Source organism: Streptomyces sp. NPDC031340, assembly GCF_055569945.1.
On the sequence record NZ_JBVIIE010000048.1, the window covers coordinates 1 to 56,614 of the forward strand.

Consider the following 56,614-nt stretch of genomic DNA (forward strand, 5'->3'; position numbering starts at 1 on the left):
TTGTTCCTTCGTCTTGCGTGTTTCTCGTTCTTGATCCCCTCCCCCCCCCCCCCCCTCCCCCTCCCCCCCCCCCCCCCCCCCCCCCCCCCCCCCCCCCCCCCCCCCCCCCCCCCCCCCCCCCCCCCCCCCCCCCCCCCCCCCCCCCCGCCGCTTCTCCGCGGAGCCGATCCGCAGGAACAGCCGGGAGATCTCCGACCCGAGATTGACCCCGATGGCGATGGCCATGGCCAGCGAGGCCGCCGTGGCCAGCGACACCAGCCCCTTGTTCACGTCGTTCTGCGCGATCGACAGCAGCCCGAAGTACGTCGCCGACCCCGGCAGCAGCGGCCCGATCGCCGCGGTCGTGTACGGCAGCGCCGAGGCGAACCGGTACCGCGACAGCAACTGCCCGAACAGTCCCACCAGCCCGGCCGCGGCGGCCGTGGAGGCGACCGGGGACAGCTCGCCGGCGTAGTACATCGCGCCGTACACCGACCAGGCGACCCCGCCGTTCAGGGTCACGGCGAGCACGGTGGCCCGCTCCTGCTGGAGCAGCACCGCGAACGTCAGCGACAGCAGCATCGACGCGGCCAGCTGCAACAGCGGCCGTTCCGCGATGCTCAGGGCGGCGTCCGGGTTCAGCTTGGCGCCCAGGTTCACGCCGAAGTACAGGACGACCAGCACCCCGACGACGATGCCGACGAAGAGGTACATCACCTCCAGCAGGCGCGCGGAGGCGGTGATGTAGAAGCCGGTCAGGCCGTCCTGCACGCCCGCCACCAGCGCCCGCCCGGGCAGCAGCGCGAACAGCCCGCCGGTGATGACCGCGGACGCCCTCACGTCCACGTGGGCCACCGTCAGCGCGACACCGATCGCGGCCGGCGGCATCGCGGCGACCGTGAACTGGTAGAACTCCGGCAGCCCCCGGCCCGCGCACAGCCACGCCAGCCGGTCGCCGAGCATCGCCCCTATCGCGGCCGCCACGAACACCAGCGCCCCGCCGCCGACCAGCACGGAGGCCGCCCCCGCCAGCAGCCCGCTCGCCGCCGTCAGCACCCAGGTCGGGTACGGGTGCCGGTTGCGGCGGATCTCCGCGAGCCGCCGGTAGGACTCCTCCAGCGAGATGTGCGTCTCCGGGTCGCTGAGGTCGTCCACCAGCTGGAACACGGCCGCCAGCCGGGTGTAGTCGGTGGCCCTGCGGCGCACCGTGCGCGACGCGGTCACCGGGTCGTCCACCAGCGACGGCTGGTACGAGATCGACAGCAGGGTGAAGGTGACGGTCGGCTCGCAGCGGTCCAGGCCGTAGGACCGGCACACCGCGAACATCGCGGCCTCCACGTCCTCGGCGCCCTCGCCGCCCGCCAGCAGCAGCTCCCCGATGCGCAGGGTCAGGTCGAGCACGCGGGGGACGGCCGGACCGCCCTCCTCGGTCTTCGGCGGCGGCTCCGGCGCCGGACGCTCGGTCACCGGCATGCGCAGCATCGTGCGCATCCGGTCCTGCCAGGGCACGTCCTTGGTCAGGCTGACCACCGGGACACCGGCCGGCGGCGTGAACGCGGGCGGAGCGTCCCGGGCGCTGTAGGTGCGCGGCGGGCTGAAAGCCGACCCCTCGGCCTCCGCGCCGGACTGCTGCGGCACGTCCAGCCCGCGGGGCACCGCGAACTCGGACGTGGTCTCCGGCTCACCGCCGCCCCTCGGTACGGCGAGCCCGCCGGGAATCGCGAACTCGGATGTCGTCTCGGCCTCGAACGTGCCCCTGACCTCGTCCGACAGCGGCCTGCGGCCCTCCGCTTCCGTCACGCACTGCTCCCGACTAGGCACCTCCGGTACGCCCCAGTATGCGCACAGAAAGGCGTCCGGAGACACGGACGGGCCGCACGCGCGCGCGTGCGGCCCGGGTGTGCGGAGGGGGCGTCAGTGACCGCCCTGCTCCTTGAGGCGCTTGTAGGACCGCTCGATCTCGGCCTCGGCCTCGGTGCGGCCGACCCAGTTGGCGCCCTCCACCGACTTGCCGGGCTCGAGGTCCTTGTAGACCTCGAAGAAGTGCTGGATCTCCAGGCGGTCGAACTCGGAGACGTGGTGGATGTCACGCAGGTGCTCCACGCGCGGGTCCGTCGACGGCACGCACAGCAGCTTGTCGTCGCCGCCGGCCTCGTCCGTCATGCGGAACATGCCGATCGCGCGGCAGCGGATGAGGCAGCCCGGGAAGGTCGGCTCGTCCAGGATGACCAGCGCGTCCAGCGGGTCGCCGTCCTCGCCGAGGGTGTTCTCGACGAAGCCGTAGTCGGTCGGGTAGGCGGTCGAGGTGAAGAGTCGACGGTCCAGGCGGATCCGACCGGTCTCGTGGTCCACCTCGTACTTGTTCCGCGAACCCTTCGGAATCTCGATCGTGACGTCGAACTCCACCGGTGGTTCCTCCATGATCAGCACATAGTTCTGGTGGTTAAGTGTCCCTCACGCAGCTGTGTGATCGCGAAAGGGGCTGGTGGTCGTGCCCGAACTGAGGCCTTGGCGGGCCGCTGGGCCGCGGGTGGCGCGGCTCGCGGGTGCCGTACGACCCCGTCTGGCACGGGCCGCCGCGACCGTACGACCAGGTCTCGCGCGGGCCACGGACGCCGTACGACCGCGCCTCGCACGGGCGACGGACGCCGTACGGCCGCGTCTGGCACGGGCCGCGGACGCCGCGCGACCGCAGCTCGCTCGGATCACGAGGCCGGGGACCGGCAAGACCTGGCAGTACACCGCGGGCGCCGCCACCGCCGGTCTGGCGCTGACTGCCGCGGTGGTGACCGCCGCGGGCCCGTGGGACTCCACCGGTCAGCGTACGGCCGAGCGGGACCGGGCAGTCGCCCTGGAGCGCACGGGTGGCACAGATCACGGCCGCCGCACCGATTCGTCCGGTTCGTCAGGTGCGTCAGGATCATCCGGCGCGGCCGACGGGGCGCCCCGCCCCGCCCCCAGCGCCGCCGCCGTCCTGGCCGGCCTGGGCGCCGCCAAGGGCACCGTCGGGGCCGCCCCGCCCGCGAAGGCCCTCGCCGCGGTCCTGGACCCGCTGCTGGACGACGCGGCGCTCGGCCGCCGGCACAGCGCCGCCGTCGTCGATGTCGCCACCGGCGAGCGCCTCTACGGCGCCGGCGCCGACGACGCCCTCACCCCCGCCTCCACCACGAAGATCGCCACCGCCGTCGCCGCCCTGTCCGCGATGGGCGCCGACCACCGCCTCACCACCCGCACCGCGCTGGAACCCGACACCGGGGAGCTCGTCCTGGTCGGCGGCGGCGACCCCACCCTGACCGCCCGCGGCGGCGGCTCCGGAGGCTGGGCGAGCCTGCGCACGCTCGCCGCGAAGACGGCCGCGGCCCTGAAGAAGCGCGACGTCCACCACGTCACCCTCTCCTACGACACCACCCTCTACACCGGCCCCGAAATCCACCCGATCGGAGTCAACGACAACCTCGCCCGCGTCAGCGCCCTGATGACCGACGAGGGCCGCACCGACGACTCCTCCAGCGGCCCCGCACCCCGCGTCGCGGACCCCGCGGCGGACGCCGCCCGCACCTTCGGCGACCTCCTGGCGGACCACGGCATCAAGACCAGTTCCCCCGGACCCTCCAAGGCCACGAACCGCGCCGAGAACCTCGCCGCCGTCTCCTCGCCCCCGCTCTCCGCCCTGGTCGAGCGCATGCTGACCAACAGCGACAACGACATCGCCGAGGCGCTGGCCCGCCAGACGGCCGTCGCGACGGGCCGCCCGGCGAGCTTCGACGGCGGCGCCGCCGCGATCGCCGCCCGGCTCAAGGCCCTCGGACTGCCGGTCGGCGAGGCCGAGTTCCACGACGGCAGCGGCCTGGACCGCGCCGATCGCCTCACCGCCGGCCTGCTCACCGCCCTGCTGGCCGAGGCGGGCGACACCGGCCACCCCGAACTGCGCCCGGTCCTCACCGGCCTGCCCGTGGCCGGCTTCACCGGCACCCTGAGCAGCCGCTACGCGGACGGCGCGGCAGGCGTCGTACGGGCCAAGACGGGCACGCTGACCGGCGTGAACACCCTGGCCGGGACCGTCGTCGACCGCGACGGCCGGCTGCTGGCCTTCGCGTTCCTGGCCTCGGACACGGTCAGCGCGACGGCGGCCCAGACGGCCCTCGACCGGACGGCCACGGCGCTGGCGGCCTGCGGCTGCCGCTGACGGGCCGGGCAGCCCGGCGGGCCGTGCCCGCGCCTCCGCTGCGGCTGACGGCCGGGCGCCCCGGCGGGCCGTCCCCGCGCCTCCGCGCCCTGCCCGCGACGGGGGCGCTCACGTACGGTTGACGCATGACGAGCATCGGTGGTGCTGCTTCTTCTGGGATGGTCGACTGGAACCTCGCGGTGGCGACCGCGACCCGGCTCGTGCGGCCGGGCCCCGACGTCAGCCGCGACGAGGCCCGGGCCGTCGTCGCGGAGCTGCGCCGGCACGCCAAGTCCTCCGAGGAACACGTCCGGGCGTTCACCCGGATGGGTACGGAGGAGATCCACGACACGCCTGTCCTCGTCGTCGACCGGCCCGGCTGGGTCCGGGCGAACGTCGCCGGGTTCCGGGAGATCCTCAAACCGCTGCTGGACAAGATGCAGGCGCGGCGCGGCAGCGGTCCGGCGGGCGCGGTCCTCGGCGCCGTCGGCGGCAAGGTCACCGGCGTCGAACTCGGGATGCTGCTGTCCTTCCTGGCCTCCCGCGTCCTCGGCCAGTACGAGACCTTCGCCCCGGCCACCCGCGAACTGCCGGCCGGCGCGAACGGCGGCGGCCGGCTGCTGCTCGTCGCCCCCAACATCGTCCACGTCGAACGCGAACTCGACGTCGAGCCGCACGACTTCCGCCTGTGGGTGTGCCTGCACGAGGAGACGCACCGCACGCAGTTCAGCGCGGTGCCCTGGCTGCGGGACCACCTGGAGGGCGAGATCCAGGCGTTCCTGGCCGAGACCGACGTCGACCCGGTGACGGTCCTGGAACGCGTCCGGGACGCCGCCCAGTCGCTCGTCGGCGGCCGCCCCGAGGGCGAGGAGGACGACGGCGGACGGTCCTTCGTGGAACTCGTCCAGACCCCGACCCAGCGGGAGATCCTCGGCCGCCTCACCGCTGTGATGTCCCTGCTGGAGGGGCACGCCGACTTCGTGATGGACGGCGTCGGCCCGGAGGTCGTGCCGACCGTCGCGGAGATCCGCGAGAAGTTCCAGCAGCGCCGCGCCAAGGGCGCCTCCCGGCTGGACATGGCCCTGCGCAAGCTGCTCGGGCTGGACGCCAAACTCCGGCAGTACCGGGACGGCGAACGCTTCGTGCGGGCCGTCGTCGACCAGGTCGGCGTGGACGGCTTCAACCGCGTGTGGACCTCGCCCAACACCCTGCCCACCAAGGCGGAGATCGCCGCTCCGGCGGAGTGGATCACGCGGGTCCACCGCAAGGCGGAGCAGTGACGCAGGGAGCTTCCGTGAGCGCCGGGGGCCGGCGAGAGCCGGTGCCCGTGACCGCCGGGAGCCCGTGCACACCCGGAACCCGGTGAACGCCGTGGGGAGGTCGTGGGAAGAAACCGGCCGACGGCAGAAGGACGCCCCTCCAATCACCCGTCCGAGGGACCGTGAGCCAGGGGTAGGCGTGCAATGCTCGGGTAACGCCCCGGTTCTGTCACCATCGACACACTCTGAGTGACCGGGCTCGGGGCTCCCCCCCGACAACTTCATGAAGGGAACCGGACATGGGTCCCCATCCTGCGGTCGCGGCGATACGCCTGGCGGTCCGCCGCGTCCTCCACGACATCCTCACCGAACACGGCCGCGCCCACGGCGACACCCCGGACGAGCCGCGGCCGGCGCCGCTCGTGCTCGTCGCGTGCTCCGGCGGCGCGGACTCCATGGCCCTCGCCTCGGCGCTCGCGTTCGAGGCCCCCAAGCTCGGCGTCCGCGCCGGCGGCGTCACCGTCGACCACGGTCTGCAGCCCGGCTCCGACCTGCGCGCCGCCGAGGTCGTCCTGCGCCTGACCGGCCTCGGTCTCACGCCGGCCGAGTCCGTCGCCGTGACCGTCGGCCGCGAGGGCGGACCGGAGGCCGCCGCCCGCGACGCCCGGTACGCCGCCCTCGACGCCGCCGCCGAGCGCCACGGCGCCGCCGCCGTGCTGCTCGGCCACACCCGGGACGACCAAGCCGAAACCGTCCTGCTGGGCCTCGCCCGCGGCTCCGGCATCCGCTCCCTGTCCGGAATGGCCGCGGTCTCGGGGGCCGGCGGCCGTTACCGGCGTCCCTTCCTCGCCCTCGACCGGCAGACCGCCCGCAAGGCCTGCATGGTCCAGTCCCTGCCGGTCTGGGACGACCCGCACAACGCCGACCCCGCCTACACCCGCTCCCGGCTGCGCCACGAGGGCCTGCCCGCCCTCGAGAAGGCCCTCGGCAAGGGCGTCGTCGAAGCCCTCGCCCGTACGGCCCGGCTCTCCCGCGACGACGCCGACGCCCTCGACGCCTGGGCCGGGCAGGCCGACGCCACCGTCCGCGACGCGGCGGGCCTCCTGGAGTGCGCCAAGCTCTTCGCGCTGCCCTCCGCCGTGCGCCGCCGCATCCTGCGCCGGGCGGTCATCGACGCCGGTTCGCCCGCCGGGTCGCTGTTCGCCGGCCACATCGAAGAGGTCGACCGGCTGATCACCGGCTGGCGCGGCCAGGGAGCCATCAACCTCCCCGGCAAAGTCGTCGCCCGGCGGCAGGGTGGCAGACTGGTGATTCGGCAAGGCTGAATCCTCATCCCTGACAGGGGGTGCAGCCGGTGGGATCGACCGACCGAAAGTGATGCGGGTGGACGCGAAAGACATGGGTGCCGACCTCAGTCAGGTACTCATCACCAAGGAAGAGATCGACGCGAAGCTGGTGGAGCTGGCCGCGAAGATCGACGTGGAGTACGCGGGCAAGGATCTGCTCATCGTCGGCGTGCTCAAGGGCGCGGTGATGGTCATGGCGGACCTGGCCCGGGCGCTGTCCACCCCCGTCACCATGGACTGGATGGCCGTGTCGTCGTACGGCGCGGGCACTCAGTCCTCCGGCGTCGTGCGGATCCTCAAGGACCTCGACACCGACATCAAGGGCAAGCACGTCCTGATCGTCGAGGACATCATCGACTCCGGCCTGACCCTGTCCTGGCTGATCTCCAACCTCGGCTCGCGTGAACCGGCGTCGCTCAAGGTCTGCACGCTGCTGCGCAAGCCGGAGGCCGCCAAGGTCGCCATCGACGTGGAATGGGTCGGCTTCGACATCCCCAACGAGTTCGTCGTGGGCTACGGCCTCGACTACGCCGAGAAGTACCGCAACCTCCCGTTCGTCGGTACGCTCGCGCCCCACGTCTACGGCGGCTGAGCCCGTACGGGCCAGTCTTCCGGAGACGGTCGGGAACCCCACGGGGTTCCTCACCGTTGAAGCAACCAGACGGGCCCGCCAGCCGTCCCGTGCGGCTTCGCGCGGCAATGCTGGGGTACCGTCAGAAGAACTGTCTTATCAAACTCACTATGGCAGGAGGGACGGGGCGGCACCGCTCCGTGTGGATGGACGTGAAGCGATACTTCCGTGGGCCGGTCATGTGGATCGTGCTGGCCGTCCTTGCCGTGGTCGTGTTGATGCAGGTCGTCGGCTCGTCCGGCGGCTACAAGACGGTGGACACCGGCCAGGTCGTCGCAGCGATCAACGCCAACAAGGTGGAATCGGCCAAGCTGACCACCGGCGACGAGCAGACCATCAAGGTCCAGCTCAAGGACGGCGAAAAGGTCAAGGGCAGCTCGAAGATCCAGGCGAGCTACATCGGCGACCAAGGCGTGACCATCGCCAACACGCTGCAGACCAAGTACCAGGACAAGCAGATCCCGGACGGCTACACGGTGTCGCCGTCCAAGCAGAACCCGTTCCTCAACATCCTGCTCTCCCTGCTCCCCTTCGTCCTCATCGTGGTCGTCTTCCTGTTCCTGATGAATCAGATGCAGGGCGGCGGCTCCCGGGTGATGAACTTCGGCAAGTCCAAGGCCAAGCTCATCACCAAGGACACCCCGAAGACGACGTTCTCGGACGTCGCGGGCTGTGACGAGGCCGTCGAGGAGCTTCAGGAGATCAAGGAGTTCCTGCAGGAACCGGCCAAGTTCCAGGCCGTCGGCGCCAAGATCCCCAAGGGCGTGCTGCTGTACGGCCGTCCCGGCACCGGCAAGACGCTCCTCGCGCGCGCCGTCGCCGGCGAGGCCGGGGTGCCCTTCTACTCGATCTCCGGTTCCGACTTCGTCGAGATGTTCGTCGGCGTCGGCGCCTCCCGCGTCCGCGACCTGTTCGAGCAGGCCAAGGCGAACGCCCCGGCGATCGTCTTCGTCGACGAGATCGACGCGGTCGGCCGCCACCGCGGCGCCGGCCTCGGCGGCGGTCACGACGAGCGCGAGCAGACGCTGAACCAGCTGCTCGTCGAGATGGACGGCTTCGACGTCAAGGGCGGTGTGATCCTCATCGCCGCCACCAACCGGCCCGACATCCTCGACCCGGCCCTCCTGCGGCCCGGACGGTTCGACCGCCAGATCGCGGTCGATCCGCCGGACCTGCAGGGCCGTCTGGAGATCCTCAAGGTCCACCAGAAGGGCAAGCCGGTCGCCCCGGACGTCGACCTCGCCGCCGTCGCCCGCCGTACCCCGGGCTTCACCGGTGCGGACCTGTCGAACGTGCTGAACGAGGCGGCGCTGCTGACGGCCCGCAGCGACAAGAAGCTGATCGACAACTCCATGCTGGACGAGGCGATCGACCGCGTGGTGGCGGGCCCGCAGAAGCGGACCCGGATCATGTCGGACAAGGAGAAGAAGATCACCGCGTACCACGAGGGCGGACACGCCCTGGTCGCGGCGGCCTCGCCCAACTCCGACCCGGTCCACAAGATCACCATCCTGTCCCGCGGCCGGGCCCTCGGCTACACGATGGTGCTGCCGGACGAGGACAAGTACTCCACGACCCGCAACGAGATGCTGGACCAGCTGGCCTACATGCTGGGCGGCCGCGCGGCCGAGGAGCTCGTCTTCCACGACCCGACCACGGGTGCGGCCAACGACATCGAGAAGGCCACGGCCACCGCTCGCGCGATGGTCACGCAGTACGGCATGACCGAGCGTCTGGGCGCGATCAAGTTCGGCGGCGACAACACCGAGCCGTTCCTCGGCCGTGAGATGGCTCACCAGCGCGACTACTCGGAAGAGGTCGCCGCGCTGGTCGACGAGGAAGTCAAGAAGCTCATCGAGAACGCGCACAACGAGGCCTGGGAGATCCTGGTCGAGAACCGCGACGTCCTCGACAACCTGGTGCTGAAGCTGCTGGAGAAGGAGACGCTGAACAAGGAGGAGATCGCCGAGATCTTCGCCACCATCGTCAAGCGCCCGCCGCGGCCCGCCTGGACCGGTTCCTCGCGGCGCACCCCGTCCACCCGCCCGCCGGTGCTCTCCCCCAAGGAGCTCGCACTGACCAACGGCGCCAACGGCGTCGGCCCGGCGATCTCCACCGCCAAGACGACGGCGACGGAGCACTCCCCGGTGACCGAGCCGGCCCCCGAGGAGCGTCCGGAGGCCTGATCGGGCTCCGCGACGGCCCCCACCGGGCCCGGAATGGATGCCGCGCCCCCCAGGTTCTAGCCTGGGGGGCGCGGCATTTCGTACGCACCCACACGAGGCGCGTGGCCCCGCGCGCGACCCGCACAGGAACGAGGCACCACATGACCGACCCCGTGACGCTGGACGGCGGCGAGCACGCGATCGGCGAGTTCGACGAGAAGCGCGCCGAGAACGCCGTGCGCGAACTCCTCCTCGCGGTCGGCGAGGACCCCGACCGCGAGGGGCTGAGGGAGACCCCGGCACGGGTCGCGCGGGCGTACAAGGAGATCTTCGCGGGTCTGTGGCAGAGGCCCGAGGACGTGCTGACCACCACGTTCGACCTGGGGCACGACGAGATGGTGCTCGTGAAGGACATCGAGGTGCTGAGCTCGTGCGAGCATCACCTCGTGCCGTTCGTCGGCGTCGCCCACGTCGGGTACATCCCGTCCGCCGACGGCAAGATCACGGGCCTGTCGAAGCTGGCCCGGCTCGTGGACGTGTACGCCCGTCGGCCCCAGGTGCAGGAACGTCTCACCACGCAGGTCGCCGACTCGCTGATGAAGATCCTGGAGCCGCGGGGCGTCATCGTCGTCGTCGAGTGCGAGCACATGTGCATGTCGATGCGGGGCGTCCGCAAGCCCGGGGCGAAGACCATAACGTCGGCGGTCCGCGGCCAGTTGCGCGACCCCGCCACCCGCAACGAGGCGATGAGCCTGATCATGGCGCGCTGAGGCGCTGGAGGCGCTGGAGGCTCCTGGGGCTGGGGCTGGGGCTGGGGCTGGGGCTGGGGGCTCCGCCCCGTCACGCCGCGGCCCGCGGCCCTCACCGCGCCGGGGCGGCTCCGGTGCCGTTGTGCTCGTCGTCCTCCGGGAGCCGGCAGACGCGCTCCAGGAACAGGGCGGCGGCCACCACCGCGATGCCCGCGACGACCGAGAAGCCGGCGTAGACGGCCTGGTCACGGCGGGCGGGGGTGTCCAGGAGTTCCAGCAGGAAGACGCCGGTGCCGCCGTACATGCCGGCGACGAGAGCGGCGACCAGGGCGCTGGACTGGCCGAAGACCACCGCGCGGGCCGCCATCAGCGGGTCGACGCCCTTGGCCCCGGGGCGGCGTTCGCGCTGGGCCTTGAGGCGGGCGCGGATCGACAGCGCCGTGGCGAGCAGGACGACGGCGATCAGGGCCAGCACGATCGGCGCGGCCAGCGGGACGCTGGGAAGGGTCCCCACCGAGTTCCAGAGGCGGGCACCGGCCCAGGACAGGACGCCGGCCACCACGAAGACGCCGACCAGCATCCTGATGCGCAGCTCTTTCACGGTGTCCCTTCAGCTCCCCCGGACCGGTCCCGGACTGTGCGCGTCTCGGCGCGTCTCGGCTCGAAACTCGGCTTCTCTCGTCTCGGCTCGTCTTGACCTTAACGGCTACTCGGGCAGGTGGAGTTCCAGGTCCTGGCGGGGTGCCACGCCCTCGCGCGTGACGGCGTCGAGGAGGCCGGCGACGGTCCCGCGGCCGGGCAGCTGGGCGTCGGGCTCCACGTCGTGCCAGGGGGCCAGCACGAAGGCGCGCTCATGGGCGCGCGGGTGGGGCAGGGTGAGGTGCGGGTCGTCGGAGGCCACACCGTCGTAGGCGACGATGTCGACGTCCAGGGTGCGGGCGCCCCAGCGTTCGTCCCGTACCCGGTGGAAGGCCTCCTCGACGGCGTGCGCCCGCTCCAGCAGGGACGACGGGGGGAGGGTCGTCCTGAGGAGCACGACGGCGTTGAAGTACGACGGCTGGCTGCCCGGCTCGACGCCCCACGGCTCCGTCTCGTAGACGGGGGAGACTGCCTTGACGCGGACGCCGGGGGTGTCCTCCAGGGCGTCGACGGCGCCCTGCAGGGTCTCCAGGCGGTTGCCGAGGTTGGAGCCGATGGAGATCACGGCGCGTTTGGGGTTGTGGAGGGTGGTGTCGGCGGCGTCCACCTGCTGCACGACGGAGGCGGGCACCGGTTGTACGGTCGGGTCGCTGTGACCGCCCGCGAAAGACGCGCTCATACTCGGCTCCGGGTGATGGTGACGGTCACGTCGTCGAAGGGGACCGTGATCGGCGCGTTCGGTTTGTGGACGCAGACCTCGACCTCCTGGACCCCCTCGTGCTCGAGGCAGACGTGGGCGATGCGCTCGGCGAGCGTCTCGATGAGGTTGACGGGCTCGCCCTGCACGACGGCCACGACCTCCTCCGCCACGATGCCGTAGTGCACGGTCTTCGCCAGGTCGTCGCCGGCGGCGGCCGGGCGGGTGTCCAGGCCGAGGACGAGGTCCACGACGAAGGTCTGGCCCTTCTCGCGTTCCTCGGGGAACACACCGTGGTGCCCGCGGGCCTTGAGGCCGCGCAGCGCGACACGATCCACGCGAATCACTCCTGCAATCGTCGGTGACGGCCGGCCCGTACCGCGTGCGGGCGGCACACCGGCTGAGAACGAATCTACCTGCGGGCACTGACAGGGCCGGGCCGCGGGGCGCGGGCCTGTGCCGGGGCCGGGAGTGTTCATCGTGCGTTCTCCCGGGGGAACCCGGCGGCTCACGGGTCGGTAGCCGCCCCTACCCAGGGCGCCGTGATTCCAACCACTTCTCGGTCCGGGCGGCCGCCCGCCCGCTCAGGAGGGGGTCTCCTCCTCCTCGTCCTCTTCGGTCTCCGCCATCACGGGAGAGGCGTGGTGGGACCACAGCTTCCAGCCGTCGGGGGTGCGGCGGAAGACGTTCGTGGCGACCACGAGCTGGCCCACGAGCGGTCCGAGCTCGTCGCCCTCCTCGGGGGCCGGGCCACCGCTGAGGATGTTCTCCGTGCAGGTCACGACGGCGGTGTCGCCGGTGACGGAGACGTGCACGTCGGTGAGGAAGAACTGGATGTAGTCGGTGTTCGCCATGATCAGCGCGTACGACCGCAGGACCTCGCCGCGGCCGGTGAGCACCGGCCAGCCCGGATGCACGCAGGAGACCACGCCGGTGTCGGCGGGGTCGTGGTACTCCTCGTCGACACCGAGGTCGGCCGGGGTGAGCCAGAGCGAGGCGACCTCCTCGAAGTCGCCGCGTTCCAGCGCTTCGTAGAAGGCCGTGTTGGCGGCCTCGACCTGTTCGACGTCGGTGTGGGGCGCGCTCACCGGGCTCCCCCGGGGGAGCCGGCGCCCGGGGCGGGGGAGTGCGTGCCGGGCGCCCGCTCGGAGGCTCGCGCCCCGCTCGCGGTGTCCGCGCCTGGCGCACCTGCTGGGGTTCGCGACCCGCTCGCGGTGTCCGGGCCGGGCGCATCCGCCGAGGTGTGCGCTCCGCTCGCGGTGGCCGCGGCGGGCGCGGGCACCGACGCGTGCGCCGGGTGGGTGTCATCAGCGCCCGGCGCACCGGTCGCGCGCCGCGCCCCCTCCACGGCGCGTGCGACCCGTACCGCGTCCGCGGTGGCGCGCACCTCGTGCACACGCACCGCCCACGCGCCGGCGGCAGCCGCCAGCGCGGACACGGCGGCCGTGGCGGCGTCGCGCTCGCGCGCGGGCGGCGGCGCGCCCTCGGGCCCGGCGAGCACGCGCCCCAGGAACCGCTTACGAGAGGCGGCGATGAGCAGTGGGTGGCCGAGACCGAGCAGGCGGTCGAGGTGGGACAGCAGGGCGAGGTCGTGTCCGGCGTCCTTGGAGAAGCCGAGGCCGGGGTCGACGACGACGCGGTCGGGGGCGATGCCGCCGGCCAGGACGGCCTCCACCCGCGCGCGCAGTTCGTCGACGACCTCGGCGACCACGTCGTCGTACACGCCCCTGACGTTGCCGCCCTCCAGGAAGCCGCGCCAGTGCATGACGACGAAGGGGGCGCCCGCCGCGGCGACGACCGGGATCATCGCGGGGTCGGCCAGGCCGCCGCTGACGTCGTTGACGAGGACGGCGCCGGCCGCGAGGGCCTGTTCGGCGACGGAGGCGCGCATGGTGTCGACGGACACGGTGACACCCTCGGAGGCGAGACCGCGCACCACCGGGACGACGCGCCTGAGCTCCTCGGCCTCGTCGACGCGGGTGGCGCCCGGGCGGGTGGACTCGCCGCCGACGTCGACCAGGTCGGCTCCCTCGCCGACCAGGTCCAGGCCGTGCTTGACGGCGGCCGTGGTGTCGAAGAAGCGGCCGCCGTCGGAGAAGGAGTCGGGGGTGACGTTCACCACTCCCATGACCGCGCAGCGGTCCCATTCCGGTAGGCCCGCGACGCGCCCGCGTCCGCTGTGCTTGCTCATACGTTCAGCGTAGGCCCAGCGCCGGGCCGCGCGGGCCCGTCCGGGCCGCCGCCGTCCGGGCCGTGCGTGCCGTCCGCCGTCCCGGCCGCGTGTGCGGTCTGCCGTCCGGGCCGCCCGGGCCGCGTCCGCCGCTCGGGCCGCGCGTGCCGTCCGCCGTCCCGGCCGTGCGTGCGGTCTGCCGTCCGGGCCGCCCGGGCCGCGTCCGCCGCTCGGGCCGCGCGTGCCGTCCGCCGTCCCGGCCGCGTGTGCGGTCCGCCGTCCGGGCCGTGCGTGCGGTCTGCCGTCCGGGCCGCGTGTGCGGTCTGCCGTCCGGGCCGTGCGTGCGGTCTGCCGTCCGGGCCGTGCGTGCGGTCTGCCGTCCGGGCCGTGCGTGCGGTCTGCCGTCCGGGCCGTGCGTGCGGTCTGCCGTCCGGGCCGCGTGTGCGGTCTGCCGTCCGGGCCGCCCGGGCCGTGCCCGGGCCGTCCGCCGCCAAGGCCACGCGGTACCTCTTCCGCCGCTCAGGCCGCGCGTACGTTCCGCTCCGCCACGGCGTGCGCGCACGCGCGCGGGACGGCCGTCCGGCGGCGCAGGGAGCGCGGCAGCGGCAGCGCGAGGTCGACGAACCCCTCCGCCTGCATGGCGGCGAAGCCGATGCGCGGCAGGTCGGCCGACGCCCGGTAGACCACGAAGCGCGGCTCCCAGCGGGGCTGGAACTTGGCGTTGAACCGGTACAGCGACTCGATCTGGAACCAGCGGGAGAGGAACACCAGCAGCCCGCGCCAGGCACGCAGCACCGGGCCCGCCCCGATCTTCTCGCCCCGTGCGAGCGCGGAGCGGAACATCGCGAAGTTGAGCGACACGCGCGTGATGCCGAGACGGGGCGCTGCCTGGAGGGCGGCGACGATCAGCAGTTCGTTCATGCCGGGGTCGGCCGAACGGTCGCGGCGCATCAGGTCCAGCGAGGCGCCGTCCGGGCCCCACGGCACGAAGTGCAGGATCGCCTTCAGGTCGCCGTACGGACCCGGCTCGGCGTCCGCCTTGTGGGCGGTGGCGATGAGGCAGTCGCCGTCGGCGGAGTCGCCGATGCGGCCCAGCGCCATGGAGAAGCCGCGTTCGGTGTCGGTGCCGCGCCAGGCGTCGGCGGCCCGCCGGATCCGCTCCAGCTCCGTCTCGCCGAGGTCACGGACACGTCGTACCCGGGTTTCGTATCCGGCCCGCTCGATGCGCTTGACCATCTGGCGCACGTTGCGCATCGCGCGGCCGGCGAGCGAGAAATCCGCGACGTCCACCACCGCCTCGTCGCCGAGTTCCAGCGCGTCGAGGCCGGTCTCCCGGGTCCACACCTCGCCGCCCGTCTCCGAGCAGCCCATGACGGCCGGCGTCCACGAATGGGCCCGTGCCTCGTCCATGAAGCGTTCGATGGCGCCCGGCCAGGCCTCGACGTCCCCGATGGGGTCGCCGCTGGCGAGCATCACCCCGCACACGACGCGGTAGGTCACCGCCGCCTTGCCGCTGGGCGAGAAGACGACGGCCTTGTCGCGGCGCAGCGCGAAGTGGCCGAGCGAGTCGCGGCCGCCGTGCTTGGCGAGCAGCGCGCGCAAACGGGCCTCGTCCTCCTCCGTCAGGCGCGCCGCCGGGTGTTCCGGGCGCAGGGCGAGGTAGATGGTGGTGACGGCGGTGAGCAGTCCGAGAGCGCCGAGGGAGAAGGCGACGGTCCAGGAGGTGTCTCCCTGGTAGTCGACCGGTCCTTCGAAGCCGAACAGACCGTAGAGGACGTGCGTAATGCGATCGGCCAGGCTCGGGTCGCCCACCATGCGATTCGGGTGGACGCTGACGATGATCAGTCCGAGCATGAGGGAGCTGGCACCCATGAGAACGAAGTTCGCGAGCGCCCGCCAGCGGCTGCGCGGGTCCGGCAGCGCCGCGAACTGGTCGCGGTGGCGCAGCAGCGCCGCCAGCAGCGCCAGCGAGATGAGCGCGCCGAGCAGCGAGTGCCGGTACGTGAACTGCGTCACCGCGCCCGCCGGCAGCAGCGCCACCCCGGCCCGCCACGCACGGCGTTTGCCGCGCCTGAGCCCGTGCGCGAGCAGCAGCAACAGCACGCCGGTGCTCAGCGAGAGGGCCGCCGCGAACGGACCGAGCGCGCCCGGCAGCACCTCGGCGAGGGTGTGCATACGGCTGTGCCGGAAGCGCGGGAAGACGCCCGCAGCGATGTCCAGCAGGCCCACGAGCGTGCACGCCCTGGCGACGAGGGCCGGGACGGCCTCGGGGCGCGGACCCCGGAACACGCGCCGCGCCTTGCGTGATCGGGTCGGAACCCCGCCCGACATTTCCTCATCTGTCCTGACAGACATCGCATCCTGTAGTTCTGCGAGAGACCTTGAATCCGGTGCCGATTCGGGCATCCGGCGACATTGCGCCCTCTAGGACGGTGTCACGGGTACACAGGTTCACTCGCCACTCCAAAGCCGTATCAAAGGCCGGGGAAAGTCCCGGGCAAGCCCTCGCGAAGGAGCGGGGACCTGGGAGAAAGCGCAGGCAGGAAGCACCCATGGGTCTTACGAGCAACGTAACGCTGGTACTGGCTGTCGCGTTCGCCGTGCTGCTGTTCGTCGGCACGGTGTGGCTGTGGCCGCGCCTGGCGCGAGGGGGCTGGCGTGCCGTCGGCGGGCGGGTCGGCCTGCTGCTCGCCACTCAGCTGACCCTGTTCGTGTCGGTGGGCCTGGCCGCCAACCAGGCCTTCGGGTTCTACGCGAGCTGGGCGGATCTGTTAGGCCGCGAGAACGACCAGGGCGTGGTCGTCAACCACACGGCACTCGGGGGATCCGGCGGCCCGCTGCAGGTGGTCGACACGGTACGGGTGCAGGGCGCCGCCGGGGCGCGGCCGCGGACCGGCGGGCAGATCCAGAAGGTCGACATCGTGGGCCGCAGGACGCACATCGCCACACCCGCGTACGTGTACCTGCCGCCGGAGTACTTCCAGCCGCAGTACCGCACCCGCACGTTCCCCGCGGCCGTCGTGCTGACCGGGTATCCGGGCACGGCCGAGGCGCTCTTCACCAAGCTGCACTACCCCAGCACGGCCCTGGGGCTCGCGAAGAACGGCCGCATGCAGCCGATGATCCTCGTGATGCTGCGGCCCACGGTGGCCCCGCCGCGGGACACGGAGTGCGTGGACATCCCCGGCGGCCCGCAGACCGAGACCTTCTTCGCCCAGGACCTGCCGGACGCCGTGCTGGCGCACTACCGGGTGGGCCGGAAGCCCGGCAGCTGGGGCATCATCGGCGACTCCACGGGCGGCTACTGCGCGCTGAAGCTCGCCATGCACCATCCCCGGGTGTACGCGGCGGGCGCGGGCCTGTCCCCGTACTACAGGGCGCCGATCGACCCCACGACCGGCGACCTCTTCCACGGCCGGGCGGAGCTGCGCGGCCGGGCCGACCTGTGGTGGTGCCTCAGGCACCTCCCGCCGCCCGACACTTCACTGCTCGTCACCAGCAGCAGGGTCGGTGAATCCAACTACCGGGACACGCTGAAGTTCATAGAGCGTGTGCAGGCCACCGGGCTGACCCGGATCTCGTCGATCATCCTGGAAAGCGGCGGCCACAACTTCAACACCTGGCGGCGCGAGATTCCCGGGACGCTGCAGTGGATCAGTGGGCGGCTGAGCGACCGGTGAGCACGGGGAGAGCGGCTCTCCGGAATTCCCGCGCACCGTGTCCGAATACCGCCTTCACAGCAAAGGCACCACCTGATGCGCTGTGAACGTTTCGTTATGGCTGTCTTTTTACGGGGCGGGGGGCCAACGTTCCCCTACGCGCGGTAAGTTTCTGGCCATGCCACGTGGACGTCACCGCCATTCTCCGCCTCTGCACAGGCTGCTTCCCCCGTCGGCGATCGCAGGCGTCTCCCTCGTCTGCGCACTCGGCCCCTGGGTGTTCTGGGATCCGGCCGTGCTCCGGGTGGCGGCTGCGACAGCCGCGGCGACCGCGGCCGTGGGCGCGGCCGTCATGCGCCGCTGGGACATCGAGGCGGGCAAACGCGTCGCCGATCTCACGCGCGCGCGTGCGAGCGACGAGTGGCGGCACGAGGAGCGGGTCGCCGAGCTGGAGACCGACCTGGAGGAGTCGCGCGAGCTGCGCGCCAAGCTCGAACAGCGGCTGCGGGCGAAGCGCTCGGAGCTGGCGGGGCTGCGCAACGAGCACGCGGCGCTGCTGCGGCGGTACGCCACCGCCGAGACCGAGCGGGCGAGCGCGCTGGAGGGCCGGCGCCTGCTGGAGATCGAGACCACGACCGACACGCCGGCCACGCGCGCGCTGCCGCCGGTGCCGACACCGAGGACGGAGCCGGTGGCGGAGGCCGGGGCTGTGGCTGCCCCGGCGGAGGCCGCCGAGAACGCCGCCGAGAACACCGCCGAGACGGCGGCGGCTCCCGGGGTCTTCTCGCCCGAGGGGGCGGAGCTGTTCCAGCGGGCCGACGCGGCGCTGACCCGGTTCGCCGGGGCCGACGGCCGCTCCGAGGCCGACGCGGCCGACGCGGCCGCCGGGGCGGAGAGCGGCGAGGGCACCGAGGAGACCGCGGAATCCGAGGACGCCGCGGAAGGCGAGGAAGCCGCGGAAGGCGACGAGGCCGTGGATGCGGAGGCCGCGGCCGAGGACGCTGCCGACGCCGAGGAAGCCGAGGGTGCCGAGGGCACCGAGGCCGCCAAGCAGTCCAAGGGCGACTCCGAGCAGTCCGAGCAGTCCGAGCAGCCCCAGCAGTCCGGGAACGTCGCGGACTCCCGGAAGCCTCAGGTCCCTCCGGCCTCCGCCGAGGAGCACGGCGTCGCGAAAGGCGAGCCGGTGAAGACGGGCACCGCCGGTACGGAGGCGGCGCAGGAGGACGAGGCGCAGGGGAAGCCCGAGGCGGTCGACGGGCACGAGCGCGCGACCGCCGCCACCACGGGCAAGCACGCCCAGCCCGTGCAGCAGCCCTCCGGGCACTTCGTCGCGCCGACCGCGGTGGCCGTCGTGCCGCCCGCGCCCGCGCGGCGCCCGGCGGTCGAGGGCGGGTTCGACTTCTTCGGCACGAAGGGGCAGCCGTCGCAGGGCGCCCTGGAGAACGTGCACAACGAGGACCTCGCCGACGTGGTCGGGCAGGAGGCGCTCGCGCTGCACAAGGCCGACGCGGAGGCGGAGTTCAAGCCGGCGGACGATGAGTCGCGCGGCGTCGGCCAGGTCATCGACCTGACGGCCCACGACGAGACGGAACCGATCAAACTGCAGGGCCTGCGCAACGTGCGCAGCGCGGTCTCTTAACAGCGGGCAGGGACGCGAAGACGGGCGCGGGCTCGGTCGCGGGCGCGGGCACAGGGGTGCCTGACGAGCCGCACGGGCCCGGCTCTCGCGTCGGCCCACTGCCACAGCCGCGACGCCCTCTCCGGGCAGCGGCGCACCGCCACGTCGGGCCCGGCCGGCCCTGCCCCCCCAGCGGGCGGGTGGCAGATCATCCATCCCGTCAGGTCATCCACCCGTCAGGTCATCCACCCGTCAGGCCATCCGTCCGTCAGGCCATCCACCGGTCGGGACGGGCCGCCCGTCGGCCCGTCCGTGAACGTTCGGCCTGTGCCCGCAGCAGCTCCACCGCCTCCTGTGCGTCCCGCAGCCGTGCGGTGACGGTCTTGTCGGCTCCGGTGTCCACGTGCACGTCCGCGAGCCGCCACAGCCGCTCCCACGGCCCCTGGGTCAGCCGCACGCTCTGCACCTTCGCGTGCGGCACGAGTTCCAGCCTGCGGCGCAGCAGCCCGCGCCGCGTGGCGAACACCGTGTCGGTGACGGAGAGCCCGTGCCCGCGCCACCACACCGGAGCGCACCACCCGGCGCGCCGTGGCGGCCGCGCCCACGGGTCGGCCCCAGCTCCGGCCGGCGACTCGGCCGACGACCCGGCCGATGGATCGGCCGCCGGTACGACGACGCCGGGCAGCACGCGCGCGACGACCGCCTCGGCGAGCTCGCGCGGGGCGACGGGCACCAGCACCGAGTTGGCCGACCCGGCCACGTCCAGCTCCACCCGCACCCAGCCGCGGCGCCGCCACAGCAGCGGCTCCACGATCCGTACGGTCTGCACCCGTCCCGGCGGCACCGTCTCGTGCGTGCGGTCGAGCAGACCGTGGTCGATCCGCAGGCCGTCGGGAGACTCGGACACCGTCCAGTCGTACTCCGCGACGAACCGTCCCACGCTGCTCGCGCCCGCCGTCCCCAGCAGCGGCAGGGCGCTGGCCAGGACCGTCCACACGCTGTGGGTGGCCAGCCACAGCACGGGCGGCACGACGAGCGCGGCGGCCAGCGATCCCCAGGTGGCGCCCGTCAGCACGAGGGAGAGCACGAGGTGACGTGGGGGCGTGCGCAACAGTTCGCACGCTGGTGCCTCGCCGACTTCGCGCGCCGTCTCGGGGGCGAAACCGGCGGCGCGCGCGAGCAGCTCCGCGCGGAGCGCACGGGCCTCGCGCTCCCCGAGGAAGGCGAGCTCGTCCTTCTTGCCTGCGCCTATGACGTCCAGCCGCAGCTTCGCGACGCCCGCCACGCGCGCGAGGAGGGGCTGGGTGACGTCGACGGCCTGGACGCGTTCCAGCCGGATGTGCGCGGTGCGGCGGAAGACCAGCCCGGTGCGGATGCGCAGTTCCGTGTCGGTCACCGCGAAGTGCGTGAACCACCAGCTGAGGAAGCCGTACAGGGCGGCGGCCGGGACGACGACGGCGAGCGCGACCAGGAGCGTGGTGGCGGTCAGCCGGGTCAGCTGGCGCTGCGCCTGGTCCGGGTCGTGGACGGCCCACCCGATGACCACGGCGACCGGCGCCCACGCCCGCCTGAGCGGCGTCACGGGGTGCAGCCGCCGCTCCACGGGAGTAGCGAGAGGACGCTCGCCGTGGTGGGCGTCGGTGTGGACATCGTCACGGGCGGCGTCGTCCTGGGAGGGCGGCAACGTCACAGTCCCGCCGATCGGGCCTCGCCGAGCTCGGTGAGCCGGTCCCGCAGCCGTTCCGCCTCGGCCGGGTCGAGGCCGGGAATGGTGGCGTCGGTCGCCGCGGCCGCGGTGTGCAACTGCACGCTGGCCAGCCCGAAGTACCGCTCGACGGGACCCGAGGTGACCTCGACGAGCTGCATCCGTCCGTACGGCACGACGGTCTCCTCCCGCCACAGCACTCCCCGGCTGATCAGCAGGTCGTCGGCGCGTTCGGCGTACCGCCACGAGCGCCAGTTGCGGCCGAGCAGCACCCAGCCCCAGGCCGTCAGCGCGAGCGGCGCCAGCGCCAGGGCGGCCCAGGCCGGTCCGGCGAGGAACCCCAGCAGCAGCCCGATGGCGAGGGCGGCCGTCCCCAGCCACACCACCAGCAGCAGCCGGCGCATCCGCAGCAGCCCCGGCGGAAGCCCGGTCCACGCCGGCCCGGCCTCCGCGACGCCCGTCTTCTGAGGGCTCCCCGTCTCCATACGGTCAGCGTACGTAGGAGAGACTGTGTCCATGACTCCTACGACGGAGACCATGGTCGGAATCGGCGGCGCCGCGGAGAGCACCGACATGGTGCTCAACATCGGGCCCCAGCACCCGTCCACGCACGGTGTGCTGCGGCTGCGGCTCGTGCTGGACGGTGAGCGCATCATGCGCGCGGAGCCGGTGATCGGGTACATGCACCGGGGCGCGGAGAAGCTCTTCGAGGCGCGCGACTACCGCCAGATCATCATGCTCGCCAACCGCCACGACTGGCTGTCGGCCTTCTCGAACGAGCTGGGTGTGGTCCTCGCCGTGGAGCGCATGCTCGGCATGGAGGTCCCCACCCGCGCGGTGTGGACGCGCACGCTCCTCGCGGAGCTCAACCGGGTGCTGAACCACCTGATGTTCCTGGGTTCCTACCCGCTGGAGCTCGGCGGCATCACGCCGGTCTTCTACGCCTTCCGGGAACGCGAGACCCTCCAGAACGTCATGGAGGAGGTCTCCGGCGGCCGCATGCACTACATGTTCAACCGCGTCGGCGGCCTGAAGGAGGACCTGCCCGCGGGCTGGACGGCACGCGCGCGTGCCGCCGTCGCCGACGTGCGCTCGCGCATGGACGTCTACGACGACCTGGTGCTCGGCAACGAGATCTTCCGCGGGCGCACGCGGGGCGTGGGGGCGCTCGCACCGGAGACCGTGCACGCGTACGGCGTGAGCGGGCCGATCGCGCGCGCCTCGGGGGTCGACTTCGACCTGCGCCGCGACGAGCCGTACCTCGCCTACGGGGAGCTGCAGGACACCCTGAAGGTCGTCACCCGGCGGGAGGGCGACTGCCTCGCCCGCTTCGAGGTGCTGCTGGAGCAGACCCACAACGCCCTCGACCTCGCCGACGCCTGCCTCGACCGGCTCGCCGACCTGCCGCCCGGCCCGATCAACCAGCGGCTGCCGAAGGTGCTCAAGGCGCCCGAGGGCCACACCTACGCGTGGACCGAGAACCCGCTCGGCATCAACGGCTACTACCTCGTCAGCAAGGGCGAGAAGACGCCGTACCGGCTCAAGCTGCGCTCGGCCTCGTACAACAACATCCAGGCCCTGGTGGAACTGCTGCCGGGGACGCTGGTCGCGGACATGGTGGCGATTCTGGGCTCGCTGTTCTTCGTCGTCGGGGACATCGACAAGTAGGCCGACGCGAGCAGCCCTGCGCGAGCGGCCCGCGCGAGCGGCCTCGCGCGAGTGGCCCTACGCGCTGTCGAGGAGCGGGTCCGGGATTCCCACCGGCTGCAGCAGCCAGCCGAAGTCGCCGAGGCCGCCCGGAGCGGTGAGCTCGGCGGCTTCGCCGGCGCTCGCGAGGGCGCGCACGTACGCGGCGGGGTGTGTGGTCGCCAGCGTCAGCGGGGGGCGTGCGCCCGCGATGCCCAGCGCGCGCAACGCGTCGCGCTGCCGCAACAGGTGCGCGCCGGGGAGGGTGCGCTCCGTCGTGTGCGCTGTTGTGCGCGCCGTCAGGTGCGCCATGGCGTGCGCCGCGCACGCGTCCAGCGCGACATGCGCCGTGATGTCGCACGACCCGTCCGGCACGGGCGCCGTCGAGCGCCCCTCCCGGAACCCGGTGAGCGTCCCGAACGGGGGGCGCGCCTCCCGGCTGTGCGCGTAGTCGACCGCGACCGCGAGCCCCCGGTCGAGCGTCGCGACCGCGGCGGCCCACGCCTCGTCCCGGGGCAGCCCGATCTCGGCCCGCAGCCCCTCCTCGGCGCCCAACGGCCACCATCGCGCCAGCCACTCCGCCTCCGCGCCGCCGACCGGCTCCCCGAGGCGCTCGGTGCCGTCCCGCCGTACCAGCACCCGTCGCGGCACGCCCACGGAGTCCGTCTCGGCGATCTCCACCGGAACGTTGTCCAGCCACTCGTTGGCGAACAGCAGCCCGGTGAGGCCCTGCGGCGGCTCGGCCAGCCACCGGACGCGGTCGTCGAGGCCCGCGGGGCGGTCGGCGAGCTCGACGGCGTACACACGCGTGCGTGCGGCCACCTCGGCGGGGAGCACCGCCAGCACACCGCCGGCCAACTCGCCGCGCCCCGCCGCCATGTCGACGAAGTCGAGCGACGCGGGCCCGCCGAGCGCCTCGTCGACCCGGCACAGCAGCCGGGCCACCGCCTCCGCGTACAGCGGCGACGCGTGCACCGACGTACGGAAGTGCCCGGCCGGCCCCTCCGGCCTGCGATAGAAACCGTCCGGCCCGTACAGGGCGGCCTCGGCCGCCGCCCGCCAGCCGCGCCATTCATCCGTCGTCTCCGCCGTCATCGGCCCAGGCTAGGACAGACCCCGAGCCCACCGGGGAACGGGACCTCCACCTTGCGGAGTACGCGCACCGCTCGCAGGATCGGCCCTCCGGTTGACCCCTGCACCTATCGCACTTCCCTACTCTGGGTTACGTGCAGCGCCTCTATGACTTCCTCCGCAGGCACCCGACCTGGGTCGACGGCTTCTGGGCCGTCTTCCTGTTCGGGATCTCCGCGGTGAGCGGAACCGCCCATCGGGAGGACCGGGGCACCGACGCGCCGATGGCGATCGTTCCGGTCATCGTCCTGTTGTGCCTGGTGATCGCCATGCGCCGGCGCATGCCCGAGAAGATGCTGCTGCTGACGATCGGCATCGGCGCCGCCCAGGTGGCGCTGGACGTGGCGGTGACGCCCGCCGACTTCGCGATGCTGGTGATCGTCTACACGGTCGCCGCGACCGGCGCCCGCTGGGCCTCCCGGCTCGCGCTGGCCGTGAGCCTCGGCGCGGCCACGGTGGCGCAGCTGCGCTGGCCGAACGACGGCAGCGGCGTCCTGGGAAACGTGGCGATCGTGGTCCTGCAGACGGTGCCGTTCGCGCTCGCCTGGGTGCTCGGCGACTCGATCCGCACCCGCCGCGCCTACTTCGCCCAGTTGGAGGAGCGCGCGTCCCGGCTGGAGAAGGAACGCGAGGCGCAGGCCAAGGTCGCGGTCGCCGCCGAGCGCGCCCGCATCGCGCGCGAGCTGCACGACGTCGTCGCGCACAACGTGTCGGTGATGGTCGTGCAGGCCGACGGCGCCGCCTACGTCCTCGACGCAGCGCCCGACCAGGCGAAGAAGGCGCTGGAGACCATCTCCTCGACCGGCCGCCAGGCCCTCGCCGAGATGCGCCGCCTGCTGGGCGTGCTGCGCACCGGCGAGCACCAGGAGACCAGCGAGTACGTCCCGCAGCCCGACGTCGAGCAGATAGACGAACTGGTGGAGCAGTGCCGTCACGCCGGCCTGCCCGTCGACTTCAAGGTGGAGGGCACCCCGCGCCCGCTGCCCAGCGGCGTCGAACTCACGGCGTACCGGATCGTGCAGGAGGCGCTGACCAACACCCGCAAGCACGGCGGCCCGAACGCGGGCGCCAGCGTGCGCCTGGTGTACTTCGACGACGGCCTCGGCCTGCTCGTCGAGGACGACGGCAAGGGCGCCCCGCACGAGCTGTACGAAGAGGGCGGCATCGACGGGCAGGGCCACGGCCTGATCGGCATGCGTGAGCGGGTCGGCATGGTCGGCGGGACGCTGGACGCCGGCCCGCGCCCCGGCGGAGGATTCCGCATCAGCGCCCTGCTGCCGCTGAAACCGGCGCACTGACGTTTCCGCACGCCCCCGATTGACACCTGTAACGCCCCTCAGGGACACCCCTGGACGGACATGGAAGAGGCCTCGATGACGATCCGCGTGATGCTCGTGGACGACCAGGTGCTGCTGCGCACCGGGTTCCGGATGGTGCTCGCCGCGCAGCCGGACATGGAGGTCGTCGCGGAGGCCGGGGACGGTGTCGAGGCCCTGCAGGAACTGCGTGCCACCGAGGTCGACGTCGTCCTGATGGACGTGCGCATGCCGAAGCTGGACGGCGTGGAGACCACCCGCCGCATCTGCTCGGCGCCGAACCCGCCGAAGGTGCTGATCCTGACCACCTTCGACCTCGACGAGTACGCGTTCTCCGGCCTGAAGGCGGGCGCCTCCGGCTTCATGCTCAAGGACGTGCCGCCCGGTGAACTCCTCGCCGCCATCCGCGCGGTGCACAGCGGCGACGCGGTGGTGGCCCCGTCGACCACGCGCCGGCTGCTGGACCGGTTCGCGCCGATGCTGCCGAGCACCGGCAACGAGCCCCGGCACACGGAGCTGGAGCGGCTCACCGGCCGCGAACGCGAGGTCATGGTGCTGGTCGCGCAGGGCCTGTCCAACGGTGAGATCGCGGCCCGGCTCGTGCTCTCCGAGGCGACCGTCAAGACCCACGTGGGACGCATCCTGACCAAGCTCGGCCTGCGGGACCGGGTGCAGGTGGTGGTGCTGGCGTACGAGACCGGGCTGGTGCGGGCGGGCGGGCACGGCTGAACCCGGTGAACGTGCCCCCGGCGTGACCGCCGCCCACTAGGGTCTGCGCATGCTCCTGTGGATCAACGGCCCCTTCGGGGGCGGCAAGACGCAGACCGCGCACGAGATCCAGCGGCGTCTGCCCGGCAGCGTCATCTGCGACCCCGAGCACGCCGGCTTCGGGCTGCACCGCATGATGCCGCCCGACCTGCGCGGAGACTTCCAGGACCTGGCGTCCTGGCGGCAGGGCGTCGTGGAGGTCCTCGACCTCGCCCTCACCCGGCACGACGGCGTGGTGATCGTCCCGATGACGGTCACCGACTCCGGCCACTTCCGGGAGACCGTCGGCCGGCTGCGCGAACTCGGGCACGACGTAAGGCACTTCACCCTCCTCGCCGAGCGCGGGACGGTGCTGAAGCGGCTGAACGAGCGCGGTTTCGGGCACCTCCTGCGGTACGTCGCCGGGAAGAACGCCGGTCTGCGGCGGGAGAGCTGGGCCGTGGAGCAGCTGGACCACTGCCTCGAACGGCTGCGCGAGCCGGAGTTCGCCGAGCACCTGTGGACCGACCACTCGACCGTGCCGAAGACGGCGGACCGCATCGCCGTGCTGGCGGGGCTGACCCTCCGGCCGAACAACGAGGGCGCCCTGCGCACCCGGCTGAGGCAGGCACAGGTCGGAGTGCGGCACATCCGGTTCGACTGAATCCGGCCGACCCGCTGGAAAAGGCCGGACCCCATTGAACCCGGCCGAATCCGGTACGCCGGGGCCGGTCGCACCGGGGGCTCAGCGCAGGACGCCCTCCAGGAAGTCGCTGCCCAGCCGGGCCACCACCGGTACGTCCAGCTGGTGCAGGACGTACCGGCCGCGCCGGCGGGTGGTGAGCAGGCCCGCCTTCTTCAGGACGCTCAGGTGCCGGGATATCTCGGGCGGGGTCATGTCGTGCAGCCGGGCCAGCTCACCCGTGGTGAAGGCGCTGCGGGCCAGGCTCCGGCACAGCCGCATGCGCACCGGGTGCGACAGGGCCGTCATCCGCAGCGCCAGCTGCTCGACCGAGGCGGGAGCGACCGGATCGGGGGAGGCCACCGGGTAGTGCAGCACCGGCTGCCAGGCGTGCCGGTGCAGGACCATCAGGTGCGGCCGGCCCAGGCTGGTCGGGACGAGCAGCAGACCGCCGTCCCGAGTGGCCGTGCGTCCTTCGCCGAGCTTGTCGACCGTGACGCAGGCCGCCGCCTCGTCCAGGGCCACGGCCGGTGACACCGCGGCCAGCGCCTCGGCCAGGCCCTTGCGCCGCAGCAGGTCCGTCTTGTGGCGGGCGTCCGCCGCCAGCTGGTGGCGCAGCCGGGCCCAGGTCTCCGCGAAGAACGCCTCGTCGCAGTCCTCCAGGAACTGCCGCAGCCACGCCCTGATCCGTGGCGGATCGGCCAGCAGCCGCTCGCTGAAGTGCAGCTGCCGCGGCCCGCGGGTGGCCGCGCGCTCCAGCGCGACCCGCCGCATCCCGGCGTCGGCCAGGGCGCCGGGCCCGGGCACGCTGTACGGCAGGTCGCAGGTGAACTCGAGCGCGCCGTCCACGAACTGCTCGTCCGTCAGCTTGTCGAGCAGGTCCAGGTCCTCGGCGAGCGTCGCACCGGGCAGGGCGGTACGGCCCGGGACGCCCGCGCAGGGCAGGAAGAGGTCGGAGAACGTCGTCCGCCACAGGAAGTCCGCCTCGCACATCCGGTCCGCCAGATGCGGGTCGAGCCGCGCGGTCACCCCGGTCGCCCAGCCCTGCAGGCCCGGGTGGTGCCCCGGTTCGGACAGCGCGTGCAACGCCATGCCGAGCTCGGCCAGGGGCGAGGGGACGACGGCGATCCGCTCCGGCCGCAGCCCCGCGATGTCGATGCGCAGGCTCATGACCTCATGGTGCACCCCGCCACTGACAACGCCGCCCCGTTCGACGGCCACCGTCGACCGGCGTCCGCGCCGGGCCCGGCCGGGTCACGCACCCCCCTCACGACCCCCGTCACTCGCCCACTTCCTGCTCGCCCACCTCCTCCTTCAGCCGGGCGACGAACTGCGCGGCCGCCGCCTTCACGTCGTCGGCCGTCCACTCCAGGCCCGCGGCGCGTACGTCGACCTCCGTGTACGCCAGCGCGGGACCCCTGGCGTCCCAGGCGCTCACGAACAGCAGCGTGTCCGTCTCCTCCGCCTGCCGGACGGCCGCCTCGGCGACGACGTCGACGTCGTAGGGCAGCCAGACCTGGAACGCGTTGGTGTGCGGCACCTCGGGGTGTACGCGCGCCCACGGCAGCCCGGCCGCCGCGAAGCCCTCGCGCAGCGCGGCGGCCACCACGCGGGCGTGGCGCACGTACTCGGGCAGCCGGGGCAGTTCGCGCTCCAGACCGGCGAGCGCCGACAGCGCGGTCGGGAACTGCTGGAAGACCTGTCCGCCGTACCGGTGGCGCCAGGTCCTCGCCTCGTCGACCAGCGTCCTCGGCCCGGCGAGCGCCGCGCCGCCGAAGCCGTCGAGGGACTTGTAGAAGGAGACGTACACGCTGTCCGCCAGGTCCGCGATCTCGTCGAGCGGCCGGCCGAGGTGGACGGTGGACTCCCACAGGCGCGCGCCGTCGAAGTGCACCACCGCGTCACGCTCGCGCGCCGCCGCCACGACCTCGCACAGCTCGTCCCAGGTCGGCAGCAGGAAGCCGGCGTCCCGCAGCGGCAACTCCAGCATCAGGGTGCCGAAGGGCTCGGGGAAGTCCCGCACCTCGTCGGCGGTCGGCTGGCGCGGCTCGCCGGTCAGCCGGACCGGGCGCAGGCCGCTGACCTGGCTGAGGGCGTGGCGTTCGTGCACCTCGGGGTGGGACATCGCGTGCAGCGCGACGGCCTTCTCGCCGGTGCGGCCGGCCCAGCAGCGCAGGGCCACCTGCTGGGCCATCGTGCCGGTGGGGAAGAAGGCGGCCGCCTCCTTGCCGAGCAGCCCGGCGACCTTCCGCTCCAGGGCCTCCACGACGCCGTCGCCGTAGACGTCCGACGCCTCGTCGAGGTCGTACAGGTCCGGCGCCGCGTCCAGCACCGCGAGCCGCTCCCTCAGCGTGCCCCGGAAACCGGGGCGCGAGAGCACCCGCGCGCTCCGGTAGGCGCTCATGCGCCGCTTGTAGCGCCGTGCGCGCCGCTCCTCGGCCGACAGCCGCTCCGCCGGCTCCCGCGAACCTTCCCCCGCATGTTCCCCCGAGTGTTCCCTCGGACGTTCCTCCGCCGGCCGCTCCGCCGAGTGCTCCCCCGGCTCGCTCCCCTGCCCGCCCTGCTCCGCGCTCTCGGTCATGCCCCGGATCATGCCGTGCGCCGTCCCGCGCGGGCACGCGCATTCGTTTCCGCTGTTTCCGCATCGGCGGGCGCGCGCACGGTGGCGTGCGGAAACCCACAGCCTGTGGACAACCGGCCGCCCCGCGGACCGATCGCGTTAACATGACGAGAAATCGTCCGGTACCCGAAGCGGACTGGAACGGGAAGGCCGCCGTCGCGTGAGTACAAGCCAACAGCCAGATCCCCAGGACCGCCCCGCGCGGCTCACCGTCGGCGTCGTCGGCGCCGGCCGCGTGGGCCCCGCGCTCGCCGCGTCCCTCCAGCTCGCCGGGCACCGCCCGGTGGCCGTCTCCGGGGTGTCCGACGCCTCCCGGCGGCGAGCCGCGGAGCTGCTCCCCGACGTGCCGCTGGTGCCGCCCGCCGAGGTGCTGCAGCGGGCCGATCTCGTCCTGCTGACGGTTCCCGACGACGCCCTGCCCGGGCTCGTCGAGGGCCTCGCCGACACCGGCGCCGTCCGGCCCGGCCAGCTGCTTGTCCACACCTCCGGGCGCTACGGCGTACGGGTCCTGGACCCCGCCCTGCGCGCGGGCGCCCTTCCGCTCGCCCTGCACCCGGCGATGACCTTCACCGGGACCGCCGTCGACGTGCAGCGCCTGGCCGGCTGCTCCTTCGGCGTCACCGCGCCCGACGAGCTGCGGCTGGCCGCGGAGGCCCTCGTCATCGAGATGGGCGGCGAACCGGAATGGATCGCCGAGCCGATGCGCCCGCTGTACCACGCGGCGCTCGCACTCGGCGCCAACCACCTCGTCACGCTGGTCGCCCAGTCCATGGAGCTGCTGCGCGCGGCCGGCGTCGAGGCGCCCGACCGGATGCTCGGCCCGCTGCTCGGCGCAGCCCTGGACAACGCCCTGCGCTCCGGCGACGCGGCCCTCACCGGCCCCGTCGCCCGGGGGGACGCGGGCACCGTCGCCGCGCACGTCGCCGAACTGCGCACGCACGCCCCGCAGACCGTGGCCGGCTACCTCGCGATGGCCCGCGCGACCGCCGACCGGGCGCTCGCCCACGGACTGCTCAAGCCGGAACTGGCCGAGGACCTGCTCGGCGTGCTCGCCGACGGGACCGGCGGGATCGGCGGGATCGGCGAAACCGACGGAACCGACGGCGCCGAGGGAGACGGCCGATGACCATCACCTTGCTGCGCACCGCGGACGAACTGCACGCACGCACGCGCACCGGCCGTCGCGCCGTCGTGATGACCATGGGCGCCCTGCACGATGGCCACGCCTCCCTGGTCCGCACGGCGCGCGGGATCGCCGGACCGGACGGGGAGGTGGTCGTCACCGTCTTCGTCAACCCGCTGCAGTTCGGCGCGGGCGAGGACCTCGACCGCTACCCCCGCACCCTGGACGCCGACCTGGAGGTGGCCGAGCGGGCCGGGGCGGACGTCGTGTTCGCCCCCTCCGTGGACGAGGTCTACCCCGGCGGCGAGCCGCAGGTCCGCGTCAGCGCGGGCCCCATGGGCGAGCGTCTGGAGGGTGCCTCGCGCCCCGGCCACTTCGACGGGATGCTCACCGTCGTCGCCAAGCTGCTGCACCTCACCCGCCCCGACGTCGCCCTGTACGGCCAGAAGGACGCCCAGCAGCTCGCCCTGATCCGGCGCATGGTGCGGGACCTGAACTTCGGCGTCGAGATCGTCGCCGTGCCGACCGTGCGCGAGGACGACGGGCTGGCGCTGTCCAGCCGCAACCGCTACCTCTCGCCCGCGGAGCGTTGCACGGCGCTCGCCCTCTCCCGCGCGCTGTTCGCGGGCCGTGACCGGCACGCCGCCCAGGAGGCGCTGCGCGCGCGTGCCCGCGAGGTGCCCGCCACGCACGCGCGTGCCGAGGCCCTCAGCGCGATAGGGGAGTCGAGGGCGGCGGCCGACGCGCACGCCGTCGCCCAGGCCCGCACGTCGCCCGCCGCCGCCCCCGGCCAGGACGCCGAGCGCCGCGCCTTCCTCGGCGCCCCGTCGGCCGTCCGCGCGGCCGCCGGTCTGGTCCTGGAGGACGCCGCCCGGCTGTCCCCGCCGCTGGAACTGGACTACCTGGCCCTCGTCGACCCGTCCGACTTCACCGAGATCGAGGACGGCTTCACCGGCGAGGCGGTTCTCGCCGTCGCCGCCCGGGTCGGGGCGACCCGGCTGATCGACAACATCCCCCTCACCTTCGGAGCCGCCTCGTGACCAGCACAGGCATACGCCCGCCCGTCGCCCACCACTCTCGAGCGGGAGCGCTTCGCGCTCGCCCGGGCTTGTTCGCGCCCGCGCCCGGGTGGTCCATCTCGGCGGACGTGGTGGTCGTCGGCTCCGGGGTGGCCGGACTGACGACCGCCCTGCGCTGCGCGGCGGCCGGCCTGGAGACCGTCGTGGTCACCAAGGCCCGTCTCGACGACGGCTCCACCCGCTGGGCCCAGGGCGGCATCGCCGCGGCCCTCGGCGAGGGCGACACCCCCGAACAGCACCTGGACGACACCCTGGTCGCCGGCGCGGGCCTGTGCGACGAGGAAGCGGTACGGATCCTGGTCACCGAGGGGCCCGACGCCGTACGCCGGCTGATCTCCACCGGGGCCCACTTCGACACCGACGACGAGGGCGGCATCGAGCTCACCCGCGAGGGCGGCCACCACCGCCGCCGCATCGCGCACGCGGGCGGCGACGCGACCGGCGCGGAGGTCTCCCGGGCGCTGGTCGAGGCGGTACGCGCGGCCGAGCGGAGCAGGCACGAAGCGGCCTCGGCCGAGGACGGCGGCGGGCGCCGGGCGGGCGTGCGCACCATCGAGAACGCGCTCGTCCTGGACCTGCTGACCGACGCCGACGGCCGTACCGCGGGCGTGACCCTGCACGTCATGGGCGAGGGCCAGCACGACGGCGTGGGCGCCGTGCACGCTCCCGCGGTGGTGCTCGCGACCGGCGGCATGGGCCAGGTCTTCTCCGCCACCACCAACCCGTCGGTGTCCACCGGCGACGGCGTGGCGCTCGCGCTGCGCGCCGGTGCGGAGGTCTCCGACCTGGAGTTCGTCCAGTTCCACCCGACCGTGCTGTTCCTCGGCCCGGACGCCGAGGGCCAGCAGCCGCTCGTCTCCGAGGCCGTGCGCGGCGAGGGCGCACACCTGGTCGACGCCGCCGGCGTGCGGTTCATGGTCGGCCAGCACGAGCTGGCCGAACTCGCGCCCCGGGACATCGTCGCCAAGGGCATCACGCGCCGCATGCAGGAGCAGGACGCCGAGCACATGTTCCTCGACGCCCGGCACTTCGGCGCCGAGATGTGGGAGCACCGCTTCCCGACGATCCTCGCCGCCTGCCGCGCCCACGGCATCGACCCGGTCACCGAGCCCATCCCGATCGCCCCGGCGGCCCACTACGCCTCCGGAGGCGTACGCACGGACTCCCACGGGCGTACGACCGTCCCGGGCCTGTACGCGTGCGGCGAGGTCGCCTGCACCGGAGTGCACGGCGCCAACCGGCTCGCGTCCAACTCCCTCCTGGAGGGCCTCGTCTACGCCGAGCGGATCGCCGCCGACATCGCCGCCGGCGCCCCCACGCCCGACCGCGCAGACAGCACTGCGGACGGCCACGCGGACAGCGCGGCGGACGGCGGTCTCCACGCGCGCGTGCCGCAGCCGGCCGAGCACCCCGAGGAGCCGGTCCACCCCCTGCTGGAGCCCGAGGCGCGCTTCGCGATCCAGCGGATCATGACGGACGGCGCGGGCGTCCTGCGCTCCGCCGCGTCCCTCGCCCGGGCCGCCGAGCAACTGGAGCGGCTGCACACCGACGCCCGCGACGCCCTCGCCGAGAACGGCAAGACCGCCGAGCCCGGCGTCGACACCTGGGAGGCCACCAACCTCCTGTGCGTGGCCCGCGCTCTGGTCGCCGCGGCGGAGCTGCGCCAGGAGACCCGCGGCTGCCACTGGCGCGAGGACCACGCCGAGCGCGACGACGCCGCCTGGCGCCGGCACATCGTCGTACGGCTGAATCCCGACCGCACACTCGCCGTGCACACCACCGATACCGCAGACTTCCCCCCGACCCGGCAGCGCCTTCAGGAGCAGTGACACAAGTGAGCACCCCCGACCTCCCCCTCGCGTCCACCGGCGGCTGCGGCGACGGCTGTGCCTGCGGCGCGGAAGCCGACGCGGAATATCTGGAGTGCGGTCTCGACCCCGCGCTCGCCCAGCTGCTGGCGGACGCCGGACTCGACCCCGTGGAGGTCGAGGACATCGCCAACGTCGCCATCCAGGAGGACCTCGCCCACGGCGTGGACGTGACCACGGTCGCGACGATCCCCGAGGACGCCGTCGCCACCGGCGACTTCACCGCGCGCGAGGCGGGCGTGGTCGCCGGTCTCCGGGTCGCCGAGGCGGTGCTCTCGGTGGTCTGCACGGACGAGTTCGAGGTCGAGCGGCACGTCGAGGACGGCGACCGGGTGGAGGCGGGCCAGAAGCTGCTGTCGGTCACCACGCGCACCCGTGACCTGCTCACCGCCGAACGCAGCGCCCTCAACCTGCTGTGCCGCCTGTCCGGCATCGCCACCGCCACGCGCGCGTGGGCCGACGCCCTGGAGGGCACCGGTGCGCGGGTGCGCGACACCCGCAAGACCACGCCCGGCCTGCGCTCCCTGGAGAAGTACGCCGTCCGCTGCGGCGGGGGCGTCAACCACCGCATGTCGCTGTCGGACGCGGCGCTGGTCAAGGACAACCACGTGGTCGCCGCCGGCGGTGTCGCCCAGGCGTTCAAGGCCGTGCGCGAGGCCTTCCCCGAGGTGCCGATCGAGGTCGAGGTGGACACCCTGCACCAGCTGCGCGAGGTCGTCGACGCGGGCGCCGACCTGATCCTGCTGGACAACTTCACCCCCGGCGAGTGCGAGGAGGCCGTGGCCCTCGTGCACGGCCGCGCGGCCCTGGAGGCGTCGGGCCGGCTGACCCTCGACAACGCGCGCGCGTACGCCGGCACCGGCGTGGACTACCTGGCCGTGGGCGCCCTCACCCACTCCTCGCCGATCCTGGACATCGGCCTCGACCTGCGCGCGGCGGAGTAACGGCCATGCTCCTCACCATCGACGTGGGAAACACGCACACGGTCCTCGGCCTGTTCGACGGTGAGGACATCGTCGAGCACTGGCGCATCTCGACGGACGCGCGCCGCACCGCGGACGAGCTGGCGGTGCTGCTGCAGGGCCTGATGGGTATGCACCCGCTGCTCGGGGACGACCTCGGCGACGGCATCGACGGCATCGCCATCTGCGCGACCGTGCCCTCGGTGCTGCACGAGCTGCGCGAGGTCACGCGGCGCTACTACGGCGACGTGCCCGCGGTGCTCGTCGAGCCGGGCGTGAAGACGGGCGTGCCCATCCTGACCGACAACCCCAAGGAGGTCGGCGCCGACCGCATCATCAACGCGGTCGCGGCGGTCGAGCTCTACGGCGGCCCCGCCATCGTCGTGGACTTCGGTACGGCGACGACGTTCGACGCGGTCTCCGCGCGCGGGGAGTACGTCGGCGGCGTCATCGCGCCCGGCATCGAGATCTCGGTCGACGCGCTCGGCGTCAAGGGCGCCCAGCTGCGCAAGATCGAGGTGGCCCGGCCGCGGCACGTGATCGGCAAGAACACGGTCGAGGCGATGCAGGCCGGCATCGTCTACGGGTTCGCCGGCCAGGTGGACGGCGTGGTGAGTCGGATGGCGCGCGAGCTGGCGGACGACCCGGACGACGTGACGGTGATCGCGACCGGCGGCCTGGCGCCCATGGTGCTGGGCGAGTCCTCGGTGATCGACGAGCACGAGCCGTGGCTGACCCTGATCGGACTCCGGCTGGTGTACGAGCGGAACGCGTCGCGCCTGTAGCCGCCCGTAGGGGCGTAGGGGCGTAGGGGCGTAGGGGCGTAGGGGCGTAGGGGCGTAGGGGCGTAGGGGCGCGGAGCCGCGCGGTGCCTGCGCCCGACACGCCCTGTTTTATGTCGGCTTTGTCTGATTAGCGCGTATCGTCGGCACATGCCCACGCCATACGGATCCCGCGGCGGCATGGCGTTCGGCGTGGAGGAGCTGCGTGTGCTCCGCCGCGCTCTCGCCCTCGCCCTCCGCCCCGAAACCGCCTCGGCCGAGGAAGTCCAGGACTGCCTCCGCCTCGCCGAGTCCCTCGACGAGGCGATGCGCGAGGGTGCCCGGCTGCGCGCCTTCCTGGTGGACGATCTCGCCCGCTACCGCGCCGCGCTGCCCGGGACCGCCACCGGTTATCTCGCGCTGCTGGAGGAGGTGCTGGGCTCCGGCTACCGCCCGCACCCCGACGACCTCGCCGCCCTGCGGGCGCTGCGCGGCAATCCGGTCGCCGCCGCGCTCCTGGACCGCTGCCAGGTCCTCGCGGAACAGGACGTACGCGCCCGCCTCGCGCGCCGGGCGGCGCCCCCGGCCGTCCCGGTGGTCCCCGCCTCCCGCGTCCGCCTCACGGCCCTCCCGGGCGGCCTCTCGGCCGACGCCTCCGGCATTGCCGCCGGCGCCGCGGGCGAGGATCCCGCCGAGCAGCCGGAGAAGCCCGCGGAGAAGCCGCCCGCCCCCGAGCCGGCCCCGGCCACCCCGAAGCCGCCCCGCCCCATCCCCACCCCCGGCGAGGTCTTCCCGCGCCGCAAACCGAACCCGGCGCCGCCGGCCGACCGTCCCCGCCAGCTCACCGCGGTCTGAACGACCCCGCCCCGACCCCGCCCCGCCCGTTCCCCGCCCCGTGGTTAACCTGGGTGCATGGACTACGTCTCCGCGCTCCTGCCCCCGGTCGTCATGGCCGTGTTCTTCATCGGCGTGATCCGGGTGATCGTGAAGACCCAGGGCGGGGCCAACAAGGCCAAGGAGGACGCGGCCGTCGACGCCGCCATCGCCCAGGCGGAGGCGGCTCGTCAGGCCCCCGCGCGGACCGACGGCTGACACCCGGCCGACAGCCGGCCGACGGCACCTTCACCGGCGTACGACTGCCGCGTCCGCGGACGGTCGTACGCCCCTTTTGTCGCGTTTGTCGAGATAGCCGACTGTTCGGCACGCGAATGGCGGGATCTCCCACTATGGTGCTGAGGTGTGCCTCGCCCATTGGGAGAACTCGAAGACGCGGTCATGACACGGGTGTGGAAGTGGAACCGCCCGGTGACCGTTCGAGAAGTCCTGGAAGACCTTCAGCGGGAGCGGACCATCGCCTACACCACGGTGATGACCGTTTTGGACAATCTCCATCAGAAGGGCTGGGTGCGCCGCGAGGCGGAAGGCCGGGCCTATCGATATGAGGCCGTCTCCACCCGGCCCGCCTACGCCGCCGCCCTCATGAACGACGCCTGGTCCCAGAGCGACAACCCCGCCGCCGCTCTCGTCGCCTTCTTCGGCATGATGAGCGACGAACAGCGGCAGGCCCTGTGGGACGCCGTCCGCATCGTCCAGGGACCGGAAACACCCGAAGCCGAGGAGAACCCCGGCTCCGCGCCGCGGGGCGGCGGGCGATAGCGTCCGGTCATGTCCCGAGAGAGTCCCTCGTCCGAGAGCCCCGAAGTCGGCGCTAAAGCCATCACCGTGCGGCGGGCCCGCACCAGCGATGTTCCGGCCGTGCGCCGTCTCCTTGACGCCTACGTCCGTGACCGCATCCTGCTCGACAAAGCGACGGTGACGCTTTACGAGGACATCCAGGAGTTCTGGGTGGCGGAACGGGACGACAACGCCGAGGTGGTCGGCTGCGGTGCGCTGCACGTCATGTGGGAAGACCTCGCGGAAGTGCGCACTCTCGCGGTCAAGCCCGGCCTGAAGGGCGCCGGCGTCGGCCATCAGTTGCTGGAGAAGTTGCTGCAGACCGCCCGCTGGCTGGGCGTTCGCCGCGTTTTCTGCCTGACCTTCGAAGTCGACTTCTTCGGCAAGCACGGCTTCGTCGAGATCGGCGAGACGCCCGTCGACACCGACGTCTACACCGAGCTGATGCGTTCCTATGACGAGGGCGTCGCCGAGTTCCTCGGCCTGGAGCGAGTGAAACCGAACACCTTGGGCAACAGTCGGATGCTTCTGCATCTGTGATCGCCGATCACCGCGGAGTATTCCGCCCGGAGCTCTGCCCAGGTTCCCTATGTCCGAAACGCGCATGTTTCCGGGCCGGGTCGGGTCTGCCGGTCTCTCCCGGGGGTTTGTGTTTTTCCGGCAAAAGCGGTTTGCTTTCCGACGTACTGCAGTACTGCATATAACAGGGGACGGCGAAACGGCGGACGCCGCAGACCCCCGGCCCACAAGTCATGAATGAAAGGAAATCCGGTGGCACAGAAGGTTCAGGTCCTTCTTGTCGACGACCTCGACGGCGGCGAGGCGGACGAGACCGTCACGTTCGCGTTGGACGGCAAGACGTACGAGATCGATCTCACGACCGCCAATGCGGACAAGCTTCGCGGCCTTCTCGAGCCTTACGTGAAGGGCGGTCGTCGTACCGGAGGCCGTTCTTCGGGTGGGCGCGGAAAGGCCCGCGCCGCTTCCGGCGGCAGCCAGGACACCGCGCAGATCCGCGCCTGGGCGAAGGAGAACGGCTACGAGGTCAACGACCGCGGCCGCGTTCCCGCGTCCATCCGCGAGGCCTACGAGAAGGCCAACGCCTGAGCACGGGCGCGACGCAGGCGGATCCGGTGGCACTGCGTCGCCACCGTGTTCACGAGTCGTACGAGATCGGGGGCGCCCTCCCGGCCCCCCATGGCCGACAGCGTCGGCAGCGAGGCCTCGACCTCGCATCCCGGCCAGGGGGGCCGCAGCCACACGGCGGCCCCCTGCAGGGTGCCGGGGGCGCTCGGGGCCGGCGGCCGCGCTCCGGCCCGCCCCGGCCCGGGGTCAGGGGGCGGCGGGGCGTCCATCGCGTCGCCCTCGCCGAGCGCCGTCAGGTCGAGCGCCAGCGCTCCCCACTCCAGCCAGTCCAGCAGCCCGGACAGCTCCTCCGCGCTGCCCGCGGCCACCAGCAGCCGCATCCTTCCGCCCTGCAGGGCCACCGGTGACCGCGGCGCGAGGTGCCTGAGGCCCGCGCGGCCCGCCTCGGCCGGGACGTCCAGGACGTCGAACCGTTCGCCCACCGCGAGCCGCACGGCGGACCCCGGCTTGCCGGGCTCACCGGGCCTCCCGGGCACCGTTGGCCACCCCAGTTCCTTCTCGTACCAGTCGCGGACGTCGGCGCCCGGGTCGACCGGGCGGCGGGGGAGCGGGACCGTGATCTCCGTCCGGATTGTGACGTTCGCGACATCCGCGGAGACCTGGGAGGGGGTGCCGGTCATGCCAAGTGCAACCGCCGCGCAGGCGCCGAAGTCACGCTGTGGCGTGGATCGGATGCGCAGAGTGCCGGACAGGGGGGCGTGCGGGGGTGCCGGGGGGCGCAAGGTTGTTCGCCCATAGCGGAGGGAACCGGTGCGCGCGGCATGGACTGTCCGCCCCTGCGGGTAAGACATCCCTAGTGGGAGGGGGCGACACGCAGGACAAGGCGTCTCACGTTCGCCATCGGCGTACTGGTGGTGGGGGTAAGTGCCTGGCCTGCGGGAACATCGTCTCGCACCATCGGGTTGGAACACATGTCGGCGTTCGGGGTCAGGAGGCAGTGTTGGTTCTCGGGCCGGTGTCGGCAGTTGGAATGAGCGGTCCCCGCTTGCGGGACTAAGCTGCGGAAGGACAGGAGGGGAAGTTCCCCCCACTGCCTGACCGCTCTGAGGAGCGATTAACGATGTTCGAGAGGTTCACCGACCGCGCGCGGCGGGTTGTCGTCCTGGCTCAGGAAGAAGCCCGGATGCTCAACCACAACTACATCGGCACCGAGCACATCCTCCTGGGCCTGATCCACGAGGGTGAGGGTGTCGCCGCCAAGGCCCTTGAGAGCCTCGGGATTTCGCTCGAGGCGGTCCGCCAGCAGGTGGAGGAGATCATCGGCCAGGGCCAGCAGGCCCCGTCCGGGCACATCCCCTTCACCCCCCGTGCCAAGAAGGTCCTGGAGCTGTCGCTCCGCGAGGCCCTTCAGCTGGGCCACAACTACATCGGCACGGAGCACATCCTGCTCGGCCTGATCCGCGAGGGCGAGGGCGTCGCCGCCCAGGTCCTGGTCAAGCTGGGCGCAGACCTCAACCGGGTGCGGCAGCAGGTGATCCAGCTGCTCTCCGGTTACCAGGGCAAGGAGACCGCCACCGCCGGCGGTCCCGCCGAGGGCACCCCCTCGACGTCCCTGGTCCTCGACCAGTTCGGCCGGAACCTCACCCAGGCCGCTCGTGAGTCCAAGCTCGACCCGGTCATCGGGCGCGAGAAGGAGATCGAGCGGGTCATGCAGGTGCTGTCCCGCCGTACCAAGAACAACCCGGTGCTGATCGGTGAGCCCGGCGTCGGCAAGACCGCCGTCGTCGAGGGCCTCGCCCAGGCCATCGTCAAGGGCGAGGTGCCCGAGACCCTCAAGGACAAGCACCTCTACACCCTGGACCTCGGCGCGCTGGTCGCCGGCTCCCGCTACCGCGGTGACTTCGAGGAGCGCCTGAAGAAGGTGCTCAAGGAGATCCGCACCCGCGGCGACATCATCCTGTTCATCGACGAGCTGCACACGCTCGTCGGCGCGGGTGCCGCCGAGGGCGCCATCGACGCGGCTTCGATCCTGAAGCCGATGCTGGCCCGCGGTGAGCTGCAGACCATCGGCGCCACCACCCTGGACGAGTACCGCAAGCACCTGGAGAAGGACGCGGCCCTCGAGCGCCGCTTCCAGCCCATCCAGGTCGCCGAGCCGTCCCTGCCGCACACGATCGAGATCCTCAAGGGTCTGCGTGACCGGTACGAGGCCCACCACCGGGTCTCCATCACGGACGAGGCGCTGGTGCAGGCCGCCACCCTGGCCGACCGGTACATCTCGGACCGCTTCCTGCCGGACAAGGCGATCGACCTGATCGACGAGGCCGGCTCGCGGATGCGCATCCGCCGGATGACCGCGCCGCCGGACCTGCGCGAGTTCGACGAGAAGATCGCCGGCGTCCGCCGCGACAAGGAGTCCGCGATCGACTCGCAGGACTTCGAGAAGGCCGCTTCGCTCCGCGACAAGGAGAAGCAGCTGCTGGCCGCCAAGGCCAAGCGGGAGAAGGAGTGGAAGGCCGGCGACATGGACGTCGTCGCCGAGGTCGACGGCGAGCTGATCGCCGAGGTCCTCGCCACGGCCACCGGCATCCCGGTCTTCAAGCTGACCGAGGAGGAGTCCAGCCGCCTGCTCCGCATGGAGGACGAGCTCCACAAGCGGGTCATCGGCCAGAACGACGCCGTCAAGGCGCTGTCGAAGGCGATCCGCCGTACCCGCGCCGGTCTGAAGGACCCGAAGCGTCCGGGTGGTTCGTTCATCTTCGCCGGCCCGTCCGGTGTCGGTAAGACCGAGCTGTCCAAGGCGCTCGCGGAGTTCCTCTTCGGTGACGAGGACGCGCTGATCTCCCTCGACATGTCGGAGTTCAGCGAGAAGCACACGGTCTCCCGGCTGTTCGGTTCGCCCCCCGGCTACGTGGGCTACGAAGAGGGCGGCCAGCTGACCGAGAAGGTCCGCCGCAAGCCGTTCTCCGTGGTCCTCTTCGACGAGGTCGAGAAGGCCCACCCGGACATCTTCAACTCGTTGCTGCAGATCCTGGAGGACGGTCGCCTGACCGACTCCCAGGGCCGGGTCGTGGACTTCAAGAACACGGTCATCATCATGACGACCAACCTCGGCACCAGGGACATCTCCAAGGGCTTCAACCTGGGCTTCGCGGCCTCCGGCGACACGAAGACCAACTACGAGCGCATGAAGAACAAGGTGTCGGACGAGCTCAAGCAGCACTTCCGCCCCGAGTTCCTGAACCGCGTCGACGACGTGGTGGTCTTCCCGCAGCTGACCCAGGCCGACATCCTGCGGATCGTCGACCTGATGATCGGCAAGGTGGACGAGCGCCTGCGGGACCGGGACATGGGCATCGAGCTCTCCCAGTCCGCGAAGGAACTGCTGGCCAAGAAGGGTTACGACCCCGTGCTGGGCGCCCGGCCGCTGCGCCGGACCATCCAGCGCGAGATCGAGGACTCGCTGTCGGAGAAGATCCTCTTCGGCGAGCTGCGTCCCGGTCACATCGTGGTCGTGGACACCGAGGGCGAGGGCGACGCCAAGACCTTCACCTTCCGGGGTGAGGAGAAGTCGGCGCTGCCGGACGTCCCGCCGATCGAGCAGGCGGCCGGCGGTGCCGGGCCGAACCTGAGCAAGGAGGCGTAAGCCTCACGGCACGTGTAAGGGGCCGGTGCCTTCGGGCACCGGCCCCTTCCGCATGCCGCCGTCCGGCTCCTACGACAGCTGTCCGTCGTAGTCCGGCAGCTTGTACGTCCTCTCGGCATGGCCGCCCGACAGGTCGGTGGCGCTGTTGCCGATGTTCGCGATGATCGTGTAGCCCTTGTTCTCGATGGCGACGCGCTGGGCGGTCTTGTAGGCGGCGACGTCCTTGAAGAGGTCGAGCAGGCCGCGGACGTAGAGGCCGGAGACGTCGTAGCCGTCGTGCTCGAGGTTGTACTCGGTGGGCAGGTAGATGATGCCGGGGCGGGCCGTGACGAAGAACAGCGAGACGCCGTGCTCCTGGGCGTACTTCGCGACGTTCAGCACCGGCTTGTTGGCCGGCTGCGGGTAGCTGAAGCCGAAGTCGGTCTCCAGGGTCGTGTTGTCGACGTCGAAGACGATCGCCTGCTTCTCGCCCGGCTTCGCCGCGGCGATGCGCGCCTTCAGGTAGGGCAGGGCCTGGTCCATCACCGCCTGGCAGTCCTGCTGCCAGGTCGCGTGGTCGACGTCCCCGGCGGCGGCCGCGGTGCTCGCGGTCGCGGTCTTCGTGGCCGTCGCGGCGTCGGCGGGGGCGGCCAGGGCCACCAGGGCGGCCGCGGCGACCGTGGTGACGGTGATGCGGCGGGCCAGGGGGCGTCGTCCTGTCATGGGTGGGGGTTCCTCTCACGTCCGTGACGCTGCTGTTGTCGGGTGCATGCTCGTCGGCGCGGGTGGCGCGAGGGGAACCGTAAGGTTACTGGGCGGTAAGTGGGAAGAGGTGTGCGGCAGATGAAGTGCCCGAGCGTGACTCGGCGCGACTCGGTGGGGCTCCGTGGGGCCCGTGGGAGGCGGGTGGCGTCGGTCACGTCACAGGGGCGCCCAGGGCCGTGCGCCGGTGACATGCCGCACAGGCGATTTGTCCGTTACTAGGGCGGTTAGTGGGCCGGCCTGGCGGACAAAAAGGGCATTTCGTCCAACGGGTGGGATCGGGTTGTCGCTTTATGGGGCGATTCACGTCTGATAGCCGCTCTGTCAAGAAGAAGAATTATTTGAGGCGGCGTACTACGGATCGTCGTAGATCGCGTTTTTTGGGCTTCATGGGCCCGGGGGTTACCAATGAATCGCCCATCCGGCAGCCGTCCGTGCGCCGGGTGGACTTTTTCTGCCGCCGTCCCCCGAGGGGTCCCATGTCTTCGTCTGTCTCGTCCCGTTCCGCCCGTACGTCCCTGCTGCGCACCCGCGCGGCCGTCCTGGCCGCCGGCCTCGGCGCGTCGGTCGTGCTGGGGGCCGGGGTCGCGGTCGCCGCCGAAGCCGGCTCCGCCCCCGGCGCGGCAAGCGCCGTCGCCGCCCAGGCCGCCGCCAAGAAGGCCGCCTCCTGGGTCCACTCCGTGAAGAACTACAAGCTGTCCGCGAGCTTCAACCAGGCCGGCAGCATGTGGCAGTCCACCCACAGCGGGCAGGACTTCGCCGTGCCCAGCGGCACCGACGTCGTCGCCGCGCACGGCGGCACCGTGGTGAAGGCCGGCGGCAACGGCGCGGGCGACGGGCCCGCGTACGGCAACGCCATCGTCATCCGGCACGGCAACGGCACGTACTCGCAGTACGCCCACCTGTCCCGCATAGACGTCCGGGTCGGCCAGGTCGTCGCCACCGGCCAGCACATCGCGCTCTCCGGCAACACCGGCAACTCCAGCGGCCCGCACCTGCACTTCGAGATCCGCACGACCCCGGACTACGGGTCGGCCGTCGACCCGGTCGCCTTCCTGCGCGCCAGGGGCGTGACCGTCTAGGGGGCAGGACGTCCGGGGCCGCGCCCAGGGCCGTTCGGGGGCGGCCCTGGACGCGGGGCCGCGGGGCTACGACGGGTGCGTGCCCTCGTGGGCCCGCGTGACCAGGTCCGTGGCGACCTCGAGGACCGCCCTGCGCTTCTCCTCGGGGTCGGCCTCGATGTCGTTGAGGACGAACATCCCGGCGTGCAGCGTGAACATCGCGCTGACGCAGCGCACCTGGTCGATCAGCTCGGCGTCGGGGTCCATGAGGATGTCGCGCATCCCGAGCATGCGGTGGCGGAACATCTCGCCGATGCGCAGTTCCTTGACCGTCGCCTGGTTCTCCTGCATGAAGCGGAAGAGCGGGGACGCTCCGGCCAGCGCTTCGCTGTAGCGGCTGATGAGTTCTTGCTTCACGGCCAGCGACCGGGGCTGCTGCCGGCCCCACTCGATCAGGTCCTCGATGGGCTGGGAGAGGTCCTCGAAGATGCTGACGAGGATCTCTTCCTTCGTCTTGAAGTGGTAGTACAGCGCCGCCTTGGTGACGTCCAGGCGCTCGGCGATCTCACGCAGCGAGGTCTTCTCGTAGCCCTGCTCGGCGAAGAGTTCGAGGGCCACGTCCTGGATGCGCTGGCGGGTGTTGCCGCGGCGCTGCCGCTTGGTGCCGTCCATGGTGCCGCCCATCCTCGTCCCCCGATGTACTTACTTGACGCCCGGCTAGTTGCGGGTCTACCTTCACCAGTGTAGTCAACTTGCCGGGCGGCAAGTAAGTAGCGGTTGCTGGGGGAGTGGGGAAGATGGCGGACACGCAACAGGCCGACACGGCCGACCCGGGGGCGGGGAAGAAACCCAGGAGCGTCCGGGTCGTCCTCTTCGCGCTGATGATCACGATGATGCTCGCGATGCTCGACAACATGATCGTGGGCACCGCGATGCCGACGATCGTCGGCGAGCTCGGCGGACTGCAGCACCTGTCGTGGGTGGTGACGGCCTACACCCTCGCGACCGCGGCGGCCACCCCGGTCTGGGGCAAGCTCGGCGACATGTACGGCCGCAAGGCCACCTTCATGACCTCGATCGTGATCTTCCTGATCGGGTCCGCGCTCAGCGGCATGGCCCAGAACATGGGCGAGCTGATCGGCTTCCGGGCGGTCCAGGGCCTGGGCGCCGGCGGTCTGATGGTCGGCGTCATGGCGATCATCGGCGACCTGATCCCGCCGCGGGAGCGCGGCAAGTACCAGGGCATGATGGCCGGCATCATGGCGATCGCGATGATCGCCGGACCGCTGGTCGGCGGCACCATCACCGACAACTGGGGCTGGCGCTGGGCGTTCTACATCAACCTGCCGCTCGGCGTGGTGGCCCTCGGCCTGATCAGCGCCGTGCTGCACCTGCCCAGGAAGCGGTCGAAGGCGGGCATCGACTACCTCGGTGTCGTCCTGCTGACCGTCGGCATCACCTCGATCGTCCTCGTCACCACCTGGGGCGGCACGGAGTACGCCTGGAGCTCGGCGCGGATCATGGAACTGATCGGGATCGGCGTCGCCGCGCTGGTCGGGTTCGTGTTCTGGCAGACCAAGGCCGCCGAGCCGGTCGTGCCGCTGCACATCTTCCGCAGCCGCAACTTCACCCTGATGTCCGTCATCGGCTTCATCACCGGCTTCGTGATGTTCGGCGCGACGCTCTTCCTGCCGCTGTACCAGCAGTCGGTGCAGGGCGCGTCCGCGACCAACTCCGGTCTGCTGCTCCTGCCGATGCTCGGCGCGATGCTCGTGACGTCGATGGTCGCCGGGCGGGTCACCACCAGCAGCGGCCGCTACAAGGTCTTCCCGATCGCCGGCGGCGTGCTGATGATCACCGGGCTGTACCTGCTGTCGCTGATGGACACCGGGACCTCGCGCCTCACCTCCGGCGTGTACATGGCCGTGCTGGGCCTGGGCATGGGCTGCCTGATGCAGATCACCATGCTGGTCGCGCAGAACAGCGTGCAGATGAGGGACATGGGCGTCGCGTCCTCGTCGACCACCCTGTTCCGTACGCTCGGTTCCTCCTTCGGCGTCGCCATCATGGGCGCCCTGTTCAACAACCGGGTCCAGAACGTTATGTCCGAGCGGGCCGGCGCCCTGGGTTCGAAGATCACCGAACGGTCCGCGCAGCTCGACGCGGCGAGCCTGGCCAAGCTGCCGGCGCCGGCCCGCGAGGCGTACCAGCACGCGGTGTCCGCCGGCACGCACTCGGCGTTCCTGCTGGGCTCCGTGATCGCCGTGGTGGTGCTGGTGGCCGCCCTGTTCGTGAAGGAGGTCCCGCTGAAGGGAGCGGGACCGAAGACGGGCGAGAGCCCGGCCGACGGCACGGAGGCGGTCGCACCGCTGGCCGAGGCAGTGTGAGCCCGCACTGACCTGGGCCCACTGACCGGGGCCCGCTGTCCCGGGCCCACTGACCCGGGCCCGCTGTCCCGGGCCCAGGGATCCAGATCCACTTATCCAGAGCTGAAGACCCCCGGCGCGTGTCCGTCCCGGGGGTCTTCGGCCGTCTCCGGCCTGCCCGGCCTGCCCGTGCCGGGTGACCGGGGCGTGGAGTTCCCGCACGAACCGCAGGAGCGCGAAGCCGGGCTGCGGCGGGCCGGTGACGGTCGCGGTGGGCCGGCGGGGCGGCCGCCAGTGGGCGGGGCGGCCGCCAGTGGGGCGGTGGGGCGGTCCCGGTGGGCCGGTGGCGTCAGGGCAGCATCGGGTGGCTGCCGGTGTCCGTGGGGGCGTGTTCCGGCAGCCACAGCACCGCCACCGCGCCCTCGGCCGGCACGTGGTCCGGCGCCCCGGCCGGCCGTACGTTGCGGAACGTCAGCCGGGCGCCCAGCACCCGCGCCTGACCCGCCGCGATCGTCAGTCCCAGCCCGTGCCCCTGGCCGGACCGGTCCCTGCTCCCGGTGCGGAAGCGGCTCGGCCCCTCGGCGAGCAGGTCGGCGGGGAAGCCGGGCCCGTGGTCTCGGACCCGGATGACCCGGCCCTCGACGGTGACCTCGATGGGCGGCCTGCCGTGCCGGGCGGCGTTGGCGAGCAGGTTGAACAGCACGCGTTCCAGGCGCCGCGGGTCGGTCGTCACCTCCGACTCGTGCACCACCCGCACCTCGACGTCCGGGTCCTTGGCCGCCACGCGCCGCGTGACGAAGTCGCCCAGCATGATGTCCTGCAGCTCTGCCCGCTCGGAGGCGCCGTCGAGGCGGGCCACCTCCAGCACGTCCTCGACGAGGGTGCGCATGGCCTTCGCCCGGTCCAGGACCAGCTCGGTCGGCCGGCCCGGAGGCAGCAGTTCGGCCGCCGTCAGCAGCCCGGTGACCGGGGTGCGCAGCTCGTGCGCGATGTCGGCGGTGACCCGGCGTTCGGCCTCCAGCCGCTGCTGCAGCGCGTCCGCCATGGCGTCCACCGCGCTCGCCAGATCGTCGGTCTCGTCGCGTACGACCCCGCCGATCGCGTCCCGCACCCGGACGTCCGGCTCACCCCTGGCGACCTCGTTCGCCGCGGCCGCCGCCTTGCGCAGCCGGCGCGAGAGCTGCCCGCCGATCAGCACGCCGAGCGCGCTGCCGCCCAGCACCACGGCGATGGAACCGATCACCAGAGCCTGGTCGAGGTCGTTGAGGATGTCGGTGCTGCGGTCGGTGAACCCGGTGTGCAGCGACAGCACGTGCCCGTCCTTGACCGGCACGGCCGCCCAGATGTCCGGCACGCGCCTGGGCCGCTCGCTGACGTAGGTCGCCCGCCGGCCCTGCTCGACCCGCTCCCGCAGCGCCCGCGGCAGCTCCGGGTCGTCGATCTTGACGTTGGGGAAGTTGGGCCGGTTGGACAGCTCGTAGTTGCGCTGGGCGATCTGGACCCGCTCGTCGGCGAGGTCGCGCGCGTTGTCCAGCATCGACACCCGGGCCGCGTTGTGCACGACCAGGCTCAGCGCGATCGCCACCAGCGCGCCGACCAGGGCGATGGCCGCACTGAGCTTCCACCGCAGGCCGGTCCGGATGCCGGCGCCCGCACCGAGGCGCCGGAGGATGCCGCGCATGTCCCTGGAGTCCCCGTTCACGCCTTCAACTTGTAGCCGAAGCCGCGGACCGTCTCGATCCGGTCCTGGCCGATCTTCGTACGCAGCCGCTGCACGTGCACGTCGACCACGCGCGTGTCCCCGCCCCAGCCGTAGTCCCACACCCGCTCCAGCAGTTTGTCGCGCGACAGGACCGTGCCCGGCGCCGAGGAGAACTCCAGCAGCAGCCGCATCTCGGTCGGCGTGAGCGCCACCGGCTGCCCGGCCCGGCGCACCTCCATCCCCTCGGTGTCGACCTCCAGGTCGCCGAAGGTCAGCACCCCGCCGGTCACCGGGTCGTCGGCCTTGACGCCGCCGCCGGCGTGACCGAAGCGGCGCAGCACGGCCCGGATCCGCGCGACCAGCACGGCGCCGTCGAACGGCTTGGTCACGTAGTCGTCGGCGCCCGCCTCCAGACCCAGCACGACGTCGATCGAGTCCGCCCGCGCCGACAGCATGATCACCGGGACCGTCGACTCGTCCCGGATCCGGCGGCACAGGCTCACCCCGTCGAGGCCGGGCACCATGACGTCGAGAAGCGCGATGTCGGGGCGGTCGGCGCGGAACGCCTCCAGCCCCGACAGCCCGTCGGGCATCGCGGTGACCGCGAAGCCGTCCCGCTCCAGGGCGAGCTGGGTGGCCTCGCGGATGACGTCGTCGTCCTCGACGAACAGGACGTGGGTCTGCTCTGCCATCCCGGTGCTCTCAGTCCTCGGTCGTTCTCGTCGGTGCCGGTCGGGTGCCGGTCCTGCCGGTCGGTGCCGGTCGGTGTCGGCGGTTCTCGGTCGTGCTCGGTCGTGCTCGGTCGTTCCGGGCCGTGCCGTCGTGCTCAGGTGTCGCCGTGCACGGCGTAGGCCTGCACGGCGTCGTCCGTGGGCGGGCGTGCTCCCATGAGGAGACGCGGTGATTGTGCCGCGCGTTCACCGGCACATGTCGCGGGGGGTCCGAGCGGTTCACGACGTCGACGAGGGGCTGTCCCCGACGGCGCTGCTGTAGTCGTTGTGCGTGCGGTACCGCTCGGCGAAGCGGCCGGAGATCCAGCGGTAGGTGATCACGTTCTCGCCGGACGGGCTCGACACCGGATCGCCCTTCTCGTAGACCTGTTTGGTCACCACCAGGTCGCCGCGGTCGATCTCCGCGTAGACCGGGGGCTCCTCGGCCTTGAACACGTTCTCGTACCGCCCGTGTTCCTCGCGGTACACGTACGAGCCGACTCCGACCGCGTCCCCGCAGGTCAGCACGTTCACCACGACGTCCGCCGAGGAACCTCCGGTCAGGTCGCCGTACGACACGTCGACCGGGTACTCGTCGCCGACGCACGGCTTCAGCTCGCGCCTGACCTCCGCCGAGATCCGGGGGTCGTCCTTGACCAGCTCGACCCCGTCCACGCGCCCGGTGGCCCCGACCGTGCGCGGGGTGACCGACTTGGTGGCGGGCGCCACCGAGTCGGCGTGGGCCGGGCCCTCGTCACGGGCGCCGGTGCCCCCGGTGGCGCAGCCGGAGGCGAAAAGCGCGAGGGCGGCGAACACGGCCACCGCCGTGAACGCCGCCTGCACGGCCCACCGGCCCGTGGGCTCCGCGCCGGTCACACCGCGCAACGCTCCCGCTCCTCACGCTCCAGCGCCCGCGCGTCCAGGTCGCGCCGCTCCAGCTCCTCGCGGAGCCGGGCGAGCGCCCGGTGCAGCGTGCTCTTGACCGTTCCGGCCGACATGCCGAGGGCGGCGGCCGTCTCCTCCGTGGACATCTGCTCCCAGTGTCGCAGCACGACCACGCTGCGCTGCTTGGGTGCGAGCACCTTCATGATGTCCATCAGCAGCGCCCGGTCGGCGTGCTGCTCGGTGGAGTCGTCGACGGAGGCGTCCGGCAGCTGCTCGGTCGGCACCTCCTCCAGCTTGCGCGCCCGCCACCACTCGGTCCGCGTGTTGATCATCACGCGGCGCAGGTAGGCGTCCGCGAGCCGCTTGTCCGCGATGCCCTCCCAGCGGCCGTAGGTGCGCACCAGCGCGGTCTGCAGGAGGTCCTGCGCGTCGACCGGGTCCGGGACCAGGCGGCGGGCGCTGCGCAGCAGCGCGTCCTGCCGGGTGCGGACGTACTCCTCGAACTCGAGCACCTCGCCCTGCGCCATGATCAACCGCCTCCGATTCCCCGTTCCCGGCCCGCCCGCCGCCGGCTCCCCTGTGCGCACCGCTGTCCGCGGTACGCCGTCGAAATTACGGAGGCGTTGTCACGGCGCTGTCCGAGGCAGCGCGCGACTGTCAATCAGCTGTCCGTCGGTTGTGTAACGGAAGTAGGAAAGGGGTAAGCGCATGCACCGAATTGCCCCGGTTCGGTGTGATGTGGTACTCGGTCAGGAGAGAGGCAGCCGGTACCGACCGCCGGGCAGCGGTTCCACCAGGCCGTCCGCGACGAGACCGTCCAGCGCCCGTGCGCGCTGCACCGGCTCGTGCCACACGCGGTCGAGCACCGCCTGCGGGACGGGCGAGTGCGCCTCGCGCAGCACGGCGAGCAGCTTGCCGCGGACCTGGCGGTCGGTGCCCGCGTACGTCTGCCCGCGGCGCGGCGGGCCGTCGTGCTCGGGCTTGCCCGCCAGCCGCCAGGCGCACTGCGCGGCGATCGGGCAGCGGTGACAGCTCTCGTTCCTGGCCGTGCAGATCAGCGCGCCCAGTTCCATGGAGGCGGCGGCCCAGCGGGCGGCGGTGCGCTCGTCCTCGGGCAACAGGGCGCGGGCGAGCTTGCGTTCGGCGGCGGTGGTGGCGTTCGGCGGGTACTGCACGCCGGTCACCGCGCGCGCGAAGACCCGGCGGACGTTGGTGTCCAGGACGGCGTGCCGCTGGCCGTAGGCGAAGGAGGCGACGGCCGCGGCCGTGTACTCGCCGATGCCGGGCAGCGCGAGCAGCTGGGCGTGGTCGGTCGGCACGTCGCCGCCGTGCCGTTCCGCTATGGCGACGGCGGCGCCGTGCAGGCGCAGGGCGCGGCGCGGGTAGCCGAGCCGGCCCCAGGCGCGGACGGCCTCGCCGGGGGCCTCCCTGGCGAGGTCGGCGGGGCGGGGCCAGCGGGCCAGCCACTGCTCGTAGACGGGCAGGACGCGGCTCACCGGCGTCTGCTGCAGCATGAACTCGCTGACCATCACGCCCCAGGCGCCGGCCTCCGGGCGACGCCACGGCAGGTCGCGGGCGTGCTCGTCGAACCAGGCGATGACGGGGGAGTGGAGCGTCGTGCCGGGGGCTTGGCTGTGGGGAGTGTTCGTGGGCGCAGTCATGGCGTTCCGATCCTGCCATGGTCCGCCGTGGTTCGGCCGTGACGCGGTGCCCACGGGTGCGTCGTGGTGCCGGGATGATGATCTGGAAAAGTTGGGGCTCCGGCGGCGGGTGGGGCAAGCGAACGTGCCGATCTCTCGTACAGTTTGCGCCGTGGGATCTCTGCGCAATCCGATCGGGCCGCTTCCCTCCTCCATCTACTGGCGACGGAGGGCCGTACTGCTGTCCGTGATCGCCGTGTTGGCGCTGCTGATCACCTGGTTCGTCACATCGGACGACGGGGGCGGCAAGAAGAGCGACGACGGCGCGAACGGCCGGACTCCCGCGCCCACGATCTCTGCCGGGCCGTCGGGTTCGGGTCCCGCCATCAGCCAAGCGCCGGGCGGACGCGACGAGTCGAGCGGCGGAGACTCCAACGGGGACACCTCCGGCGGAAGTTCGGATCCCGGGGGTGATTCCTCCGGGACGGGGAGCGGGTCCGGATCGGATTCCGGTTCCGGTTCCGGGTCCGGTTCCGGGGGCGCCGATGGGTCCGGTGGTGGCACGGGCGGCGGCTCGGCAGCCACCGTGGGTACCGGCGTCGGCGCGGGCGACACGGTCCCGGCCGGCTCGACGCTGCCCGACTGCGGCGCGAGCGCGGTGAAGTTGAGCCTGCGCAGCCTGCACAACTCCTACGAGCCCGGTCAGACGCCCACCCTCCTGCTGACCGCGACGAACTCCTCCGGCAGCGACTGCAAGGTCGATCTCGGCCCGAAGACCGCGGTGTTGACGATCACCAAGGCGGGCGGCGACGACGACTACTGGTCCTCCGCCGACTGCCCCAAGGGCTCGGGCAGCCTGGTCTTCCGGGCGCCGGCCGGCAGCAGCATCACGTACACCGTGAAGTGGGACCGCAAGCCGAGCGCTCCGAAGTGCGCCACGCCTCCCGCCGGGTCGGCCGGGGCGGGGACGTATCTGGTGGAGGCGAAGGCGCCGGGCTTCGCGAAGACGCAGACGTCCTTCGTGCTCCAGGACGCCTGAGGCGACCGGGGCGGTACGACCGGGCGGTCCGACTGAGGCGGTCGGCCGCTCGCGGCGGGCCGAGACGGTGGGCCGGCGGCGGCCGCGGCGGTCGGCGGGGCGCGGTGAACCGAGATCGTCGACTGAGGCGGTGCACCGAGGCGGTGGACCGAGCCGGTCGACTGAGGCGGTAGGCCGAGGCGATCGACCAGGCTGCTCGGCCAGGGCGTTCGACCGAGGCGGCCGGGGTCGGTAGAGACGGCCGGCCGCTGGCGGTTGCCCGGGGCGTTCTACTGAGGCGGTCGGCCGGAGCGGCGGGTCGAGGCGGTAGGCCGGAGTGGTGGGCCGAGGCGATCGACCAGGTTGGCCGGCCCAGGGCGGTAGGCCGAACCGGTGGTCCGAGGCGGTAGGCCGAACCGGTGTTCCGAGGCGGTAGGCCGGAGCGGCGGGTCGAGGCGGTCGACCAGGTTGGCCGGCCAAGGCGGGGACCGGAGCGGTGGGCCGGAGCGGTGGACCGTGGTCGCCACGGGGGGCCGTGGCCGGCGGGGGCCGGGGCCGCGCGGGTCGTGGTCAGACGTACCGCTCGAGGATCGAGGACTCCGCCAGGCGTGACAGGCCCTCGCGCACGCTCCGGGCGCGGGCCTCGCCCACGCCGTCCACCGTCTGCAGGTCGTCGACGCTCGCGGCGAGCAGCTTCTGCAGCCCGCCGAAGTGCTCGACGAGCCGGTCGATGATCGCGCCGGGCAGCCGCGGCACCTTGGCCAGCAGGCGGAAGCCGCGCGGGGACACCGCCGAGTCGAGGGCCTCCGGAGAGCCCGTGTATCCCAGCGCCTTCGCCACCGTGGACAGTTCGAGCAGCTCCGCGTGGGTGAGGGCGTCGAGTTCGTGGAGGGCCTCGTCGACCGTGCGGGAGCGTTTGGCGGTGGGCTCGGGGACGTAGTCCCGTACGACGAGTTCCCGCTCGGGCTCCACGCCGGCGATCAGCTCGTCCAGCTGGAGGGCCAGCAGGCGCCCGTCGGTGCCCAGTTCGACCACGTATTCGGCGATTTCGGTGGCGATGCGGCGCACCATCTCCGAGCGCTGGGCCACCGCCGAGACATCACGGACCGTCACCAGGTCCTCGATCTCCAGCGCCGACAGCGTCCCCGCGACCTCGTCCAGGCGGAGCTTGTAGCGCTCCAGGGTCGCCAGGGCCTGGTTGGCGCGGGACAGGATCGCCGCGGAGTCCTCCAGGACGCGCCGCTGCCCGTCGACGTACAGGGCGATCAGGCGCATCGACTGGGAGACGGACACCACCGGGAAGCCGACCTGCTTGGAGACCCGGTCCGCCGTGCGGTGCCGGGTGCCGGTCTCCTCGGTGGGGATCGTCGCGTCGGGCACGAACTGCACGCCCGCCCGCAGGATCTTCGACAGGTCCGAGGACAGCACGATGCCGCCGTCCAGCTTGCACAGCTCCCGCAGCCGGGTGGCCGTGAACTCCACGTCCAGCACGAAACCGCCCGTGCACATGGTCTCGACGGTCTTGTCGGAGCCCAGCACGATGAGACCGCCGGTGTTGCCGCGGAGCACCCGCTCCAGGCCGTCGCGCAGGGCGGTGCCCGGAGCCACGGCGCTCAGCGAGGCGCGCATCAGGCCATCGGAACCGGCACTCCCACCGGACTTTCCGGGAGCCGCTGCCCGGTCGTTGGCTGCCACTGCACTCCTCCGGTCGCAGGTTCTGGGGCGCTCCCGTATCGCACATTCGGTCGTACGGACGGGCGAGACCAGGGCAAAGTCTACCGGCGCTCCTCCGCCTCCCGTGGGGCGTCTCGGCGACGGGAGCGCGGAAGGACCCGCAGGGCGTCCCCTATGTCGGCCACTTCCAGCACCTTCATGCCGGAAGGGATCTTGCCCGGGTCGCCCGGTACGAGCGCGTGCGTGAAGCCCAGACGGTGCGCCTCGGACAGCCGGCGCTGCACGCCCGTGACCCGTCTGACCTCGCCCGCGAGCCCCACCTCGCCGATCGCGACGAGGTTCTTCGGCAGCGGGGTGTCGCTCGCCGCCGACGCCAGCGCGAGGGCGATGGCGAGGTCGGCCGCGGGCTCCGACAGCTTCACCCCGCCGACCGTCGCGGAGTAGATGTCCCGCTTGCCGAGCGCGCTGATGCGGCCGCGCTGCTCCAGCACGGCGAGCATCATCGACACGCGGGAGGTCTCCAGGCCCGAGGTGGTGCGCCGCGGCGAGGGGATCTGGGAGTCGACGGTGAGCGCCTGGACCTCGGCGACGAGGGGGCGGCGGCCCTCCAGGGTGACCGTCAGGCAGGTGCCCGGGACCGGTTCGTCACGCCGGGTCAGGAAGAGCCCGCTCGGGTCGGCGAGGCCGGTGATGCCCTCGTCGTGCAGTTCGAAGCAGCCGACCTCGTCCGTGGCGCCGTACCGGTTCTTCACGCCGCGGACCAGGCGCAGGCGGGCGTGCCGGTCGCCCTCGAAGGACAGGACGACGTCCACGAGGTGCTCCAGCAGGCGGGGGCCCGCGATGGCGCCGTCCTTGGTGACGTGGCCCACCAGCAGCGTGGACATGCCGCGTTCCTTGGAGGCGCGGATGAGGGCGCCGGCGACCTCGCGCACCTGCGCCATGCCGCCCGGGGCGCCGTCGATCTCGGGGGAGGCCACCGTCTGCACCGAGTCCAGGATCAGCAGCGACGGCTTGACCGCGTCCAAGTGGCCCAGCACGGCCGCCAGATCGGTCTCCGCGGCGAGGTACAGGTGGTCGTCGATCGCCTTGATGCGGTCGGCGCGCAGCCGGACCTGGCTCGCCGACTCCTCGCCGGTGACGTAGAGGGTGCGGTGCTCCTCGCTCGCCGACTTGGCCGCCACGTCCAGCAGCAGCGTCGACTTGCCGACGCCCGGCTCGCCCGCCAGGAGCACCACCGCGCCGGGCACCAGCCCGCCGCCGAGCACCCGGTCCAGCTCCGGCACGCCGGTGGAGCGGGCGGTGGCCTGACGGCCGTCGACCTGGCCGATGGGCAGCGCGGACGTCGTCACGCGGCCCGGCGCCGTCGTCCGGACGGCGGGCGCGCCGTACTCCTCGATCGTCCCCCAGGCCTGGCACTCGGGGCAGCGACCGAGCCACTTGGCCGTCTGCCAGCCGCACTCGGTGCAGCGGTAGGACGGGCGGTCCTTGGTGGTCTTGGTACGGGCAGCCATGCGCAAACCGTAACCGCCGCCACCGACAACGCCCCCACCGCCGGAGAGGCGGGGCCGCCCGTCCCCGTTTGAGGGATCGTTTCACCCGTACGGATTAAATGTGCTCAACAGGGATGAAACCCCTGGTCTCCGACGCCTACGGTCACACGGATGATGAGCAGCAGTCCGGAGACCTCGACCCGCAGCACCGGTACGGAGACCTCGCCCCGCGTCGGTGCGGACCGGGCGCGCCGAGAGGCGCGTGACCGCGCCGCGGCGCGCGCGGTCGCGCAGCGGCAGCCCGCGCAGCCCGGGCCGCCCGCGCGCTACGAGCCGTACCTCGACGGGCTGTTCACCTACTGCCTGTCCGTGCTGTGCGACCACGACGCGGCGACGGCCGCCCTCGGGGAGGTCCTCGCCCTCGCCGAGCGCCGCCGCGGCCCCGAGGCGGCCGGGGACCGGCGGGCCTGGCTGTACGCGCTGGCCCGCTGGGCGTGCCTGCGCAAGCTCGCCGAGGCCAAGCAGAAACGTCAGAGCACGCACGCGGCGGGCCGCCCCGCGGGTCCCCGGCAGCCCGCGGCCCCGCCCGTCCCCGAAGCCGTCCAGCAGGCGCGGCGGCGCGAACTCGCCCTGCTGGCCTGGCCGGAGGCGGCCGGCACCACCCCCGAGCAGCGCGAGGCCCTCGAACTCGCCGTGCGTCACCACCTCGCCGCCCGCGAGGTGGCCGCGGTCCTCGGCACGGCCCCCGCCGCCGCCCGCGAACTGCTCGCCTCCGCCGCCTGCGAGGTCGAGCGCACCCGCGCCGCCCTCGCCGTCGTCGAGACCGGCACCTGCCCAGGTGTGGCCCGGCTCACCGGCGAGGGCCGGCTGGTGCTCAGCACGGCCCTGCGCAAGGAGCTCGTCCGGCACGTCGACGACTGCCCGCGCTGCCGCCGCGGCGCCGAACGCGCGATCCCCGGCCGCTGGCCCGGCGCCAGCGTCACCCCCGCCGAGCTGCACGTGCTCCCGGCGCCCCGCGCCGCCCTGCACGCCGCCATGAAACACTCGCCACGCGCGCGGGGCGCCGCCGCGCCCCGGTTCGACCGGCGCGGCTTCCCGATGGACCCCAGGGACCGCGCCGCCCGCCGGGACCGGCTGCGCACGCGCGCCGTCACCACCACCGTCGTCGCCACGGTCGTCGCGGCGCCGGTGTTCGCCCTGTGGGCCGCCCACCGCGGCGCCCCGGCCGGTGACGGAGCGGACGGCGCCTCCGCCGGCGCCGGCGAGGCGCACGGCCCCGGCAGCCTCGCCGGCGGGCAACCGGGCGGCGGCTACGAGAACGCCGGCAACGCGGACGCCGGTCCGGACCCCCGCTTCGGCGGGCGCGCCGGGACCGACGTCTCCGCGGAGGTCGTCGGCGTCGCCGGCGCGGGCCACAAGGGCGCCGGGCAGATCGACGTGTCGGTCCGCACCAGCGGCGACACCACCCTCATCACCCTCACCGCCACCGGCTCCGCGGTGCGCTGGTCCGCGACCACCAGGGCGCCCTGGCTGTACCTGAGCCGGACGTCGGGCATCCTCGCCCCGGGCGAGTCGGTGACCGTCAGGGTCCACGTCGACCAACTGCGGGAGCCGGCGGGGAGCTGGCGGGCGCAGGTGGCGGTGTCACCGGCCGGCGCCGTCGTCACCATCGACGGCCGCGGCGTCGCGCCCAGCCCCTCGGACCACGGCCCGAGCGGTCCCGCCGCCCCGTCCACGCCCGGTCCCGGCCCGACCTCGACGACCAGCTCGGCGCCCCCGGACCCCACCCCGAGCGACCCGCCGTCCTCGCCGGCCCCGCAGCCCACGCCCAGCACATCCACCCCGTCCGACCCGGCGGGCTCGTCCCCGCCGCCCAGCGACGGCGACCCGAGCCCGTCCACGTCCTGACCAGCCGGCCGGTCGACCCTGAGCGGATCACCGGAGCGGTCAGGCCACCGTGAGCGGTCAGCCCGCGGGTGGCGCGGGATCCGCGGGATGCGGCGCCACCAACGGCAGCCGCGCGGCCAGCCGCGCCTCGCACAGCTCCACCAGGCGGTCGTAGCCGGCCTTGCCCATCAGCTCGGTCAGCTCCGCCCGGTAGGAGACGTACACCGGCTCGCCCGCGCCGTGCGCCGAGGTCGCCGACGTGCACCACCAGTGCAGG

General features: G+C 72.8%; 50 protein-coding genes and 1 pseudogene (1 of these 51 cut by a window edge). 27 read left to right on the forward strand and 24 right to left on the reverse strand.

Annotated features, from left to right (window positions below; translation table 11 throughout):
• Both ACZ5GT_RS30275 and ACZ5GT_RS30280 read right to left on the reverse strand, forming a co-directional pair.
• On the reverse strand, window positions 1–1,779 hold a 1,779-nt coding region (locus ACZ5GT_RS30275), incomplete at its 3' end, for a threonine/serine exporter family protein (protein WP_469032437.1).
• Window positions 1,780–1,893: 114 nt separating this feature from the next.
• On the reverse strand, window positions 1,894–2,385 hold the full coding sequence (locus ACZ5GT_RS30280; protein ID WP_469032588.1) for an inorganic diphosphatase: 492 nt from the start codon (window positions 2,383–2,385) through the stop codon (window positions 1,894–1,896).
• A 79-nt stretch (window positions 2,386–2,464) separates the two neighbouring features.
• On the opposite strand from ACZ5GT_RS30280, the gene dacB reads away from it, so the two are divergent.
• The 6 genes from dacB to folE all read left to right on the forward strand — a co-directional run bounded on the left by dacB (window position 2,465) and on the right by folE (window position 10,315).
• Window positions 2,465–4,165 (forward strand): D-alanyl-D-alanine carboxypeptidase/D-alanyl-D-alanine endopeptidase, encoded by a 1,701-nt coding sequence (dacB, locus tag ACZ5GT_RS30285; RefSeq protein WP_469032439.1) that lies wholly within the window; start codon window positions 2,465–2,467, stop codon window positions 4,163–4,165.
• 125 nt (window positions 4,166–4,290) lie between these two features.
• The gene (locus tag ACZ5GT_RS30290) at window positions 4,291–5,424 is read left to right on the forward strand and encodes a zinc-dependent metalloprotease (RefSeq protein WP_469032441.1); all 1,134 of its coding nucleotides are present in this window, start codon (window positions 4,291–4,293) and stop codon (window positions 5,422–5,424) included.
• Between the two features lie 278 nt (window positions 5,425–5,702).
• On the forward strand, window positions 5,703–6,728 hold the full coding sequence (gene tilS / locus ACZ5GT_RS30295) for a tRNA lysidine(34) synthetase TilS (RefSeq protein WP_469032442.1): 1,026 nt from the start codon (window positions 5,703–5,705) through the stop codon (window positions 6,726–6,728).
• A gap of 52 nt (window positions 6,729–6,780) precedes the next feature.
• Complete coding sequence (gene hpt / locus ACZ5GT_RS30300) at window positions 6,781–7,341, forward strand: hypoxanthine phosphoribosyltransferase (protein WP_469032591.1); 561 nt, start codon at window positions 6,781–6,783, stop codon at window positions 7,339–7,341.
• A gap of 185 nt (window positions 7,342–7,526) precedes the next feature.
• A complete protein-coding gene (gene ftsH / locus ACZ5GT_RS30305; protein WP_469032595.1) occupies window positions 7,527–9,566 on the forward strand; it encodes an ATP-dependent zinc metalloprotease FtsH in 2,040 nt (679 codons plus the stop codon).
• A 140-nt stretch (window positions 9,567–9,706) separates the two neighbouring features.
• Window positions 9,707–10,315, forward strand: coding sequence for a GTP cyclohydrolase I FolE (folE, locus tag ACZ5GT_RS30310; RefSeq protein ID WP_469032444.1), 609 nt, complete (start codon window positions 9,707–9,709; stop codon window positions 10,313–10,315).
• 91 nt (window positions 10,316–10,406) lie between these two features.
• Here the strand turns inward: folE and ACZ5GT_RS30315 are convergent, their stop codons facing one another.
• From ACZ5GT_RS30315 to ACZ5GT_RS30340, 6 genes and pseudogenes are all read right to left on the reverse strand, one after another.
• The gene (locus ACZ5GT_RS30315) at window positions 10,407–10,895 is read right to left on the reverse strand and encodes a DUF3180 domain-containing protein (RefSeq protein ID WP_469032446.1); all 489 of its coding nucleotides are present in this window, start codon (window positions 10,893–10,895) and stop codon (window positions 10,407–10,409) included.
• A gap of 105 nt (window positions 10,896–11,000) precedes the next feature.
• Window positions 11,001–11,612, reverse strand: coding sequence for a 2-amino-4-hydroxy-6-hydroxymethyldihydropteridine diphosphokinase (gene folK, locus ACZ5GT_RS30320; protein ID WP_469032448.1), 612 nt, complete (start codon window positions 11,610–11,612; stop codon window positions 11,001–11,003).
• Window positions 11,609–11,968: a dihydroneopterin aldolase gene (gene folB / locus ACZ5GT_RS30325; protein WP_469032450.1), complete on the reverse strand. Its 360-nt coding sequence runs from the start codon at window positions 11,966–11,968 to the stop codon at window positions 11,609–11,611. Before folB ends, folK begins: the two co-directional genes overlap by 4 nt.
• A gap of 246 nt (window positions 11,969–12,214) precedes the next feature.
• Entirely contained in the window at window positions 12,215–12,718 is a 504-nt protein-coding gene (locus tag ACZ5GT_RS30330) for a nuclear transport factor 2 family protein (protein WP_469032453.1), read from the reverse strand.
• 221 nt (window positions 12,719–12,939) lie between these two features.
• Window positions 12,940–13,821, reverse strand: a pseudogene (folP, locus tag ACZ5GT_RS30335) (dihydropteroate synthase); the annotation flags it as partial.
• A 498-nt stretch (window positions 13,822–14,319) separates the two neighbouring features.
• Window positions 14,320–16,131, reverse strand: a complete 1,812-nt coding sequence (locus ACZ5GT_RS30340; RefSeq protein WP_469032455.1) for a phosphatidylglycerol lysyltransferase domain-containing protein — start codon at window positions 16,129–16,131, stop codon at window positions 14,320–14,322.
• A 221-nt stretch (window positions 16,132–16,352) separates the two neighbouring features.
• On the opposite strand from ACZ5GT_RS30340, the gene ACZ5GT_RS30345 reads away from it, so the two are divergent.
• Window positions 16,353–17,480, forward strand: coding sequence for an alpha/beta hydrolase (locus tag ACZ5GT_RS30345; protein WP_469032458.1), 1,128 nt, complete (start codon window positions 16,353–16,355; stop codon window positions 17,478–17,480).
• A 157-nt stretch (window positions 17,481–17,637) separates the two neighbouring features.
• Window positions 17,638–19,098: a hypothetical protein gene (locus ACZ5GT_RS30350; protein ID WP_469032462.1), complete on the forward strand. Its 1,461-nt coding sequence runs from the start codon at window positions 17,638–17,640 to the stop codon at window positions 19,096–19,098.
• A 247-nt stretch (window positions 19,099–19,345) separates the two neighbouring features.
• Here the strand turns inward: ACZ5GT_RS30350 and ACZ5GT_RS30355 are convergent, their stop codons facing one another.
• Window positions 19,346–20,680 carry a PH domain-containing protein gene (locus tag ACZ5GT_RS30355; RefSeq protein ID WP_469032598.1) on the reverse strand — a complete coding sequence of 445 codons (1,335 nt, stop codon included), beginning with the start codon at window positions 20,678–20,680 and terminating at the stop codon, window positions 19,346–19,348.
• 83 nt (window positions 20,681–20,763) lie between these two features.
• On the reverse strand, window positions 20,764–21,267 hold the full coding sequence (locus ACZ5GT_RS30360) for a PH domain-containing protein (protein WP_469032466.1): 504 nt from the start codon (window positions 21,265–21,267) through the stop codon (window positions 20,764–20,766).
• A gap of 31 nt (window positions 21,268–21,298) precedes the next feature.
• On the opposite strand from ACZ5GT_RS30360, the gene ACZ5GT_RS30365 reads away from it, so the two are divergent.
• Window positions 21,299–22,450 carry an NADH-quinone oxidoreductase subunit D gene (locus ACZ5GT_RS30365; protein ID WP_469032468.1) on the forward strand — a complete coding sequence of 384 codons (1,152 nt, stop codon included), beginning with the start codon at window positions 21,299–21,301 and terminating at the stop codon, window positions 22,448–22,450.
• A gap of 57 nt (window positions 22,451–22,507) precedes the next feature.
• Here ACZ5GT_RS30365 and ACZ5GT_RS30370 read toward each other — a convergent pair whose 3' ends face one another.
• Window positions 22,508–23,563, reverse strand: a complete 1,056-nt coding sequence (locus ACZ5GT_RS30370) for an SAM-dependent methyltransferase (protein WP_469032470.1) — start codon at window positions 23,561–23,563, stop codon at window positions 22,508–22,510.
• Between the two features lie 131 nt (window positions 23,564–23,694).
• Here ACZ5GT_RS30370 and ACZ5GT_RS30375 point away from each other — a divergent pair, with 131 nt between their 5' ends.
• From ACZ5GT_RS30375 to ACZ5GT_RS30385, 3 genes are all read left to right on the forward strand, one after another.
• Window positions 23,695–24,897 (forward strand): sensor histidine kinase, encoded by a 1,203-nt coding sequence (locus ACZ5GT_RS30375; RefSeq protein ID WP_469032473.1) that lies wholly within the window; start codon window positions 23,695–23,697, stop codon window positions 24,895–24,897.
• A gap of 75 nt (window positions 24,898–24,972) precedes the next feature.
• Window positions 24,973–25,644, forward strand: a complete 672-nt coding sequence (locus tag ACZ5GT_RS30380; protein ID WP_469032477.1) for a response regulator — start codon at window positions 24,973–24,975, stop codon at window positions 25,642–25,644.
• Window positions 25,645–25,693: 49 nt separating this feature from the next.
• On the forward strand, window positions 25,694–26,326 hold the full coding sequence (locus tag ACZ5GT_RS30385) for an AAA family ATPase (protein ID WP_469032480.1): 633 nt from the start codon (window positions 25,694–25,696) through the stop codon (window positions 26,324–26,326).
• A gap of 81 nt (window positions 26,327–26,407) precedes the next feature.
• Here ACZ5GT_RS30385 and ACZ5GT_RS30390 read toward each other — a convergent pair whose 3' ends face one another.
• Window positions 26,408–27,514, reverse strand: coding sequence for a DUF5937 family protein (locus ACZ5GT_RS30390; protein ID WP_469032483.1), 1,107 nt, complete (start codon window positions 27,512–27,514; stop codon window positions 26,408–26,410).
• Window positions 27,515–27,623: 109 nt separating this feature from the next.
• A complete protein-coding gene (locus ACZ5GT_RS30395) occupies window positions 27,624–28,925 on the reverse strand; it encodes a threonine aldolase family protein (protein ID WP_469032487.1) in 1,302 nt (433 codons plus the stop codon).
• A gap of 199 nt (window positions 28,926–29,124) precedes the next feature.
• Between ACZ5GT_RS30395 and ACZ5GT_RS30400 the strand changes: the two genes are divergently transcribed.
• The 10 genes from ACZ5GT_RS30400 (at window position 29,125) to ACZ5GT_RS30445 (ending at window position 37,538) form a co-directional block, all read left to right on the forward strand.
• Window positions 29,125–30,090: a Rossmann-like and DUF2520 domain-containing protein gene (locus tag ACZ5GT_RS30400; RefSeq protein WP_469032489.1), complete on the forward strand. Its 966-nt coding sequence runs from the start codon at window positions 29,125–29,127 to the stop codon at window positions 30,088–30,090.
• Window positions 30,087–31,127, forward strand: a complete 1,041-nt coding sequence (gene panC, locus ACZ5GT_RS30405; protein ID WP_469032491.1) for a pantoate--beta-alanine ligase — start codon at window positions 30,087–30,089, stop codon at window positions 31,125–31,127. The genes ACZ5GT_RS30400 and panC overlap by 4 nt, the downstream gene beginning before the upstream one ends.
• Window positions 31,124–32,995 (forward strand): L-aspartate oxidase, encoded by a 1,872-nt coding sequence (locus ACZ5GT_RS30410; protein WP_469032494.1) that lies wholly within the window; start codon window positions 31,124–31,126, stop codon window positions 32,993–32,995. The genes panC and ACZ5GT_RS30410 overlap by 4 nt, the downstream gene beginning before the upstream one ends.
• A gap of 5 nt (window positions 32,996–33,000) precedes the next feature.
• A complete protein-coding gene (gene nadC, locus ACZ5GT_RS30415; protein ID WP_469032497.1) occupies window positions 33,001–33,978 on the forward strand; it encodes a carboxylating nicotinate-nucleotide diphosphorylase in 978 nt (325 codons plus the stop codon).
• A gap of 5 nt (window positions 33,979–33,983) precedes the next feature.
• Window positions 33,984–34,781: a type III pantothenate kinase gene (locus ACZ5GT_RS30420; RefSeq protein WP_469032500.1), complete on the forward strand. Its 798-nt coding sequence runs from the start codon at window positions 33,984–33,986 to the stop codon at window positions 34,779–34,781.
• A 177-nt stretch (window positions 34,782–34,958) separates the two neighbouring features.
• Complete coding sequence (locus ACZ5GT_RS30425; RefSeq protein ID WP_469032601.1) at window positions 34,959–35,612, forward strand: hypothetical protein; 654 nt, start codon at window positions 34,959–34,961, stop codon at window positions 35,610–35,612.
• 57 nt (window positions 35,613–35,669) lie between these two features.
• The gene (locus ACZ5GT_RS30430; protein WP_360745243.1) at window positions 35,670–35,849 is read left to right on the forward strand and encodes a hypothetical protein; all 180 of its coding nucleotides are present in this window, start codon (window positions 35,670–35,672) and stop codon (window positions 35,847–35,849) included.
• Window positions 35,850–36,008: 159 nt separating this feature from the next.
• Window positions 36,009–36,413 (forward strand): BlaI/MecI/CopY family transcriptional regulator, encoded by a 405-nt coding sequence (locus tag ACZ5GT_RS30435; RefSeq protein ID WP_469032506.1) that lies wholly within the window; start codon window positions 36,009–36,011, stop codon window positions 36,411–36,413.
• Between the two features lie 9 nt (window positions 36,414–36,422).
• Window positions 36,423–36,971: an amino-acid N-acetyltransferase gene (locus tag ACZ5GT_RS30440; RefSeq protein WP_469032509.1), complete on the forward strand. Its 549-nt coding sequence runs from the start codon at window positions 36,423–36,425 to the stop codon at window positions 36,969–36,971.
• A 231-nt stretch (window positions 36,972–37,202) separates the two neighbouring features.
• Window positions 37,203–37,538 carry a histone-like nucleoid-structuring protein Lsr2 gene (locus ACZ5GT_RS30445; RefSeq protein WP_360745728.1) on the forward strand — a complete coding sequence of 112 codons (336 nt, stop codon included), beginning with the start codon at window positions 37,203–37,205 and terminating at the stop codon, window positions 37,536–37,538.
• Here the strand turns inward: ACZ5GT_RS30445 and ACZ5GT_RS30450 are convergent.
• Window positions 37,517–38,197 (reverse strand): SCO3374 family protein, encoded by a 681-nt coding sequence (locus tag ACZ5GT_RS30450; protein WP_469032511.1) that lies wholly within the window; start codon window positions 38,195–38,197, stop codon window positions 37,517–37,519. The genes ACZ5GT_RS30445 and ACZ5GT_RS30450 overlap by 22 nt on opposite strands.
• Before the next feature lie 440 nt (window positions 38,198–38,637).
• Here ACZ5GT_RS30450 and ACZ5GT_RS30455 point away from each other — a divergent pair, with 440 nt between their 5' ends.
• Entirely contained in the window at window positions 38,638–41,163 is a 2,526-nt protein-coding gene (locus ACZ5GT_RS30455) for an ATP-dependent Clp protease ATP-binding subunit (protein WP_469032513.1), read from the forward strand.
• A gap of 69 nt (window positions 41,164–41,232) precedes the next feature.
• Here the strand turns inward: ACZ5GT_RS30455 and ACZ5GT_RS30460 are convergent, their stop codons facing one another.
• Window positions 41,233–41,865 (reverse strand): HAD family acid phosphatase, encoded by a 633-nt coding sequence (locus ACZ5GT_RS30460; RefSeq protein WP_469032515.1) that lies wholly within the window; start codon window positions 41,863–41,865, stop codon window positions 41,233–41,235.
• A gap of 518 nt (window positions 41,866–42,383) precedes the next feature.
• Here ACZ5GT_RS30460 and ACZ5GT_RS30465 point away from each other — a divergent pair.
• Window positions 42,384–42,986: a M23 family metallopeptidase gene (locus ACZ5GT_RS30465; protein ID WP_469032517.1), complete on the forward strand. Its 603-nt coding sequence runs from the start codon at window positions 42,384–42,386 to the stop codon at window positions 42,984–42,986.
• Between the two features lie 66 nt (window positions 42,987–43,052).
• On the opposite strand, the gene ACZ5GT_RS30470 is transcribed toward ACZ5GT_RS30465, so the two are convergent.
• Entirely contained in the window at window positions 43,053–43,649 is a 597-nt protein-coding gene (locus tag ACZ5GT_RS30470; RefSeq protein ID WP_469032519.1) for a TetR/AcrR family transcriptional regulator, read from the reverse strand.
• Window positions 43,650–43,762: 113 nt separating this feature from the next.
• Between ACZ5GT_RS30470 and ACZ5GT_RS30475 the strand changes: the two genes are divergently transcribed.
• Complete coding sequence (locus tag ACZ5GT_RS30475) at window positions 43,763–45,352, forward strand: MDR family MFS transporter (RefSeq protein ID WP_469032523.1); 1,590 nt, start codon at window positions 43,763–43,765, stop codon at window positions 45,350–45,352.
• Window positions 45,353–45,680: 328 nt separating this feature from the next.
• Here the strand turns inward: ACZ5GT_RS30475 and cseC are convergent, their stop codons facing one another.
• From cseC to ACZ5GT_RS30500, 5 genes are all read right to left on the reverse strand, one after another.
• Complete coding sequence (gene cseC, locus ACZ5GT_RS30480) at window positions 45,681–47,012, reverse strand: two-component system sensor histidine kinase CseC (protein ID WP_469032526.1); 1,332 nt, start codon at window positions 47,010–47,012, stop codon at window positions 45,681–45,683.
• Window positions 47,013–47,029: 17 nt separating this feature from the next.
• On the reverse strand, window positions 47,030–47,725 hold the full coding sequence (cseB, locus tag ACZ5GT_RS30485; protein WP_469032529.1) for a two-component system response regulator CseB: 696 nt from the start codon (window positions 47,723–47,725) through the stop codon (window positions 47,030–47,032).
• A 258-nt stretch (window positions 47,726–47,983) separates the two neighbouring features.
• Window positions 47,984–48,628 carry a hypothetical protein gene (locus ACZ5GT_RS30490; protein ID WP_469032532.1) on the reverse strand — a complete coding sequence of 215 codons (645 nt, stop codon included), beginning with the start codon at window positions 48,626–48,628 and terminating at the stop codon, window positions 47,984–47,986.
• Complete coding sequence (locus ACZ5GT_RS30495) at window positions 48,616–49,155, reverse strand: SigE family RNA polymerase sigma factor (protein WP_469032535.1); 540 nt, start codon at window positions 49,153–49,155, stop codon at window positions 48,616–48,618. The genes ACZ5GT_RS30490 and ACZ5GT_RS30495 overlap by 13 nt, the downstream gene beginning before the upstream one ends.
• 222 nt (window positions 49,156–49,377) lie before the next feature.
• Entirely contained in the window at window positions 49,378–50,289 is a 912-nt protein-coding gene (locus ACZ5GT_RS30500; RefSeq protein ID WP_469032538.1) for an HhH-GPD family protein, read from the reverse strand.
• A gap of 151 nt (window positions 50,290–50,440) precedes the next feature.
• On the opposite strand from ACZ5GT_RS30500, the gene ACZ5GT_RS30505 reads away from it, so the two are divergent.
• On the forward strand, window positions 50,441–51,307 hold the full coding sequence (locus tag ACZ5GT_RS30505) for a hypothetical protein (protein WP_469032541.1): 867 nt from the start codon (window positions 50,441–50,443) through the stop codon (window positions 51,305–51,307).
• A gap of 549 nt (window positions 51,308–51,856) precedes the next feature.
• On the opposite strand, the gene disA is transcribed toward ACZ5GT_RS30505, so the two are convergent.
• Together disA and radA are read right to left on the reverse strand one after the other, a co-directional pair.
• The gene (gene disA, locus ACZ5GT_RS30510; protein ID WP_469032543.1) at window positions 51,857–52,981 is read right to left on the reverse strand and encodes a DNA integrity scanning diadenylate cyclase DisA; all 1,125 of its coding nucleotides are present in this window, start codon (window positions 52,979–52,981) and stop codon (window positions 51,857–51,859) included.
• A gap of 80 nt (window positions 52,982–53,061) precedes the next feature.
• Entirely contained in the window at window positions 53,062–54,471 is a 1,410-nt protein-coding gene (radA, locus tag ACZ5GT_RS30515; RefSeq protein WP_469032545.1) for a DNA repair protein RadA, read from the reverse strand.
• A 150-nt stretch (window positions 54,472–54,621) separates the two neighbouring features.
• On the opposite strand from radA, the gene ACZ5GT_RS30520 reads away from it, so the two are divergent.
• Window positions 54,622–56,358: an RNA polymerase sigma factor gene (locus ACZ5GT_RS30520; protein ID WP_469032548.1), complete on the forward strand. Its 1,737-nt coding sequence runs from the start codon at window positions 54,622–54,624 to the stop codon at window positions 56,356–56,358.
• A gap of 57 nt (window positions 56,359–56,415) precedes the next feature.
• Here ACZ5GT_RS30520 and ACZ5GT_RS30525 read toward each other — a convergent pair whose 3' ends face one another.
• Window positions 56,416–56,614, reverse strand: partial view of a DUF3109 family protein gene (locus ACZ5GT_RS30525; RefSeq protein ID WP_469032555.1) — the 3' end only. It continues 731 nt past the right edge of the window; the window shows 199 of its 930 coding nt (coding positions 732–930); the start codon falls outside the window, past its right edge; its stop codon occupies window positions 56,416–56,418.

Excerpts from the sequence above, each read along its gene's own strand:
- ACZ5GT_RS30395 (WP_469032487.1), bottom strand. The coding sequence starts at position 28,925 with ATGACCGAGAGCGCGGAGCAGGGCGGGCAGGGGAGCGAGCCGGGGGAG.
- ACZ5GT_RS30345 (WP_469032458.1), top strand. The coding sequence starts at position 16,353 with ATGGGTCTTACGAGCAACGTAACGCTGGTACTGGCTGTCGCGTTCGCC.
- ACZ5GT_RS30475 (WP_469032523.1), top strand. The coding sequence starts at position 43,763 with ATGGCGGACACGCAACAGGCCGACACGGCCGACCCGGGGGCGGGGAAG.
- ACZ5GT_RS30520 (WP_469032548.1), top strand. The coding sequence starts at position 54,622 with ATGATGAGCAGCAGTCCGGAGACCTCGACCCGCAGCACCGGTACGGAG.
- cseB (WP_469032529.1), bottom strand. The coding sequence starts at position 47,725 with ATGGCAGAGCAGACCCACGTCCTGTTCGTCGAGGACGACGACGTCATC.
- radA (WP_469032545.1), bottom strand. The coding sequence starts at position 54,471 with ATGGCTGCCCGTACCAAGACCACCAAGGACCGCCCGTCCTACCGCTGC.
- ACZ5GT_RS30455 (WP_469032513.1), top strand. The coding sequence starts at position 38,638 with ATGTTCGAGAGGTTCACCGACCGCGCGCGGCGGGTTGTCGTCCTGGCT.
- ACZ5GT_RS30500 (WP_469032538.1), bottom strand. The coding sequence starts at position 50,289 with ATGACTGCGCCCACGAACACTCCCCACAGCCAAGCCCCCGGCACGACG.
- ACZ5GT_RS30365 (WP_469032468.1), top strand. The coding sequence starts at position 21,299 with ATGACTCCTACGACGGAGACCATGGTCGGAATCGGCGGCGCCGCGGAG.
- panC (WP_469032491.1), top strand. The coding sequence starts at position 30,087 with ATGACCATCACCTTGCTGCGCACCGCGGACGAACTGCACGCACGCACG.
- ACZ5GT_RS30390 (WP_469032483.1), bottom strand. The coding sequence starts at position 27,514 with ATGAGCCTGCGCATCGACATCGCGGGGCTGCGGCCGGAGCGGATCGCC.
- ACZ5GT_RS30465 (WP_469032517.1), top strand. The coding sequence starts at position 42,384 with ATGTCTTCGTCTGTCTCGTCCCGTTCCGCCCGTACGTCCCTGCTGCGC.
- tilS (WP_469032442.1), top strand. The coding sequence starts at position 5,703 with ATGGGTCCCCATCCTGCGGTCGCGGCGATACGCCTGGCGGTCCGCCGC.
- ACZ5GT_RS30430 (WP_360745243.1), top strand. The coding sequence starts at position 35,670 with ATGGACTACGTCTCCGCGCTCCTGCCCCCGGTCGTCATGGCCGTGTTC.
- ACZ5GT_RS30370 (WP_469032470.1), bottom strand. The coding sequence starts at position 23,563 with ATGACGGCGGAGACGACGGATGAATGGCGCGGCTGGCGGGCGGCGGCC.
- folK (WP_469032448.1), bottom strand. The coding sequence starts at position 11,612 with ATGAGCGCGTCTTTCGCGGGCGGTCACAGCGACCCGACCGTACAACCG.
- ACZ5GT_RS30350 (WP_469032462.1), top strand. The coding sequence starts at position 17,638 with ATGCCACGTGGACGTCACCGCCATTCTCCGCCTCTGCACAGGCTGCTT.
- ACZ5GT_RS30340 (WP_469032455.1), bottom strand. The coding sequence starts at position 16,131 with ATGTCGGGCGGGGTTCCGACCCGATCACGCAAGGCGCGGCGCGTGTTC.
- ACZ5GT_RS30495 (WP_469032535.1), bottom strand. The coding sequence starts at position 49,155 with ATGGCGCAGGGCGAGGTGCTCGAGTTCGAGGAGTACGTCCGCACCCGG.
- folE (WP_469032444.1), top strand. The coding sequence starts at position 9,707 with ATGACCGACCCCGTGACGCTGGACGGCGGCGAGCACGCGATCGGCGAG.
- ACZ5GT_RS30460 (WP_469032515.1), bottom strand. The coding sequence starts at position 41,865 with ATGACAGGACGACGCCCCCTGGCCCGCCGCATCACCGTCACCACGGTC.
- ACZ5GT_RS30425 (WP_469032601.1), top strand. The coding sequence starts at position 34,959 with ATGGCGTTCGGCGTGGAGGAGCTGCGTGTGCTCCGCCGCGCTCTCGCC.
- ACZ5GT_RS30440 (WP_469032509.1), top strand. The coding sequence starts at position 36,423 with ATGTCCCGAGAGAGTCCCTCGTCCGAGAGCCCCGAAGTCGGCGCTAAA.
- ACZ5GT_RS30450 (WP_469032511.1), bottom strand. The coding sequence starts at position 38,197 with ATGACCGGCACCCCCTCCCAGGTCTCCGCGGATGTCGCGAACGTCACA.
- ACZ5GT_RS30360 (WP_469032466.1), bottom strand. The coding sequence starts at position 21,267 with ATGGAGACGGGGAGCCCTCAGAAGACGGGCGTCGCGGAGGCCGGGCCG.
- ftsH (WP_469032595.1), top strand. The coding sequence starts at position 7,527 with ATGGACGTGAAGCGATACTTCCGTGGGCCGGTCATGTGGATCGTGCTG.
- ACZ5GT_RS30385 (WP_469032480.1), top strand. The coding sequence starts at position 25,694 with ATGCTCCTGTGGATCAACGGCCCCTTCGGGGGCGGCAAGACGCAGACC.
- ACZ5GT_RS30420 (WP_469032500.1), top strand. The coding sequence starts at position 33,984 with ATGCTCCTCACCATCGACGTGGGAAACACGCACACGGTCCTCGGCCTG.
- hpt (WP_469032591.1), top strand. The coding sequence starts at position 6,781 with ATGCGGGTGGACGCGAAAGACATGGGTGCCGACCTCAGTCAGGTACTC.
- ACZ5GT_RS30470 (WP_469032519.1), bottom strand. The coding sequence starts at position 43,649 with ATGGGCGGCACCATGGACGGCACCAAGCGGCAGCGCCGCGGCAACACC.
- ACZ5GT_RS30290 (WP_469032441.1), top strand. The coding sequence starts at position 4,291 with ATGACGAGCATCGGTGGTGCTGCTTCTTCTGGGATGGTCGACTGGAAC.
- cseC (WP_469032526.1), bottom strand. The coding sequence starts at position 47,012 with ATGCGCGGCATCCTCCGGCGCCTCGGTGCGGGCGCCGGCATCCGGACC.
- ACZ5GT_RS30380 (WP_469032477.1), top strand. The coding sequence starts at position 24,973 with ATGACGATCCGCGTGATGCTCGTGGACGACCAGGTGCTGCTGCGCACC.